56 protein-coding genes (2 of these 56 only partly in view) are annotated in these 56,738 nt (G+C 69.8%); 23 read left to right on the top strand and 33 right to left on the bottom strand.

Annotated elements, in window-relative coordinates:
- The 4 genes in view from NW895_RS00870 to NW895_RS00855 are tightly spaced (at most 19 nt apart) and all read right to left on the bottom strand, a layout consistent with a single transcriptional unit that may run on beyond the window.
- Positions 1-197: the 5' portion of a type II secretion system F family protein gene (locus NW895_RS00870; protein WP_289933038.1), read on the bottom strand. It extends 787 nt beyond the left edge of the window; 197 of the gene's 984 nt are visible here — the first part of the coding sequence; it begins with the start codon at positions 195-197; its stop codon lies off the left edge, out of view.
- 1 nt (position 198) lies between these two features.
- Entirely contained in the window at positions 199-1,506 is a 1,308-nt protein-coding gene (locus NW895_RS00865) for an ATPase, T2SS/T4P/T4SS family (protein ID WP_289933037.1), read from the bottom strand.
- Positions 1,503-2,360 carry a hypothetical protein gene (locus NW895_RS00860; protein WP_289933036.1) on the bottom strand — a complete coding sequence of 286 codons (858 nt, stop codon included), beginning with the start codon at positions 2,358-2,360 and terminating at the stop codon, positions 1,503-1,505. Before NW895_RS00860 ends, NW895_RS00865 begins: the two co-directional genes overlap by 4 nt.
- A gap of 19 nt (positions 2,361-2,379) precedes the next feature.
- Positions 2,380-3,114: a hypothetical protein gene (locus tag NW895_RS00855; protein WP_289933035.1), complete on the bottom strand. Its 735-nt coding sequence runs from the start codon at positions 3,112-3,114 to the stop codon at positions 2,380-2,382.
- A 522-nt stretch (positions 3,115-3,636) separates the two neighbouring features.
- On the opposite strand from NW895_RS00855, the gene NW895_RS00850 reads away from it, so the two are divergent.
- The 13 genes from NW895_RS00850 to NW895_RS00790 all read left to right on the top strand — a co-directional run bounded on the left by NW895_RS00850 (position 3,637) and on the right by NW895_RS00790 (position 17,025).
- On the top strand, positions 3,637-4,347 hold the full coding sequence (locus NW895_RS00850; protein WP_289933034.1) for a hypothetical protein: 711 nt from the start codon (positions 3,637-3,639) through the stop codon (positions 4,345-4,347).
- A 299-nt stretch (positions 4,348-4,646) separates the two neighbouring features.
- Positions 4,647-4,973, top strand: coding sequence for a hypothetical protein (locus tag NW895_RS00845; protein WP_289933033.1), 327 nt, complete (start codon positions 4,647-4,649; stop codon positions 4,971-4,973).
- Between the two features lie 8 nt (positions 4,974-4,981).
- Positions 4,982-6,163 (top strand): putative T7SS-secreted protein, encoded by a 1,182-nt coding sequence (locus NW895_RS00840; protein WP_289933032.1) that lies wholly within the window; start codon positions 4,982-4,984, stop codon positions 6,161-6,163.
- A 6-nt stretch (positions 6,164-6,169) separates the two neighbouring features.
- On the top strand, positions 6,170-6,892 hold the full coding sequence (locus NW895_RS00835) for a hypothetical protein (protein WP_289933031.1): 723 nt from the start codon (positions 6,170-6,172) through the stop codon (positions 6,890-6,892).
- Positions 6,892-7,782, top strand: a complete 891-nt coding sequence (locus NW895_RS00830; RefSeq protein WP_289933030.1) for a hypothetical protein — start codon at positions 6,892-6,894, stop codon at positions 7,780-7,782. Before NW895_RS00835 ends, NW895_RS00830 begins: the two co-directional genes overlap by 1 nt.
- Positions 7,783-7,909: 127 nt before the next feature.
- Positions 7,910-10,036, top strand: coding sequence for a hypothetical protein (locus NW895_RS00825; RefSeq protein ID WP_354670057.1), 2,127 nt, complete (start codon positions 7,910-7,912; stop codon positions 10,034-10,036).
- Entirely contained in the window at positions 10,026-11,282 is a 1,257-nt protein-coding gene (locus NW895_RS00820) for a hypothetical protein (protein WP_289933029.1), read from the top strand. Before NW895_RS00825 ends, NW895_RS00820 begins: the two co-directional genes overlap by 11 nt.
- A gap of 672 nt (positions 11,283-11,954) precedes the next feature.
- Positions 11,955-12,626, top strand: coding sequence for a hypothetical protein (locus NW895_RS00815; protein ID WP_289933028.1), 672 nt, complete (start codon positions 11,955-11,957; stop codon positions 12,624-12,626).
- A complete protein-coding gene (locus NW895_RS00810) occupies positions 12,623-13,702 on the top strand; it encodes a hypothetical protein (protein WP_289933027.1) in 1,080 nt (359 codons plus the stop codon). The genes NW895_RS00815 and NW895_RS00810 overlap by 4 nt, the downstream gene beginning before the upstream one ends.
- A gap of 61 nt (positions 13,703-13,763) precedes the next feature.
- Positions 13,764-14,063, top strand: coding sequence for a hypothetical protein (locus tag NW895_RS00805; RefSeq protein WP_289933026.1), 300 nt, complete (start codon positions 13,764-13,766; stop codon positions 14,061-14,063).
- 1 nt (position 14,064) lies between these two features.
- Positions 14,065-15,315 carry an enoyl-CoA hydratase/isomerase family protein gene (locus tag NW895_RS00800; protein WP_289933025.1) on the top strand — a complete coding sequence of 417 codons (1,251 nt, stop codon included), beginning with the start codon at positions 14,065-14,067 and terminating at the stop codon, positions 15,313-15,315.
- A 23-nt stretch (positions 15,316-15,338) separates the two neighbouring features.
- The gene (locus tag NW895_RS00795; RefSeq protein ID WP_289933024.1) at positions 15,339-16,274 is read left to right on the top strand and encodes a hypothetical protein; all 936 of its coding nucleotides are present in this window, start codon (positions 15,339-15,341) and stop codon (positions 16,272-16,274) included.
- Between the two features lies 1 nt (position 16,275).
- Complete coding sequence (locus NW895_RS00790) at positions 16,276-17,025, top strand: hypothetical protein (RefSeq protein WP_289933023.1); 750 nt, start codon at positions 16,276-16,278, stop codon at positions 17,023-17,025.
- A gap of 58 nt (positions 17,026-17,083) precedes the next feature.
- Here NW895_RS00790 and NW895_RS00785 read toward each other — a convergent pair whose 3' ends face one another.
- From NW895_RS00785 to NW895_RS00760, 6 genes are all read right to left on the bottom strand, one after another.
- Complete coding sequence (locus NW895_RS00785; protein WP_289933022.1) at positions 17,084-17,821, bottom strand: hypothetical protein; 738 nt, start codon at positions 17,819-17,821, stop codon at positions 17,084-17,086.
- Positions 17,822-17,892: 71 nt separating this feature from the next.
- Positions 17,893-18,501, bottom strand: a complete 609-nt coding sequence (locus NW895_RS00780; protein ID WP_289933021.1) for a hypothetical protein — start codon at positions 18,499-18,501, stop codon at positions 17,893-17,895.
- Complete coding sequence (locus NW895_RS00775; RefSeq protein WP_289933020.1) at positions 18,494-19,135, bottom strand: hypothetical protein; 642 nt, start codon at positions 19,133-19,135, stop codon at positions 18,494-18,496. Before NW895_RS00775 ends, NW895_RS00780 begins: the two co-directional genes overlap by 8 nt.
- A 9-nt stretch (positions 19,136-19,144) precedes the next feature.
- Positions 19,145-20,434 (bottom strand): hypothetical protein, encoded by a 1,290-nt coding sequence (locus NW895_RS00770; RefSeq protein WP_289933019.1) that lies wholly within the window; start codon positions 20,432-20,434, stop codon positions 19,145-19,147.
- Between the two features lie 75 nt (positions 20,435-20,509).
- Positions 20,510-20,824: a hypothetical protein gene (locus NW895_RS00765; RefSeq protein ID WP_289933018.1), complete on the bottom strand. Its 315-nt coding sequence runs from the start codon at positions 20,822-20,824 to the stop codon at positions 20,510-20,512.
- Positions 20,825-22,114: 1,290 nt separating this feature from the next.
- Positions 22,115-22,417 (bottom strand): WXG100 family type VII secretion target, encoded by a 303-nt coding sequence (locus NW895_RS00760; protein WP_289933017.1) that lies wholly within the window; start codon positions 22,415-22,417, stop codon positions 22,115-22,117.
- Between the two features lie 307 nt (positions 22,418-22,724).
- On the opposite strand from NW895_RS00760, the gene NW895_RS00755 reads away from it, so the two are divergent.
- Positions 22,725-27,302: an FtsK/SpoIIIE domain-containing protein gene (locus NW895_RS00755; protein ID WP_289933016.1), complete on the top strand. Its 4,578-nt coding sequence runs from the start codon at positions 22,725-22,727 to the stop codon at positions 27,300-27,302.
- Between the two features lie 30 nt (positions 27,303-27,332).
- On the opposite strand, the gene NW895_RS00750 is transcribed toward NW895_RS00755, so the two are convergent.
- On the bottom strand, positions 27,333-28,991 hold the full coding sequence (locus NW895_RS00750; protein ID WP_289933015.1) for a serine/threonine-protein kinase: 1,659 nt from the start codon (positions 28,989-28,991) through the stop codon (positions 27,333-27,335).
- Between the two features lie 58 nt (positions 28,992-29,049).
- Positions 29,050-29,898, bottom strand: a complete 849-nt coding sequence (locus NW895_RS00745; RefSeq protein ID WP_289933014.1) for a menaquinone biosynthesis protein — start codon at positions 29,896-29,898, stop codon at positions 29,050-29,052.
- 291 nt (positions 29,899-30,189) lie between these two features.
- On the opposite strand from NW895_RS00745, the gene NW895_RS00740 reads away from it, so the two are divergent.
- Both NW895_RS00740 and NW895_RS00735 read left to right on the top strand, forming a co-directional pair.
- Complete coding sequence (locus tag NW895_RS00740; protein ID WP_004984723.1) at positions 30,190-30,393, top strand: cold-shock protein; 204 nt, start codon at positions 30,190-30,192, stop codon at positions 30,391-30,393.
- 438 nt (positions 30,394-30,831) lie between these two features.
- The gene (locus NW895_RS00735) at positions 30,832-31,944 is read left to right on the top strand and encodes an NAD(P)/FAD-dependent oxidoreductase (protein WP_289933013.1); all 1,113 of its coding nucleotides are present in this window, start codon (positions 30,832-30,834) and stop codon (positions 31,942-31,944) included.
- Positions 31,945-32,047: 103 nt separating this feature from the next.
- Here the strand turns inward: NW895_RS00735 and NW895_RS00730 are convergent, their stop codons facing one another.
- From NW895_RS00730 to NW895_RS00715, 4 genes are read right to left on the bottom strand one after another with little or no spacing between them, the layout of a single operon-like run.
- Positions 32,048-33,130, bottom strand: coding sequence for a serine hydrolase domain-containing protein (locus tag NW895_RS00730; protein ID WP_289933012.1), 1,083 nt, complete (start codon positions 33,128-33,130; stop codon positions 32,048-32,050).
- A complete protein-coding gene (locus NW895_RS00725) occupies positions 33,127-34,065 on the bottom strand; it encodes a hypothetical protein (RefSeq protein ID WP_289933011.1) in 939 nt (312 codons plus the stop codon). Before NW895_RS00725 ends, NW895_RS00730 begins: the two co-directional genes overlap by 4 nt.
- Positions 34,062-34,865, bottom strand: coding sequence for a hypothetical protein (locus tag NW895_RS00720; RefSeq protein ID WP_289933010.1), 804 nt, complete (start codon positions 34,863-34,865; stop codon positions 34,062-34,064). The genes NW895_RS00725 and NW895_RS00720 overlap by 4 nt, the downstream gene beginning before the upstream one ends.
- The gene (locus tag NW895_RS00715) at positions 34,862-35,044 is read right to left on the bottom strand and encodes a hypothetical protein (protein ID WP_289933009.1); all 183 of its coding nucleotides are present in this window, start codon (positions 35,042-35,044) and stop codon (positions 34,862-34,864) included. Before NW895_RS00715 ends, NW895_RS00720 begins: the two co-directional genes overlap by 4 nt.
- Positions 35,045-35,214: 170 nt before the next feature.
- Between NW895_RS00715 and NW895_RS00710 the strand changes: the two genes are divergently transcribed.
- On the top strand, positions 35,215-35,862 hold the full coding sequence (locus NW895_RS00710) for a class I SAM-dependent methyltransferase (protein WP_289933008.1): 648 nt from the start codon (positions 35,215-35,217) through the stop codon (positions 35,860-35,862).
- On the opposite strand, the gene NW895_RS00705 is transcribed toward NW895_RS00710, so the two are convergent.
- From NW895_RS00705 to kstD, 3 genes are read right to left on the bottom strand one after another with little or no spacing between them, the layout of a single operon-like run.
- Positions 35,777-36,766, bottom strand: a complete 990-nt coding sequence (locus NW895_RS00705; protein WP_289933007.1) for an MFS transporter — start codon at positions 36,764-36,766, stop codon at positions 35,777-35,779. The two genes, NW895_RS00710 and NW895_RS00705, sit on opposite strands and share 86 nt — an antisense overlap.
- A gap of 12 nt (positions 36,767-36,778) precedes the next feature.
- Positions 36,779-37,378 (bottom strand): TetR/AcrR family transcriptional regulator, encoded by a 600-nt coding sequence (locus tag NW895_RS00700; protein ID WP_289933006.1) that lies wholly within the window; start codon positions 37,376-37,378, stop codon positions 36,779-36,781.
- Between the two features lie 46 nt (positions 37,379-37,424).
- The gene (kstD, locus tag NW895_RS00695) at positions 37,425-39,203 is read right to left on the bottom strand and encodes a 3-oxosteroid 1-dehydrogenase (RefSeq protein WP_289933004.1); all 1,779 of its coding nucleotides are present in this window, start codon (positions 39,201-39,203) and stop codon (positions 37,425-37,427) included.
- 277 nt (positions 39,204-39,480) lie between these two features.
- Between kstD and NW895_RS00690 the strand changes: the two genes are divergently transcribed.
- Positions 39,481-40,392: a LysR family transcriptional regulator gene (locus NW895_RS00690; RefSeq protein ID WP_289933002.1), complete on the top strand. Its 912-nt coding sequence runs from the start codon at positions 39,481-39,483 to the stop codon at positions 40,390-40,392.
- 174 nt (positions 40,393-40,566) lie between these two features.
- On the opposite strand, the gene NW895_RS00685 is transcribed toward NW895_RS00690, so the two are convergent.
- Both NW895_RS00685 and NW895_RS00680 read right to left on the bottom strand, forming a co-directional pair.
- Positions 40,567-42,495: an AMP-dependent synthetase/ligase gene (locus NW895_RS00685; protein WP_289933000.1), complete on the bottom strand. Its 1,929-nt coding sequence runs from the start codon at positions 42,493-42,495 to the stop codon at positions 40,567-40,569.
- 211 nt (positions 42,496-42,706) lie between these two features.
- On the bottom strand, positions 42,707-43,990 hold the full coding sequence (locus tag NW895_RS00680; RefSeq protein ID WP_289932999.1) for an acetyl-CoA C-acetyltransferase: 1,284 nt from the start codon (positions 43,988-43,990) through the stop codon (positions 42,707-42,709).
- Positions 43,991-44,098: 108 nt separating this feature from the next.
- Between NW895_RS00680 and NW895_RS00675 the strand changes: the two genes are divergently transcribed.
- Both NW895_RS00675 and NW895_RS00670 read left to right on the top strand, forming a co-directional pair.
- A complete protein-coding gene (locus NW895_RS00675) occupies positions 44,099-45,394 on the top strand; it encodes a 3-oxoacyl-ACP reductase (protein WP_289932997.1) in 1,296 nt (431 codons plus the stop codon).
- A complete protein-coding gene (locus tag NW895_RS00670; RefSeq protein ID WP_289932996.1) occupies positions 45,395-46,237 on the top strand; it encodes a MaoC/PaaZ C-terminal domain-containing protein in 843 nt (280 codons plus the stop codon). It abuts the gene before it with no gap.
- Here the strand turns inward: NW895_RS00670 and NW895_RS00665 are convergent.
- The 10 genes from NW895_RS00665 to NW895_RS00620 form a co-directional block, all read right to left on the bottom strand.
- Positions 46,225-46,887, bottom strand: a complete 663-nt coding sequence (locus NW895_RS00665; protein ID WP_289932995.1) for a TetR/AcrR family transcriptional regulator — start codon at positions 46,885-46,887, stop codon at positions 46,225-46,227. The two genes, NW895_RS00670 and NW895_RS00665, sit on opposite strands and share 13 nt — an antisense overlap.
- 39 nt (positions 46,888-46,926) lie before the next feature.
- Positions 46,927-47,226 carry a DUF4229 domain-containing protein gene (locus tag NW895_RS00660; RefSeq protein WP_289932994.1) on the bottom strand — a complete coding sequence of 100 codons (300 nt, stop codon included), beginning with the start codon at positions 47,224-47,226 and terminating at the stop codon, positions 46,927-46,929.
- A gap of 85 nt (positions 47,227-47,311) precedes the next feature.
- Positions 47,312-47,836 carry a GNAT family N-acetyltransferase gene (locus NW895_RS00655; protein ID WP_289932993.1) on the bottom strand — a complete coding sequence of 175 codons (525 nt, stop codon included), beginning with the start codon at positions 47,834-47,836 and terminating at the stop codon, positions 47,312-47,314.
- A gap of 16 nt (positions 47,837-47,852) precedes the next feature.
- The gene (locus NW895_RS00650; protein WP_289932992.1) at positions 47,853-48,509 is read right to left on the bottom strand and encodes a UdgX family uracil-DNA binding protein; all 657 of its coding nucleotides are present in this window, start codon (positions 48,507-48,509) and stop codon (positions 47,853-47,855) included.
- A gap of 26 nt (positions 48,510-48,535) precedes the next feature.
- Complete coding sequence (gene mqnE, locus NW895_RS00645; RefSeq protein WP_289932991.1) at positions 48,536-49,699, bottom strand: aminofutalosine synthase MqnE; 1,164 nt, start codon at positions 49,697-49,699, stop codon at positions 48,536-48,538.
- Positions 49,700-49,783: 84 nt separating this feature from the next.
- Positions 49,784-50,239 (bottom strand): Lrp/AsnC family transcriptional regulator, encoded by a 456-nt coding sequence (locus NW895_RS00640; RefSeq protein ID WP_289932989.1) that lies wholly within the window; start codon positions 50,237-50,239, stop codon positions 49,784-49,786.
- A 60-nt stretch (positions 50,240-50,299) separates the two neighbouring features.
- A complete protein-coding gene (locus tag NW895_RS00635) occupies positions 50,300-50,974 on the bottom strand; it encodes a UbiX family flavin prenyltransferase (protein WP_289932988.1) in 675 nt (224 codons plus the stop codon).
- 31 nt (positions 50,975-51,005) lie between these two features.
- Positions 51,006-51,578 carry a Uma2 family endonuclease gene (locus tag NW895_RS00630; RefSeq protein WP_289932987.1) on the bottom strand — a complete coding sequence of 191 codons (573 nt, stop codon included), beginning with the start codon at positions 51,576-51,578 and terminating at the stop codon, positions 51,006-51,008.
- Between the two features lie 46 nt (positions 51,579-51,624).
- Complete coding sequence (gene mqnP, locus NW895_RS00625) at positions 51,625-52,527, bottom strand: menaquinone biosynthesis prenyltransferase MqnP (RefSeq protein ID WP_289932986.1); 903 nt, start codon at positions 52,525-52,527, stop codon at positions 51,625-51,627.
- Positions 52,524-53,981 carry a menaquinone biosynthesis decarboxylase gene (locus NW895_RS00620; RefSeq protein WP_289932985.1) on the bottom strand — a complete coding sequence of 486 codons (1,458 nt, stop codon included), beginning with the start codon at positions 53,979-53,981 and terminating at the stop codon, positions 52,524-52,526. Before NW895_RS00620 ends, mqnP begins: the two co-directional genes overlap by 4 nt.
- Positions 53,982-54,071: 90 nt before the next feature.
- Between NW895_RS00620 and NW895_RS00615 the strand changes: the two genes are divergently transcribed.
- Positions 54,072-54,395 carry a PLD nuclease N-terminal domain-containing protein gene (locus tag NW895_RS00615; protein ID WP_289932984.1) on the top strand — a complete coding sequence of 108 codons (324 nt, stop codon included), beginning with the start codon at positions 54,072-54,074 and terminating at the stop codon, positions 54,393-54,395.
- Between the two features lie 38 nt (positions 54,396-54,433).
- On the opposite strand, the gene NW895_RS00610 is transcribed toward NW895_RS00615, so the two are convergent.
- On the bottom strand, positions 54,434-54,550 hold the full coding sequence (locus NW895_RS00610) for a DUF397 domain-containing protein (protein ID WP_289933902.1): 117 nt from the start codon (positions 54,548-54,550) through the stop codon (positions 54,434-54,436).
- Positions 54,498-55,448, bottom strand: a complete 951-nt coding sequence (locus NW895_RS00605; protein WP_289933900.1) for a helix-turn-helix transcriptional regulator — start codon at positions 55,446-55,448, stop codon at positions 54,498-54,500. Before NW895_RS00605 ends, NW895_RS00610 begins: the two co-directional genes overlap by 53 nt.
- A 112-nt stretch (positions 55,449-55,560) precedes the next feature.
- On the opposite strand from NW895_RS00605, the gene NW895_RS41135 reads away from it, so the two are divergent.
- Positions 55,561-56,172: a hypothetical protein gene (locus NW895_RS41135; protein WP_354670056.1), complete on the top strand. Its 612-nt coding sequence runs from the start codon at positions 55,561-55,563 to the stop codon at positions 56,170-56,172.
- Between the two features lie 333 nt (positions 56,173-56,505).
- Positions 56,506-56,738: the beginning of an alpha/beta fold hydrolase gene (locus NW895_RS00595; protein ID WP_289932982.1), read on the top strand. 1,039 nt of this gene lie beyond the right edge of the window; 233 of the gene's 1,272 nt are visible here — the first part of the coding sequence; it begins with the start codon at positions 56,506-56,508; its stop codon lies beyond the right edge, outside the window.

Genomic DNA, 56,738 nt, shown 5'->3' with positions numbered 1-56,738 from the left:
GCGAACCGGATCAGTTCGCTCGCCCGCCGGCTCGCCCGCTGCTTCTCGTGCTCGGGCTTGGGGGGCAGGCCGCGTACGGCGACGGCGAACAGGGCGATGCCGCCGCCGACGGCGACTCCGCAGGCGAGGGAGTACAGGACGGTGGTGGAGAACAGGCCGCCCATGGAACCGAGCGAGCCCAATGCCGCGAGTGTCATGTCACCCCCACGTTCCGCTGGGGTGGTAGCCGTGCGCGATCAGTTCCTCCAGGCAGGCTATGGGGGCGTGCGGTACGACCCGGCCGTCGGGCGTCTCGGCGAACACCTCGCTGGACAGGACGCGTCCGTCGACGCCGTTGACCTCACGGACGGAGGTGACCATGCGCTGGAGGCGGCCGCCGCTCTGGAAGTTGTTGCGGCGCTGGATGAAGACGACGAAGTTGACCGCGCCGGCGACCAGCATCTGGCTGGCCTCGATGGGCAGCCGCTCGGAGGCCTGCAACGCGTACGTGGAAATACGGTTGAAGACCTCGTGCGAGCTGTTGGCGTGGATCGTGGACAGCGAGCCGTCGTTGCCCTGCGACATCGCGTTGAGCATGGTCACGATCTCGTCGCCGAGCACCTCACCGACGATGACGCGGGAGGGGTTCATACGCAGGGAGCGGCGGACGAGTTCGGCCATGGAGATGGCGCCCTGTCCTTCGGAGTTGGGCAGCCGTTCCTCGAAGGCCACCACGTTGGGGTGGAGTTCGGGAAAGGTGTCGAGCCCGAGCTCCAGTGCGCGCTCCACCGTGATCAGACGCTCGTGCGGCGGGATCTCGTTGGCGAGGGCGCGCAGCAGCGTCGTCTTACCGGCGTTGGTGGCGCCCGCGATCATGATGTTCTTGCGGGCGCGGACCGCGCAGGCCAGGAAGTGGCCGAGCTCGGGGGTGAGGGTGCCGTTGCCGACGAGGTCGGAGATGAACACCTTGCCCATGCGGGCCCGGCGGATGGAGAGCGCCGGGCGCCGGGCGACGTCCATGACGGCGGACAGACGGGAACCGTCGGGCAGCCGCAGGTCGAGCTGCGGGTTGGCGGAGTCGAAGGGCCGGGAGGACAGACCGGAGTAGGCGCCGAGCACCTGGATCAGCTCGATGAGCTCCTCGTCGGTCTCGGCGACGGGATCGCCCCTGACCTCCCGCCCGTCGGAGTAGCCGACGAACACCTGGTCGCAGCCGTTGATGTCGATGTTCTCGACCTCGGGGTCGTCCAGCAGCGGCTGCAGCCGGCCGACGCCGAACAGCGCGGCGTGCACGGCGGCCGCGTACTGCTCCTCGGTCTCGGCGTCCAGCGGCGTACGGCCCGCGTTGATCTCGGTGCGGGCGTACTCCTCCAGGATCTGGGCGATGACCGCACGCGCGTACTGCCGCTCGTCCTCGGTGGACATCGGCGTGACGCCGTTGGCCTGGTCGAGGCGGCGTTGCTCGGCGATGCGGTCACCGGCGTCCTGCCGGAACCGCTTGACCAGCTGATGATCGACAGCGGTCATGCGCCGGCCCCCGCGTGGCCGGGCATCTGGCCGTGCTGCGGCTGGGTGGGTACGGACCAGGCGGCGCCGTACTGCTGGTACAGGTCGGCGGTGACCTTGCGGGCCGAGCGGATCAGCAGCGACTTGTCGAGGCGTCCGCGCTTGCGGCCGGCCAACTGGTCGGCTCCGGCCGGGTCGTCGGCGATGGTGCCGACGACGCGGGCACCGGTCTGGGCGTGGACGAGCATGTCGTTGACCTGGCCCGCGAGCTTGCCGGCGTTGTTCGGGTCGGCGACGAGGACGACACCGATGATCGGCATGCCGAGGTTGGCGGCGCCGCGCGGGCCGCCGTGCAGCTTGGCGGCGAGGGCGGCGGCCCGGTCGCGGACGCGGGCGATGGCCTCGGGCTCGGTGCGGGAGATCAGCAGGACGAGGGCCGCGTGCGGGAACAGCTCAACGGCCGGGGTGTCCCCGCTGATGCGGCCGCAGTCGGCGATGACGTCGGCGGGCGCGTTCGGGGAGTCGGCGAGCGAGGCGAAGGCGTGCCCGAGGGTGGGCCACAGCCCGGCGAGGCCGGCGGCCTGCTCGGCGATCCCGAGCCCGACGAGGACCTCCAGGCCACCGCTCAACGGCTGGACGTGGTCCCAGAGTTGGTCGGGCACGAGCCCGCGCCGCGCGGTGGCGGCTATGGACAGCATCCCGGTGTTCGGGTTGAGCGGTCCGCCGTGCGCGGCGGCGGACCGGTAGACCAGGTCGCCGCCGGCCGGGTCGGTCTCGGCGAGCAGGACGCGGCGCGGCCAGACCGCCGCGAGGGCGACGGCCGCGGTGGTGACGCCGGGGGAACCCTTGTCGGCGGCGAGGGCGATGAGGGCCATGGTGGTCTGCTGCCGCCTTCTAGTTGCCAGGGATGCGGACGACGGCGACCTCACCGGCGGACGCGGCCTGGGTGAGGGCGGCGGCGTCGGAGTCGTCGACGATGACCGTGATGGGCAGGCTGGTGCTGGTCACGACGTCACCGCTGCTGTCCTCCTTGACGTCACTGACCACGGCACGGTCGACCAGCAGGGAGTTTCCGCCCGTGGAGGAACCGCCGGCCGAGCCGGAGGAGCTGTCGCTGTTGCCGGAGGAGGAGGAGGTGCTGCCCACGCGGTACAGGGCGACGGTGTCGCCGGACTTCAGGCCGACCGGGTACTGACCCTCCTTCAGGGAGACACCGACGGTCGCCTTGCCCTGCTCCAGGCCGCTCTTCGTCGAGAACATCTGGCCGACGAGGACCGTGCCCGCGGGGAGGCTGGACTTGGCCTGGAGCTTCTCCAGGGAGGCCCGCTGGTTCCAGGGCACGAAGTCGGCGCCCGAGTCGTCGTTCACCATCACGGACTGGATCTTGTCGTCGGTGATGGACTCGCCGGCCCCGAGGTTGGACTTCAGCTGGATCACCTCGACCCGGTCACCGGCCTGCAGCACCAGCATGGTGGCGCCCAGCGCACCGACCAGGATGAGCAGCACCGCGAGCGCGGCCAGTGCCGGTTTGCGCTCGCGAGGCGGTGTGGGAAGCCGGTCACCGACCGACGGCTGAGCCGGAGCCGCGGAACGTCCTGCGCCCGCCCCCGTACGCTCTTGGATCTTCACGCAACCGCTCCCCGTACACCCAAGAATTTGTCTACCAATTGGGACACTTCACGCTTCTCGGTCCGCTGAACCGGCGCCTGAGCTGGCCGAATAGCCAGCGCCGAAGTGAGTGTCAAGCCATGGCACCGTATCAGCCGCACATAAGCCCCTCAAGGCGCGTCCGGCCCCCGGGACATCACCGGCCACACCGTTACCCATCTGCAACTTCGGCCGTGAGCAGCCCCGTTGGGCGGCCCACCGCATGCAGCTGGCCGGCTGTGCGGGAGCGAACCCGTCAGGGGGCCCGAAAGAGCGTCACCGACGGGATCCTCATCACCTTCCGGCCATGATGCCTGCACGATTCGCTCACGAAGCGGGGAGACCGCCGTGCCATGATCGTCGCTCGGTTCGGTGACCCGGATCCTTCTGTACGGGGGCATGGGTGGGTCCCACCTCGACGGCTGCACGACCGAATCGACAGCGGCACCGCCGAATCGACCGCCGCACCACCGAATCGGCATCCGACGACCAAGGAGTCCCCGCATGAAGCGAGCAGCCCTGGCCGCTGCCTCCGCCCTGTCCCTGACCGCCGTACTGACCGCCGTACTGACCGCCTGCTCCGGCGGCGAACCGGACGCGAAGCCGCAGAGCTCGCCCTCGTCCCGGCAGGCGAGGCAGCCGGCGCCTGCGGAGCGCCTCGCGAAGCTCATGGTCACGAAGACCGATCTCTCCGGCGACGAGGTGTCGAAGCCGACCACCGAGTACGCCTTCGCCAAGTCCCAGGACGACGTCACCCTCGACCAGGCCGCCTGCGCCCCACTGGCGTACGCGATGAACCAACTCCCCCTCGGCGCGCCGCAGGCCGACCTCACCCGCTACGTGGGAAACCCCAACAGCACGTACACGTACATCACTCTCTCGACATACGCGCCCGGCAAGGCGGAGGCGGCCGTGTCCGGCCTGTCGAAGGCGGTGGGGGCCTGCGGCGGCGGCTTCACGGCCAAGGCGAGCGGCGGCACCAGCACGTACGACTCGGTCACCGCCGAGAAGGCCCTGACGACCGGTGGCCTCGCCTTCCGCTCGACGCTGACCTTCCGGGGGGTCCAGCACACCCTGCACACCGAAGCCGTACGCCACGACGACGTCGTCGCGGTCTTCTTCTCGGTGGACGGCGCAGCCATCGCAGGCGGCAGGCCGAGCGACGCGAAGCTGCCGACGGCTGTCGTGAAGGCGCAGGAGGCGAAGCTGGGCTGAGCCCGGACCTGCCCGTACCGAGGCGAACCGGTCGCCTGCGCCGTTCGCGCGCCCACATACCGAGTACGCCCCCTTCGCGATACGGAACTCCAAGAGCGTCACAGCCGCACCAAGGGCGAGCAAACGCCGCCCCACGCACACCCCAAACACCCCCCATCCTTCCACCACGTCACCCCTTTGCCCGGGCCTCGGCGCCTAAGATCGCCACGGCGACCCCGGCTCCTTCGCGCACGTAAAGAGACACCACCGGGGCCGCCACCCGAACCTGCCGCGCCACCGCCCCGCATCGTGAGTGATACGTGAGTGACCTACGGCTCGAAGACACGGTCTTCGAGGACCTGAAGCGGACCTTCTCGACGATCAGCGACCGCATGGACGGCGCCCGCCGCACCCTGCGCGGCACGGACGGCTCGGTCGTCGGCGCTCCCCGACTCGTCGACGACGTGCACGACTTCGCCGACGACTGGGCCTACGGCATCAAGCAGCTCGGCAAGCACACCCAGAACGCCGTCAAGATGATCAACAAGATCGGCCAGACCTTCGACAAGCTGGACCTGGAACTGGCCGAGTCCTTGAAGGCGCCCAAGTCCTCCAAGTCCCCCACGTCCTCGAAGAAGGGGCACTGAGGACCGCCATGACCCGCCCTTCCTTCCCCCACATAGGCTGGGACCCCACCCCCGGCGACGTGGAGCAGACCCGCGAGCTGGCGAAGCGGCTCGGCGGTCTGGCGAGCGAACTCGGCACCGCCGTACGGGAGCTGGAGCGCATCGAGTGCGGCGCCTGGAAGGGCAAGACGGCCGTCGCCTTCAGCGAGCACATCTCCACCGACGTCACCCCGCTGATCAAGAAGAGCCACGACTCCTTCGACAAGGCCTCCCGCGCCCTGCACCGCTGGGCCGGCCAGCTCGCCGGCTTCCAGGACGAGGCCGACCGCCTGGAGAAGGAGGCCGGCGAGAAGCTCGACGCCAAGGCGAAGGCCAAGGAGGGCACCGACGAGTACGGCAAGGCCTCCGGCGACGTGAACGCCGTCACCCAGAAGGTCTACGACCTTCAGGACCGGTACCGGAAGGCCGCCGGCCTCATCGGCCGGGACCTCGACAAGGCGGCCGACATCGCGCCGGACGAGCCGGGGTTCTGGGACAAGCTGGGGCACGGGATCGCGGACGCGTGGGGCGCCACCGGCGAGTGGTTCAAGGAACACGCCGACCTGTTCAAGAAGATCGGCGACATCCTGAGCCTGGCGAGCGGCGTCCTGGGCATGCTGGCCATCATCACCGCCCCCTTCGAACCGCTCGGCGCGATCTTCGCCGCCGGGGCAATGATCGCCAGCGGCGCCGCACTGCTGTCGCACACGGTGGCCAAGGCGTCCGGCGCCGAGGTCGGCTGGACCGAGATCGGCTTCGACGCACTCGGCATCCTGCCGGGCGTCAAGGGCCTGACCGGCAGCGCCGAACTGGCCAAGGGCGCCGGCGCGGTGGCGCGGGCCGAGGAGCTGGGCGAGGGGTACCGCGGGGTGACCAGCATCGGCAAGTCGTTCGTGCTCTTCGGCTCGTACAAGGCCGTTCCCATGGTGAAGCTGGGCGAAGGGGGCAGCAGGCTGACACTGGCGGTGGAGAGCGGCCTGCAGAACTTCCGCAAGGGGCAGATCCTCGGCACGCAGGGCATCAACGCCATCGGTGCCAAGCTGCCGTTCGTCAAGAGCGCGGAGGCCATCGCCCCGATGAGCAGGGCGGGCCGCGCCCTGGACGCCACGATCAAGGGCGGCCTCAACGCGCTCAAGGTGCACACCATCGCGACGACGGACTACGGGAGCTGAGCCGCCATGTCCAGCACCGACACGTCGCCCCAGGTCCTGACCGTGCAGAGCGCCACCCTGCCGCCCATGGCCTTCCGCCTCCCGCCGGGCATGCACGCGATCGAGGTGTCACTGGACGCCGAGGAGCGCGCCGAGGCCGCGCAGCGCCTGGTCCGGGACATCTATCCGCACGGCTCGGAGCCGCTGTGGGGCACCATGGGCGCCCTGTACAGCGCCATGGCCGACGCGTTGCTGTCGGACGGGATCGCCTTCTTCGGGATCGGCCTGTACGCGATAGAGGACAGCGGCGGGGTCGCCCACTGCTCGCTCACCATCGCGGTGTGCGAGTCGGGTGACACGGCCCCGGACGTCGTCGCCCAGGGAATCCGGGCCGCGCTGCTGGGCGATCCGCTGCGTGAGGTGTCGTGGCTGGACCTGCCGTGCGGGCCGGCGGTCTCCGCGATCACGTTCCGCAAACTGCTGGTGGACGGCGCCTACACCGAGTCCGGGGCGGACGCGGAGCTGGTCATGGGGCAGATCCAGGTGCACATCCCGTTCCCGACCGGCCCCTACACCGCCGTGGTCACCCTCGACACCGCGTCCGTGGAACAGTGGGACGAGTTCTCGCAGGCCCTCGGGGGAATCGTGCGCTCGGTGGAGTTTCCCGCGCGTGAGCCCCTCGCGTCCGGGTCCCTTGCGGCTGAATCCCCCGCCTCCGAACCCCCTGCGCCCGGAGAGGTGACGTACTGATGGACTGGTATCCCAGCGCAGACGAGGACCTACTGCTCAGGACCTCGGCGAGGTTTGCGAGCGGCCTGTCGGTCGCGGTCGCGGGGTCACGGTGGTTCCGGGACCCGGAGCGCCGTGACATCCAGGGCGAACTCCCCGGCTGGCCCCCCGGCCCGGCCTACACCCTCCACTCCACGGGCGACCGTGCCGCACGCCGTACCGGCCGTGCCCTGCAGTTCGGCATCCCCTTCATCGCCAACCTCATCGCGAACATCGGAGGAGCCGCGGGTTCCCCCTTCGGCGGCGTGCCGGTGACCGGCAAGCCGGAGGAGCCGGAGAACGAGATCGAGGACTTCCCGGTGCTGTGGGCCGCGCCCGGCACCCTCGCCCGCACCGTCCCCTGGCAGCTCGACCCCGCCCGCCGCCCGAAGGGCTACACCACCGACCTCGTCCTGACCGACCGCCGCCTGCTGTTCCTGGGCACCCGGACGGGCACCTTGGACAAAGCCGACGTCCTGGCCGAGTTCCCGAGGGAGTCCATCGCCGGGGCGAGACAGATGACGTACAGCGAGGTCGAGGCCGACGTACGGCTGACCTTCGCCGACGGCTCCTGGATCCGCCTCTTCACGGGCAACCCGGACAATGCCAAGCGTCTGGAGCAGATCCTGTCCGGAACCGTCCAGGCCATCCCCGAGAGCGCACTCTCCGCCGGTCAGCGCAAGCGCGTGAGCCGTTTTGTGGGCGACCTCCCGGCCGGCGCACAACCCCCGACCTTCACCAGACTCCCCAGCGGAATCGTCCTGGTCGAGGCCCGCGTCCCGTCGAAGGCCGGCAAGGACCTCCACGACACGCACTCGATCCTGATGGGCCCCCAGGGAGAACGGGCCAAGGCACAGCCCGGCGATCTGTAGGGACCGGGACCGGCAACACCCGGAGCAGCCGCCAACAGCGCGGCCACGCGCGCGTTTTCGCATGAGCGAACCGCTCAGTAGAGTGCCGGGTGGCACAGCAGTCGGCGCGGCACGGGGGATGACATCAGTGCGCACGGTCATGGCATACGGCAAGGGCGGAACCGGAACCCGCCACTCGTTCCCCGCACGCGTGCTGCTCGCCCTCTGCGCGGTAGCCGCCCTGTTCGCAACCGCCACCACCCCGGCCCGGGCCGCCACCGACACCGCCACCCAGACCGCCCACCTCGCCGACCGCCTCCGCGCGAACCCGGTCTACGTCACCGACCAGCTCCCCCGCGAGATCCCCCGCTCCACGGCCCCGAAATTCGCCGAGCTGGCCAAGCGCACCGGCGTCCCGACCTACGTCATCGTCCTCCCCAGCCAGAGCACCCACGGCACCGGACTGCTCGCCGCGGTCCACGACCGGCTCGGCGAGGACGGACTGTACGTACTGATCGACGAGTCGACGGTCGCGGAGGCCTCGGCCTACGGAGTGCGCGCTCCCGCCGACGACGCCGCCACCGCCGTACTGTACGAACTCCCCTACGACGCGGGCCCGTTGCTCAGCTTCCAGCGCTTCGTCGAGGTCGTCGCGCAGGGCAGCGAGAAGGCCGCGGCGCGAGCGGAGGCGGCACGCGAGAAGTACGGCGACGGCGACGAAGAGCCCGCGGACATGTACATCGGGCCGAGCGACCGCCGCAACCAGTCGTTCCTCACCGGGATGCTGCTGACCGGCGTACCGCTGCTGATTCTGCTGCTCGTTCCGTACGTACGACGGTGGCGGCGCCGCCTGCCGGGCGCGGCCCGGAAGCAGACGACCACCGCCGCCGGGACACGGGCCGCCCCCGGGAAGTCCTCGCCGTCCCGCACTCGCGCGACCCGCTGGATCACCCCCGCGCTCGCCCTCACCGCCGCCGTCACGATCGCCGTGACCGCCACCCTCACCTTCGACCAGACCAGGTCGAGCGCCTCTCCCCCACCCCGGGCGGTGGACCTCAACGCCCGCATCGACCGGGTCGCGGCGGGCCTGGCCGAGGACCCCGTGTACGCGGACCCGGAGAGCCCCCGGGTCCTGGACGACCGTCAACTGACCCGGCTCCACGCCCGCATCCGCCATTTCGAGCAGTCCGCGGGCGGCGGGCCGGTCTTCGTCGCGCTCGTCCCCCAGCTCGCGGAGGACGAGTCGGCCGGCGACGAGGAGGCATTCGCCGCCGCGGTGCACGACAAGGTGGGCACGGACGGGGTGTACGTCGTCGCCGACCCGCTCGGCGGCTACATCGACGTCTTCAACTACGGCCTGCGGCTGGACAGCCTCGACCTCAACTTCGACCTGCCGGACTCCATCACCTACGGCGACGACCGTGCGGACGAGGCCGACGACCACCTCCTGGGCGAGCGCCTCGACTCCCTGATGACCGTCCTCGACAAGGCTCCCCGCACGGAGGAGCCGGACACCTTCGGCGCCCCGTACCCGGTGGACGACCCCATCGCCGAGGACGACCTCCCCCCGCTCTTCGCCACCGACTTCTGGCCGGGCCTGTTCATGGGTGTCCTCGCGGCCGCGCTGCTGTTCGGTCTGACGGCGGGCGTGCTGCGGTTCGTCCGGCGGGCCCTGCTGCGCCGCAACCCGGAGCCGCTGCCGACGGAGGCACTTCCGCTGGTGTCGCCGACGGAACCGTCGGAGTCGTATCTGCGGCAGACGGCGCGGACCGAACTCCTCACGCTGGCAGCAGAGTTCGGTGCGCAAGCCCGGGAAGGCTCCCGCGCCGGGGAAGGGTCCCTCCCCGGGGACCGCTTCGACGCGGCGCTGCTCCTCGTCGACGGGAACCCCGAGGCAGTCCGGCGGGTCACGGACCCCGCGACCCTGGTCACGGTCATCGTCCTCGCCCGAGCGGCCCGCCAGGCCCTCGCGGGCGACAAGAGAAACCTCTGCTGCGCCGTGAACCCCCTGCACGGCCCGGCCGTCTCCCGCCACCACCTGCGGGTCTCCGCCGAGGGCAACAGCAGGCGCCTGCTCCCGGTCTGCGCACTCTGCCGTGACACGGCCGTCGCCGAACCACGCGAGGTCCACCAGCGGTTCCTGACACTCCCCGCTCCCGGCGGCCAGGGGCCGGGGCGCGTCCCGTACGAGGAGTACGGCAGCCCGCTGTCCATCCTCCCCGCGGGAATCGCCCGGCTGGTCGACAGCGTGAGGGAGTCCGTCCATGTCCACTGAAGCGAGGCGCGTGGCCTCTGTCCTCCTGTCGCTGCTCCTGCTGACCCTCCCGAACGCGGCGGCGGCCCGGGCGGCGGACGGGCACTCCCCGAGCCCGGGTGAACGCATCGCGCACGCCCTGCGCAGGTCACCCGTCTACGTGGACGCGGCGTACACGGACGCCGTGCCGCCGCCCAGGCAACGACAACTCGCCGAGCAGATCGCGCGGACCGGCCTGCCCATCAAGGTCGTCCTCACCCCTCTCACCAAGGGCGACGACTTCAACGGCAACTCCGACAACCTGGCCGCGGTCGTCCACGACCGTCTGGACCTGCGCAACCTCATCCTCATCACGACGGACGGCGACTTCCCGGACTCGCTCGACGGCTACGAGTGGCCGGCCGACACCCACGAGACCCGCGACGCCGTGGCCGCGGCCGGCTTCCTGGACGAGACGCGGGACGCGGGCCTCGCGGACCTGACCGCGAAGGCGGTGGAACTCGTCGCGCAGGGGGACGGGACGCGGGTGTACGAGGAGGCGACGCGGGACCTGGACGGCCCGGCGCCTGAAAGGTCTCCGTCCGAGGGCACCCGTTGGTGGCTGTGGCCGCTCGCCGCCGTACCGCTGCTGGGACTCCTGACCCTTGTCGTCCTGCGAAGCCGCCGCCCCCGCAGGGCCGGCCTCTCCTCCCCGCACGTGGTGTTCGCCGCCGCCCGCGCCGCCGACGAGGCCGAGCTGCGTCGCCGGGCGGAGGCGGAGGTCCTGACCCTGGGCGAGGCCACCCGCTCGGCGAACTGCGCCGAAACCCCCGGCCTGGAACGGGCCCTCGACGCCTACGCCGCCGCCGGCACGGTCCTCGACGCGGCCCGCGGCATCCCGGACCTGGCAGGCGTCCTGGCGCTGGTGACGGAGGGCCACAACGCCCTGTCCTCCGCCCCTTCTCCCCTCCCCCTCTGCTTCTTCAACCCCCTGCACGGCCGCGCCACCGAACGCATCACCTGGCGCCCCCTGGGACACCGGGACCACCTGAACGTGGCGGCATGCCCCCAGTGCACCCACGCCGTGAACACCCGCCGCGCCCCGGAGGTCCTCACCGACAGGGCCGCCGACGGCCGCACCGTCCCGTACTTCGAGATTGCTGGGGAGCGGAGCGTGTGGGCGGGTACGGGGTATGGGTCGTTGCTCCGGGGTGGGGACAGTTTGGCGGGACGGGTGGGGCGGGGGGATTTCACGCGGGGCGTGAGCCGTGCGGCGCGACCCACGTGAAGTCACCCCTTTGCAGGAGCCGTTCGACTGAACGTGCGACAGACGAGCCTGCCGTCAGACCGTCACCTCCCGACGGTCCCCCAGTTCCGCAGCGGACGCGGCGGTTCGTCCGTTTGCACAGGCACCTGCACGGTCCTCGTCACGCGCTCGGCCCATACCAGCAGGACCAGGAGTCCAACACCAAGCAGCCCGAACACCAGACCGAAGCCGAGCGAGAACCACCCACTGCCGTCCCCCCGCCCCAACGACGCACCCCGGTGACGACACCAGCGCCGCCCATCAGCGCCGGCAGGACGCCGCATCGCCCGCTCAATGCCCCGTGACGCTGGGGAACGTGAGGCATGCCGACGACCTTCCTGGACAAGCTGGAGATCCTGCCGGCGAACACACCGCCCCGGTGCCGTACACGTCGGCGTATCCGGCCCCGTACGTGCCCCAGGTGCAGAACAACGCGATAGCGAAACGGAACCGCACAGCCATGAGCCCGGACGCCGCACACCATGCGCCCGGCCCTTCGTGTGCTTGAGCACGATCAGGACACAAGGCACCGCACAAGCACCACATACGCCCGAAATCACCCCGTTCACAGGCGAGTTCGCTCTGGCGAAACCGAGAACCTCACCGATAACGTCAGTGCTCTTGACTGATCCTTTGTCTCACGGGGAGTCCACTGTGAAGCGCCGCTCTTTGCCCGTAGCCGCCGCGCTCGCCGCGACCGCAGCCCTGCTACTGACGGCCTGCGGCGGCGAGGACGACAAGTCCAGCGACAACGACAAGATCGCCGGCGCGGAGCAGGGAGCGGAGACGCCGAAGGAGTCGGCGGCACCATCGGCGGCACCGGCTGAGGACAAGCCGGATGGTGTGGACGTGTCCCTGCCCGAGGACATGGACCTGGTCTTCGACTGGGACAAGCCGAAGGACAAGAACGAAGCGGAAGCGATGGACGACGCGGCCAACTTCCTCCGTGCCATCTACCGGGGCGTCGACAAGCGCACCACCAAAGACGCGGCCGTGACCGCCTACGCCACGGGCGAGGGGCTGCACTACGCAAAGACGCAGATCGATGCCTGGATCGAAGGCGGCTGGACCGCAACCGGCACACTCCGCCACTACGACGCCACCACACGGTCCGCCCCGAACGGCAAGTCTGTGGAGGTGGCCTTCTGCGCGGACTCGGGCAAGTTCTACGGCAGGGAAATCAAGACCAAGAAGATCCTCAAGACAAATCCCAGCATCGAGGACTTCGACTACTACAAGATCGTCATGGTCAAATCCCCCACGGGCGAGGGACTGTGGCAGGCATCCAAGGTGTTCGTCGAGACCAAGGCGGCGAAGTGCCAGTGAACGGATCACGACGCACACTCGTCGCTGCCGCAGCGCTGACGGCGGCCCTCAGCACCCTCGTCCTCACGGAATCCGCCTATGCAGCAAAGCCTGTGAGTTCCGGTAAGGGAGCCAGCACAGAGCAAAAGGGTGGCGGCGACGACACCGGCATCTACGCCGCCGCACGCATCCAGTACTCCGGAGCCGTCACCAAGGACGGCAGCACCGGAAACGTGACGTCCTCCGACGTCAACTGGACGCCACCCCCCTGCTGGTATGCCCCCTACCTCGGCGCCAAGGACTTCAAGAAGAAGATGTCCAAGAACATCGAGGACCAGCTGAACACACCCGGCATGGGTGGCAGCGCTGGCTCAGCGCTCGGCGAGCTGAAGCGCCACTACGAGGATGAGTACGGCTGGACCGACACCCCCGGCTACAAGGACTACAACGTCGAAAAGGACGGCGAGGGAATGTTCTGGGCCGGCGTCGAGAACCCCAACGAGCCGGACCCCCTCAAACGGACCTCATGCAACGACCTCCCCTTCTGGGTCGACAACGGCGAGGCTCCGCCACCCCAGTACGAAGAAGCCATCTCCCCGGAGATACTCGCCGCCCTCGCCTACCAGCACATGCAGCTTCCCGACACTGAAGTCACCCTCGCTCCCGAGGCCAACACCAAAGTGAACCTGCCCACTTGGGCCTGGCTCGACAAGGCCGTCTTCAGCGAGGTCCAGGCCACAGCGGCCATCAACGCCCCCGGCTTCAACATCCAGGCCACGACCACCGCCAAGCCGGTGTCCCTCAAACTGGAGCCGGGCACCGAGGACGCCGAGACCTACCCGGCCTCCGGCGAGTGCGCCATCAACGCCGACGGCTCCATCGGCGAGCCCTACGCCAAGGGCAAGGCCGACCGGACTCCGCCTTGTGGCATCAAGTACCTCCGCTCTTCCGGCAACGGCACATTCAAACTCCGCGCGACCATCACCTGGGACATCGCTTGGACCGGCACCGGAGGCGCAGGCGGCGACCTCCCGAACGGCACCTTCGGCAAGGACCAGGCCATCACCGTCCAGGAAATCCAAGCAGTCAACCGCTGATCAAACGCAGGGTGGCCAGTGGGCCAAGTCCGCCGGCCACCCGATGAAACCGGAACAGTACATGAGTGACCTGCGCCTCGAGGACACAATCTTCGAGCACCTGAAGAAGACATTCTCCTCCATCAGCGACCGTATGGAGGACGCCCGCCGCAGCCTGCGTGGCACGGACGCCTCAGCCGTCGGAGAGAGCCAGCTCGTCGAGGACGTACAGGATTTCGCCGATGAGTGGGGCTATGGCATCAAGCAGCTCGGCAAGCACACCCACGGCGCAGTGAAAATGATCAATAAGATCGGCGAAACGTTCGACGGCCTCGACCTTGAGCTGGCCCAGTCGCTCAAGGCGAAGAAGAAGGGCAAGTGACATGGCTGGTCAGCGGCCCTCCTTCCCTCACATAGGCTGGGACCCCACGCCGGGAAGCGTGGAGGACACCAGGGAACTCGCCAAACGACTCGGCAAGCTGGCAGGCGAACTGGGCACGGCGGTGCGCGAGCTGGAGCGGATCGAGTGCGGTGCGTGGAAGGGTAAGACCGCCCTCGCCTTCACCGAGTACATCGGCCAGGACGTCACCCCACTCGTTCGAAAGAGCCACGAATCGTTCGACAAGGCCGCGCGTGCGCTGCATCGCTGGGCGGGCGAGTTGCAAGACTTCCAGGACGAGGCGGACCGGCTCGAGAAGTCCGCCGGGGAGAAACTCGACGCCAAAGCAAAGGCCGAGGGAAAAGCCGAGGGCAAGGGCAGCAAGGAACTCGGCGAGGCCTCGAGCGCGGTGAACGAGGTCATTCAGAAGGTCCACGACCTCGAGGAGCGCTACAAGCGAGCCGCCGGCCAGATCAGCAAGGAGCTGGACAAGGCCGCCGACATCGCCCCCGACGAGCCCGGCTTCTGGGACAAGCTGGGCAAGGGGATCGCGGACGCCTGGGACGCCACCGGCGACTGGCTGAAGGAACACGCTGACCTGATCAAGATGATCGGCGACGTACTCAGCAACATCAGCGCGGTGCTGGGGATGCTGGCTATCGTCACTCTTCCGTTCCCTCCTCTCGCAGCCATCTTCGGCACGGCCGCACTCATCGGCAGCGGTCTCTCGCTGGCAGCCCATGGCATCGCCATGGCAGCCGGCGCGGATGTGAGTTGGATGACGCTCGGTACCGATGCGCTGGGGCTGCTGCCGGGCATCGGAATGTTCGGCAAGGGAGTCAAGGTCGCTGGTGCGACGGCCAAGGTAGCCAAGGGTGCCGCGGCGGCCAAGGTAGGCCTACTCGGCAAGGGATTCCAGGCCACGGAACTTGGCGCTTCGCGCATTCTGATGTCCATGGGAAAGGCTTCGAAGGATCTCGAAGGGGGGCTCGGCGTTGCCGGTTTGGTGAAGATCGGCGGCAAGTCGGACTTCGTGTACGAGGTCTCACATGCGAGCAGCGGCTTGGCGTCGCGCATGGGAGGCCTGGTCAGCGCGGGATACCACGAAGGACAGTGGCTCGGCACCAAGGGGATCAACACACTCACGAAGTGGAACGTGGATCCTCTGAGCGACATGGGCAGGGTCATCGACGGCAGCCTCAAGATCGCTCCCAAGGCCGTCACCAACTTCAAGGATGCCTTCTCCGGAGATTAGCCTGAGGACCCGGCATCGGTCCCGTGAGCGAGGAAGTGAATACGCAAATGAACATCTGGCAGCCCGAACCGGGTGAAACACTCCTTGCCCGCGCTCCCATCACGTTTGCAACCGGTGCTGCGACACGCGTCAGAGGCATGCGTTGGTTCCGCGACACGGACCGCAGCGACATCCAACACGAGTTGCCGGGCTGGCCCGAGGGCCCCTCTTTCACAGCCCGCTCGACGGGCGGCGTGGTCGCCGAGAAGTCTCTCAAGGGTGCTGCCACAGCTGTTGGCGTTGCCGTCATGGCCTTCCTCAGTTCGGCTGGGGGCAATATCAGTACCCCGTCCGATGACGCAGGCTCCGACACTCCCGACGACCCAGCGGACGAAGTCGAAGACTTTCCCGTCATCTGGGCGGCGCCCGGCACCATCGCCCGCACTCTGCCCTGGCAGCTGGATCCCGGTCGCTTCGACCAAAAGCATCATCGCACTCACGCGATCGTCACCGACCGCAGGCTGGTCATCGTCTGCCTTCCCTTCGACAAGAAACAATTCGAAGCGATTGACGATGAAGTCCTCTGGCAGTGCGCGCGTACCGATATCGATGGCATTGAGCTCAAGGACTTCAAGGACGGCACCGACTTCAAGGTCATCTTCGTGGATGGCTCGTGGTGCAGGCTGAGTTGCAAATGGCGTAGAAAGCTGACGCGGTACTTGGTGGAGCCTCCCGAGCTACTGTCACTCGAATCTCTGAGCCCAGCTCAAAGGGCGACCGTTTCGAACTATGCCGAAAAGGTACAGATGCCGAGTTCCACATCTCCCATTATCACCCGTAATTCATGCGGCCACTACAATGTGGACATTCTACTCCCGAGTCGGTTCACTTCAGCTTTCGGGGCCTCGGAGACGAGCCTCGTCATGGACTCCGACGGACAAGAAGTAGACGTCGAGGAATACCACCCCGAAGACTTCTGAAATGACACGTACAACTGACCTCACCGCACCGGTTCACCCGCCGTATCCGTCCACCGAACCTCCACCCATCTGGTTCCTTGCCCCCGAAGGGTTCTTCGCACTCCCCCTCGCCGCCAGCCCCGAGGAACGAGCAGATCGCGCTCAAGCCTTCGTACGTGAGCTCTACTCCCGTGGCGACGACACCATTTGGGAGCCCGCCGCTCCCTACTTCGCCGCGATGGCTGAACTCATGGGGGACACCGGCCTCTCTTACGCCGCGATGGGCCTGTTCTCCACGTCCGAGCAGGAGCCCACGCCGGAGGGTAGCGTGGTCAGGCAAGACGCCTCAGAAGGCGCGGCTCAGTGCGTATTCACCCTGGCTGCCATACCGACGGACCACGCCGGTGACGACACCGACGTGGTTGCCCAGGGCGTCTTCGCGACCCTCAGCAATGACCCCTACAACGAAGTGCACTGGCTCGACCTGCCTTGCGGTCCGGCCGTAGCATGCGTGACGTGGCGTCAGTTCAAGATCAACCCGAATGTGACAGCGAAGGGCGAGCCGACAGACCTCGTCACCGCCCAAATCCAGGTTCATGTTCCGTTTCCGACCGGTCCGTTCACGGCCGTCTTCACGCTCTTCACGGCATATGTTGATCAGTGGGCCGAGTTCACCGAGATGATGGGGGCAATCATGCAGACGGTCTCCTTCGTCGATCCTGCCGAAGCACTTTCCATGGACTCGTCCAGGGAACCGCACGAAGAGTCCTGACGGAGTCAGGAGAAAGGGGGATGCTGTCCCGACTGCGATTGCACAACGTTGCTCAGCGTCACCGGTGCCGGCCACCACCTGCTCGCCGCGGGAGAGCCCGTGCGCTCACGCCGCCGCGGACGTCGCCCCCGCTCCCTGCGCCATACTCTCGGTCCCACCGACTCTGCCGGACGCCGCCCCACGTGCCCATCACCACGGCTGCGAAGAAGAAGGCAGTGAGGAGGCCTCCGTACGACGTGGTGCGCACCTCCTTGGTCGGGCTGGCAACGCCCTCAGGGTCGTATCGCACGCGCAGCTCGTCACCCTCCGACACCCAGGCCCGGCATCCCTCGCCCTCCGAGAGATCGGGTGAGATCTCACGACCATTGGTGGCCCGCAGGGCACAGTAATCGGTCTTGCCAGTGCGCTTGTCCACAACCACTGCGTCCGTCCACTCGCCCCGCTCCGCCAGCGCCGACTGATCCCCTGCGAACTTGCCCAGGATGCCGAGTGCCACTCCGGCGACCAGTGGAACGATGCACTGCCACGCGACCTTCCGCTGCTTCCTCGGAATCCTTCGCAACACCAAGACCGGCACCAAAACCGATGCCAGCGGCAGCACAAGCCAAGCGAGAAGCGAAGCGGCTGCACGGAGCGGCCCCCACAGCGGCACCACGGGACTGAGCCAGGCAAGCCCCAGCGAACCGCCGGCGCACACCAGGCTGAACAGCAACCACCGGAAGACGTCCGCCCGCCACCAGGCATCCTCACGGGCCAGCCCCACCGTCGCATCGGCTCCGGACATGTTCTCTGACACTTCCCTCTTTGCCCCTTCGGCTCCATCAGTGCCGAACTCGACCTGGCTTGCCGGACGTTCCCGATCTGAACTCAGCTCCAGTGCAACGTGTCCGCCACCGTGTCGAAAAGCCCCACCATCTGCCGTGCCAGCGGGTCCAACGGCGTGGAGAACGAGAGGATCAGCCACTCGTCAGTCGCCGGTACAGGGACGTAGAACTTGACGGTCGTCGTGGGTAGTTCGTTTCCCAGCTGTGTGCTGGGGGACGCTGCTTCGGAACGGAGCTCCCGGACCGCCCTGCCAGCGGCCGAGAGGGAGACTACTGTGGCCTCCGCCCCACGTCGGCTGAGGGTTTCCGCGACCGTGTGGACGTCGGAGGAGGATGGCATCGTCCCCGGCATGGGGAAGCTGACCAGCAGCGAAGAGGAGAGCGGCAGAGGTCCGATCCGTAGCGTCGACAGGTAAAGCTCGATACCGCCGGCCTGGTAGGCGTCCTTCGCCGTCTTCTGCAGTTCGCGCATCACCTGCTCCTTGAGGAGAGGAGCGTTGTCGATGCCGTGGAACTGGTGTTCTGCCAAGGCGATGATGCTGCGGTCGCGGTGTTCAGGATCGAGCGACAGCTTGAACCAGCCTTCCGGAACGACCAGGTTGTAGTCCTTAGGTGGTGCAGGTTGGTCCTCGGCCTGCCAGAGGTCAGGCATCGGGGTTTCCCCCTTCCTGAATCGGGTTGCCCTCGGCGTCGAGTGGGACGTGACGCAGGGTCGGAATCAACCGATCGGCCATTGCTGTGAGTTGGTCGCTGTGTTCCATGGCGCTCCAGGTCATCGTCGCCAAGAGGACATCGGAGCTGTGCGGGACCAGAAGGCCGTACGAGACGCTCTCCGAGAGTCTCTTACCGAATCCCAGAAGGCCCTTGGACTGGTACATGGCCTGCAGTCGGACAGCCGGTCCGGCGGGGAGATCTACCCGGCTGGCCTGCGGCTCCCCCACGATTTCCTTGTGGCCGAGCAGCCTGCTCTCGACCTCGTCCAACGAGAGTACGACCCCGTCCTCGCCGAAGATCTGGACGTCGAAAGTGGCGTAGTTGGCACCACCCACCGCGAAGTAGGCCGCCGCGAGGACCGAATGCGTTTTCTCTGCGGCCCGCGCCAGCGAGATCAGTTCCTTCTCGATGGATTCCCTGGAGGCCACAAGATCCAGGGGGTTGAAGGAATTCACGGTCTCCCGAGCCCAGACGGCCTTTTCGGCGGAGTTCAGCTCGATCGCGGACGTCAGATCGACCCAGCCGTCCGGAAAATCGAATCGACAGGTCCAATCGTCGATTTCAATCGCCATGCCGATCTCCTAGAACGCGGGTCGAGTGTTTTCATCGAGGTAAATGTTGCCACCGGTCACAGCATATCCGATACCGGTCAGGATGTTGACAGTGTTCTTGACGCCGTTCAGACCTGAAATTTCAGGGAAGCTGGCCGCCATAGGCTTGATCGACTTGAGGCTGGAGGCGACCTCAGCGTCTACCAAGGAGACCGACTTCAGCAATCCGCCGTTACTCGCGACACCCTCTTTCGCACCCCGCCAACTGTTCATACTGAACACCGTTCTGGCGTTGTCGGCAAATCCCTTCCAGCCGCCCTTCGTGAAGAGCTCGGCGAAAGGACTGACCATCGTCTTGCCGAATTCCTTCGGCGCCATCGACACGGTCTTCAGGAAGCTTTGCCCACCGAGCTTGTTCAACTTCTGACGGTTCCGCTTGTAGGCCGCACCGACTCCCGGCGTCTTGCTCGACTTCAGACCATTGAGCCGTTTGAGCACGCTTCCTGCGTACTTCCCGGCGATCTTGGAGAAGGCCTTGCCGACCCCGATCATTAGAAAGCCGAGCGCCGCCTCACCCAGGTCCATGAGGTCGGCATTGCCACGCAGATAAAGAACGGCCGTACAGATGAACCCGACCAGTGACATGACAAGGGCGATGGTGCCGAGGATGCCTGCCAGAGCCTGCCCGATCACCGGGATCCAGCCAACCAACAGGGACAGCACCCCGCACACAGTAGCGATGATGCCAGTGATGTTCGCGATGTCATCGAGGAGGCTGTCCCAGAACCCGTCCTTCAGAGCATCGTCCGAGATCACCTCGTCAATCGCGTCGCATGCCCGCTTGGCCGCGGCGTCTCGGATGCGCTGCGCTTCCTCGATCTTCTCCTGGGCCGCCTTCACCACATCGTCTGCGGACTTCTGCCGGTCCTCAAGCTCCTTTTTCTTCGAATCATCTTCCGCGTCGGCCAACCTCATCCCGGCGTCGCGTTTGTCGTTCTCCGCTGTCTGCGCCTCTTTGAGGGCCGCATCGGCAATCTCCTGCGCCCGGTTCAGATCTGAGGCGTAGTCCTTGGCCGGAGCATGGACCTTGTCCGCATAGCCACCGCCGACGTCGACGACCTTGTCACCGAGTGCGGCCGCTGCGGTGGCGTATCGCTTACGTGCCGCGTCGAGCTTTCCCTGGCAACTTTCTGCACGCTTACGGAACTCCCGCCCCGCGTCGCTGTCCCAGGAATCGATTTCGGAAATCGCCTTGAGGTTCTTTACCTGACGCTCGAGCTCCTCAGCAGTCTTCTTGAGTTTCTTCCCGAGGTTCGCCACCCTGTCCGGATCTCCGGGAACGGGGTCGAAGTAGCATAATGGCGACCAGTTTCGAGGCCGTGCCCCCACAACGGCTCACTTACCCTTCTTGCTAGAACCCTGGGCCTCTCGGAGCACCTTAGCCAACTCGTGGTCCATCTCACTGTAGGCTTTTGCGGCCGCCAACGCGTACTCCGATAGGAATTTGAGCTCCTCCTGAAGCTTGTCCCGATTCAGGTTCCAGTTCGACTCGAAGTCCTCGATCTTGTCGGACAAGCCTCCGTGCCCGAAATCTTCGCCATATGCTTCCACGATGTCCGGGAGGCCCTCGAAAGCCTTTTGGATCCTCCCGAGGCCTCTGCCCATCTCCCGGATGACCTCGAGGTCGTCGATCCGTGCGCGGTCAGCCACGAGCCACCCCTGCCAGCCCATTACTAATCATGTGCGTCCCCCGATTAGCGGAGGGCGCTACGCACCCCACCGCACTCAGCAATGCGAACTTCCGTAACTTTACTAATCCTTGGCACGCCGTGCCAACTGGTCATCCGGGCCCGTCCAGCTTCCAGAGCTCTATCGGACAGGCTGTGCCTACGGTCTTCACGGCGCCTCTGAACTCCCCACAGGTCCCAGCGGCCCGCTTGGCGTTCCCATCTGACTTCGGACCGCTTCGCAATCCACTCACAAAACGAACCAACTCACAGCAGCCCAATAAGCCCCGGCATCTACCACTCGCGCGCATTCCACTGAAGCGGACTCGGAGCCCCGCCGAACCGTCTGCGCCTGGCGGGCATATGGCACGGGTCCACCAAGGGCTCGCAGTCGCTCCGGAGCCGACGTCGCAGCACAACGGTCAGCGACGCCCTATCGCCCATGCGTCGCGCGGCTCTTCCCCTTCCCCTTCTTCCGAAGCCTCCGCACCCGTTCACGCTCCCGCGCCGCATACACCTCGCGCCTCGCCCTGTCCCAGCGGTAGAAAAGCCACCCCACCGCGCCGGCGCCGACCACGTATGCCAGGAAGGCACTACCTGTACCGGGGAGGTAGGCGCAACTTGCGTCGTAAGAGCGGCAGTTCTTACCGGGGAGTGAGCCCAGAAGATAGAAGAACGGACCGAATGCTGCCACGCAGCACACGGCCGTGCCGACGGCCCGCAACGCGCGGGCCAGACCCGCACCTCCCGGCGCTCCAGCCCCGCACCGCAGCGCGCCGATCGCCCCGAAGACGGTGATCAGCCCAAGCGCACCGCCCATTGTCCAGGAGCCACCTGGCAGATCCACCAGTGTGGGTGCGGTCTCGCGCGCGAACCGCTTCCACAGGCCCATAACCAGCAGAAGCACGGCCAGGGTCACCACCAGGACGACAACTGCCCCGGCTATTCCGAAACCGTCCCGTGCGCGGAACTGATTCCCGGCCCCTCTTACCGGCTCTTCGCCGACCTGATTCCCCACCTGTCGGCCCCTCCCTCTCACGGCCCCATGTTGTTACGGCCCTATGGACGTGTGGACCCTGCCTACGGTGTCTCGTGCTCCCCTTAGTACGAGAACCGCCTCGGGAGCGTGCTCAAGCCGCGGGGGCCAAAGCCGCAACGATGCTCCGCAACCGTAGCCACTGTCGTTGGCCTTCGCTGGAGAAGCGCGGCCGGTGCGGCAGGACGACCCACACGCCACCCCGCCGCACCGCGCAAACCCGTCAGAGGACGAACCTCACTTGCTCCGAGCCTGCTTCGCCAGCTCGTCATCAATCTGCTCGAACTTGTCCGCAGCCATGGTCAGGTAGTCCCCCATGCCGTCCAGACCGTCCAGCGTGTCCTTCGTGCCGCGGACGAACTCGTCGAAGTTCTCGTCGAAGGCCTTCGACGAGCTCTTGGTGACGTAGCCGGACTCGACCAGGTTGGCGATGTACTTGCGCAGGCCGTCGAGCTTCTCGTGGAGCCGTTCCTTCTCCTTCACGACATGCTTGGCCGCGTCCCGCATGTCCTGGTATGTGATGTCAAGGTCCTTGGCCATGAAGCCGTCTCCTCATCAAAACGCCGCAGGGCCAACCCCCGTGGCTCCCTGTTTGCGGACCGATACGTCGCGTCGGCACATGTGGCGACCGGTGTGATCGTCCGCTCTTGAGGCAGCAGCTTACGGGTGTGGCCTGAGTGTCTCATCCCCACGCTGTGAACAAGACGAGATGAACTCGTGCGCACGGCGTTGCCATAGGGAAGACCGACGCGGATCCCGTTGCCTGGCCGCGACATTGAGCAGATATCGTCGCTCCGACTGTGGCCTGCGTTGCGGAAGCGGTCACAGCGATCGGGGAGGACAAGACGTGCGCCTGACTCTGACCGTCGTCGATCCGTTCGGCGGGGGCACCGCCGACGTCGTGCTCGATGCCGATCCTGAGTCCACCATGGGGGACATCGCACAGGAGCTGGCCAAGCAGGTTGGGGCCAGTGGTGCCCAGATCATTCCCCTCGGGCAGCGCCATCACGCGCCGGCCAACAACGCGCCTCTCCTCTACGTCGACGGGTACGCCGTCGATCCGGCCGCCACCGTCGTCAACTCGCCGCTGCGCGAGGGCGCCGTGGTCAGCCTGCAGGATCCCTCCGGGTGCCTGCCCGGCGAACCCACCGGGCTCGTCGAGCTGCGCGTCGTCGGCGGGCCCGTCGCGGGGTTCGTGCACCGGCTCGGCGTCGGGCGCTACGACATCGGCAGCGGGGCGGCGTCGTACATCCGCATCGACGATCCCGAACTCGACGCCCGGGCCCTGACGTTGTCGGTCGCGACCGACGGCACCTGCCGGTTCAAGGTGCACGGGGACATGGCCGACGGTGAGGACGACAAGGACGCGCCCACCGTCACCCTCGACGGCAAGCCCCTCGACGACAAGGACGGCGAGTGGCCCCTCGGCGGGCAGATCGCCATCGGGAACTCCCTGCTGGAGCTCGCCCGTTACACGCCGCCGAACGCCGCCCTGAAGTGGTCCGACGACGGCATCGGCCTGGACTACAACCGGCCTCCCCGCCTGCGTCCCCCGGAGCGGCAGACCCGGTTCCGGCTGCCGACGCCGCCCCGCGAGTACGAGGCCCGGCCACTGCCCTGGCTGATGGCGCTGACGCCGCTCGTCGGTGCCGTCGTATCAGTGATGATCTTCCAGCGCTGGTACTACCTGATCATGGCGGGTCTGAGCCCGATCCTGCTGTTCGCCAACTACTACAACGACAAGAAGCACGGGCGTAAGTCCCACGCCAAGCAGGTCAAGGAGTACGAGGAGCAGAAGGAGCGGATCGAGAAGGACGCCCAGGACGCGCTGGTCGCCGAACGGAACGACCGGCGTCACGCCATTCCCGATCCCGCCACCGTGCTCTCGCTCGGGACCGGCCCGCGTACTCGTCTCTGGGAGCGGCGGCGCACCGACCGTGATCATCTGCTGCTGCGCGTCGGCACGGGGCAACTGCCCTCCGAAGTCGTCCTCGACGACCCCGAGCAGGACGACCACAAGCGCGAGGTCACCTGGAAGATCGAGGACGCGCCCGTCGCCCTCTCCCTGCGCGGGCTGGGGGTCATCGGTATGGCTGGGCCCGGCGATTCCGCCCGAGCGATGGGGCGTTGGGCCGTCGCGCAGTTCGCCGCGCTGCACAGTCCCATGGACGTGCAGTTCTACGTGCTGAGCGAGAACACCGCGCAGGACAGCTGGGACTGGGTGCGCTGGCTGCCGCACGCCAAGCCCTCCGGCGGGCAGGACGTCAACGTCCTCATCGGCACCGACGCCGAGACCGTCGGCGCCCGGATCGGTGAGCTGACGCAGATCCTCGACGCGCGGAAGAAGGCCGCCGAGCAGAACCGCGGGCAGGGGACGTCGTTCAGCGACCCCGACATCGTCGTCGTATGGGACGGGTCGCGGCGGCTGCGGTCGCTGCCGGGTGTGGTGCGGCTGCTGCGCGAGGGGCCGTCCGTCTCCATGTACGCCCTCTGTCTCGACGCCGAGGAGCGGTTCCTGCCGGGTGAGTGCCAGGCGTTCGTCGTCGCCGAGCCCAAGGCGCAGGAGTACGAGCTCGCGCAGCAGGAACAGCCCCAGCACGTCGCCGGCGGGTTCCCGTCGTTCCAGGCCTGGCACCCCACCGCCCACGAGCCCGCCCGCAGCGACCAGCCCGACAAGCTGCGGCTGCGGGTCGAGGAGGCGGGGGCCGAGCGGCTGAAGGACGTACGGCCCGACTTCGTCTCGTCCGCCTGGTGTCTGCGGCTCGCCCGGTCCCTGTCTCCGCTGCGTGACATCAGCGGGGAGACCGAGGACTCGGCCCTGCCCGGCTCCAGCCGCCTCCTCGACGTCCTCCAGCTCGAACCGCCGACCAGCGACGCGATCGTCGCCCGGTGGCGCATGGGCGGGCAGTCGACGCTCGCCGTCATCGGTGAGTCGTACGACGGGCCCTTCGGCATCGACATCCGCAAGGACGGGCCGCACGGTCTGATCGCCGGTACGACCGGTTCCGGTAAGTCGGAGCTGCTGCAGACCATCGTGGCCGCGCTGGCCGTGGCGAACACGCCGGAGAACATGACGTTCGTGCTCGTCGACTACAAGGGCGGCGCCGCCTTCAAGGACTGCGTCCATCTGCCGCACACCGTCGGCATGGTGACCGACCTCGACGCCCACCTCGTCGAACGGGCCCTGGAGTCCCTGGGTGCCGAGCTGCACCGGCGCGAGCACATCCTCGCCGCCGCCGACGCCAAGGACATCGAGGACTATCAGGACCTGGTGCGGAGGGATCCCTCGCACCAGCCGGTGCCTCGGCTCCTCATCGTCATCGACGAGTTCGCGTCCATGGTGCGGGACCTTCCCGACTTCGTGACCGGGCTCGTGAACATCGCCCAGCGTGGCCGGTCCCTCGGTATTCATCTGCTGCTCGCCACGCAGCGGCCGTCCGGTGTCGTGTCCCCCGAGATCCGCGCCAACACCAACCTCCGTATCGCGCTGCGCGTGACGGACGGCGGCGAGTCCACGGATGTCATCGACTCGCCCGAGGCCGGGCACATCTCGAAGAACACGCCCGGTCGTGCGTACGTCCGGCTCGGCCACGCCTCCCTCGTGCCGTTCCAGTCGGGACGCGTCGGTGGGCGCCGGCCCGGTGCGGCGGACCCGACGGTCCTGATGCCCTGGGTGGGCCCGCTGGCCTGGGAGGACCTCGGCCGCGCCGCCCTCACCAAGCCCAAGGCCGAGTCGCGCGAGGAGGAGGAGATCACCGACCTCAAGGTCCTCGTCGACGCCATCCGCGACGCCAACCGGTCGCTCGGCATCCCCGCCCAGCACAGCCCGTGGCTGCCGGCGCTCGACGAGCAGCTGCTGCTCGACGAGATCCCGGCCCCGGCCTTCACGCCCGCCCCGGGCAAGCTGGCGCCCGCGGTCTACGGTGTCGAGGACCTGCCAGCCCTCCAGACCCGCCGCCCGGTCGTGGTCGACTTCGCGAGCTTCGGCCATCTGATGATCGGCGGTGCGCCGCGCAGCGGACGTTCGCAGATCCTGCGCACCCTCGCGGGCTCCCTCGCCCGCACCCACTCCGTCGCCGACGTGCACATGTACGGCATCGACTGCGGCAACGGCGCGCTCAACGCGCTGACCCGGCTGCCGCATGTGGGCGCGGTCGTCAGCCGTAACCAGACCGAGCGGGTCGTCCGGCTCGTCAACCGGCTCAAGGCCGAGCTGGGCCGCCGCCAGGACCTGCTGGCGGAGAAGGGCTTCGCCGACATCGGCGAGCAGCGGGCCGCGGTCGCCGAGGACCAGCGGCTGCCGCACATCGTGATCCTGCTCGACCGCTGGGAGGGCTGGGTGCCCACGCTCGGCGAGGTGGACCACGGTGCGCTGACGGACGAGCTGCAGACGATGATGCGTGAGGGCGCGAGCGTCGGCATCCATCTCGTCCTCACCGGTGACCGCACCCTCCTCGTGGGCCGTATCGCGACCCTCACCGAGGACAAGTACGGTCTGCGCCTCGCCGACCGCAGCGATTTCTCCACGCTCGGCATCCCGGCCCGCAAGGTGCCGGAGGAGATCCCGCCGGGCCGTGGTTTCCGCAACGAGTCCGGTACGGAGACCCAGTTCGCGCTGCTCTCCGAGGACACCACCGGTCAGGGGCAGGCGGCGGCGCTGGCCGCGATCGGCGAGGCGGCGGCCGCGCGCGACGCGGCGGTGCCCCGCTCCCACCGGCCCTTCCGGGTCGACAGCCTGCCGAGCCGTATCACCTTCCCCGAGGCGTGGGAGATGCGCGACCCGGAGGCGTCCCGCTCCCGCCTGTGGGCCCTGGCCGGTATCGGCGGCGACGAGATCGTCGGCTTCGGTCCCGACCTGGCCGACGGCGTCCCGGCGTTCGTCATCGCGGGACCGGCGAAGTCGGGCCGCTCGACGGTGCTGATGAACTTCGCGCACTCGTTCCTGGCCCAGGGCACCCGGCTGGTCGTCGCGGCCCCGCGTCAGTCGCCGCTGCGCGGGCTCGACGGTGCCGACGGCGTGTTGAAGGTGTTCACCGGCGACGACATCGACGAGGACGAGTTCGAGGAGCTCGTCGACCAGGCCTCGCCTCAGGAGCCGATCGCCGTCCTCGTCGACGACGGCGAGATCCTGGAGGACTGCGACGCCGAGAGCCAGCTGAAGAAGCTCGTCTCCCGGGGCGCCGAACGCGGCCTCGCCCTGGTCATCGCCGGTGACGAGGAGGACGTCTGCAGCGGCTTCTCCGGCTGGCAGGTCGACGCCAAGAAGGCCCGCCGCGGCATCCTGCTCTCCCCGCAGGAGTCCTCCAGTGGCGACCTCATCGGCGTACGGCTGAACCGGAGCATGGTCGGCGGCCAGGTCGCCCCGGGCAAGGGGATGCTGCACCTCGGGGACGGGGAGCTGCGCACGGTCGTCGTCCCGGGGTGAGGGAGGCCGGGGGCCGCGGCCCCCGGGTGCCTACTCGACCTTGGACATCCTCGCCCGGGGGTTGCCCGAGTCCGCGCTGTCCGACTCGTAGACGAGGTCGTCCCCGACCGGTGTGAGGCGGACCGTGGTCGCTGCCGGGTTGCAGCCGCTGTGGTTGGTCTTCGCGCCGACGGACGTGGCGACGAGCTGCTTGTCCGTCACCTGCTTCAGGGTCAGTACGTCGACGCAGACGCCGCCGAACTGGTCCGTCTGGGTCAGCCTGCCCAACTCGTCGCCGACGCCGGCCCGCCGCACGGTGAGCCGGAAGGTGCCGATGGGCAGCTTGCCGTCGAGGGCGGTGCCCTGGCCCTGCCAGGTGCCGAGGTAGCGGGCGGGGACGCCGGAGGGGCTGCTGTCACCGGCGGTCTCGCCGGCGCTCGGCGCCGGCGAGTAGGCACTGCCGGAACCGCTGGTGTCGTTGTCGCGCCCGTCGGGCAGCAGGTCGAGCACGAACACGGACCCGACCGTCACCGCCGCGAGCGCCCCCGCGACGGCGAGGGCGACCGTACAGCTGAGCCGCCGGCCTCGCCCGTCGCTTTCCGGCGCCGACGTCGCGGCGACGGAGACGGAGAGTCTGCCGGGGCGGCGGCCGGGAGGTGGGGCGGTGTCCTGGGGGCGCGGCTCGGGTACGGCGGCGGGCGGCGCCTCCCGGGGCGTCGGCATGGCCGGCGGCGGCCCGAACGCACCGGCCGTCGGGGCCTGTCCCACCGACGGGCTGCTGAACCCGACCGGTCCGGAGGCGGCCTCCCGCTGCCCCGCCTCCAGGTTCAGCAGCTGTACGGCGCCCCGGCTGACCTGCTCCACCAGCGCCCCCGGCAGCCATCCGCCCGCGACCAGCCGTGCCGCCCCTTCGGGAGCGAGCCGCCGGGCCAGCTCACCGGGTGTCGGCCGCTGGCCCGGCTCCTTCGCCAGGCAGGCCTCCGCCAGCTCCCGCAGCTCCCCGTCCAGCCCGTCGAGTTCCGGCTCTTCGTGGACGACCTTGTAGAGCAGCGCGGCCGAGGAGTCCCCACGGAACGGTGCCTCGCCCGTCGCCGCGAACGCCAGAACCGCGCCCAGCGAGAAGACGTCGGCCGCTCCCGTGACGCCCTTGCCCAGGATCTGCTCGGGCGACATGTAGCCGGGCGAGCCGATCGAGACACCCGTCGACGTCAGGGACGCCGTACCGTCCGTGGCCCGCGCGATCCCGAAGTCGATCAGCAAGGGCCCGTCGAGGGTCAGCAGTACGTTCGACGGCTTCACGTCCCGGTGCACCAGGCTCAGGTCGTGCACGGCCGTCAGCGCCTCGGCCAGCCCTGCCCCGAGTACTCGTACCGTGTGGGTGGGCAGGGGGCCGCCGTCCGCGACCGCGGCCGTGAGGGACGGGCCCGCGGCGTACGCCGTGGCGACCCATGGCACCGCCGCCTCGGGGTCGGCGTCCAGCACGGGCGCGGTCCACGCGCCGCCCACCCGGCGTGCGGCCTCCACCTCGCGCCGGAATCGGGTGCGGAACTCCTCGTCGAGCGCGAAGTGCGGGTGCACGATCTTCACGGCGACCGTGCGGCCGCCGGCGCTGCGGCCCAGGTAGACCCGGCCCATGCCGCCGGAGCCGAGCCGGCCGAGCAGCCGGTAGGGCCCCACCTCGGTGGGTTCGTCGACTTCGAGCGGCCGCATGGCGCCACCCCTCCCCCCGTACGGCTGACTTCCAGCAGGGTAGTGCCGCCGGCGGCCCTCACGGCTGGAGCAGGTCCACCTTCACGTCGGCCGGGAAGCCCGTCGTCGGCCCCACCCGCCGGGCGAACTCCGCGACGGCCTCCAGCTGGGGGCCGCCGAAGCGGAAGTCGAGGGTGGTGAAGTACTGGGCGAGGGTGCGCTCGTCGAAGGCCTCCCAGCGGGCCGCCTGCTCGGCGACCTTGCCGACCTCCTCCAGCGAGAGGTTGCGGGAGGCGAGGAAGGCCTCGTGCACCTGGCGGGTGATGACCGGCTCACGCTCGGCGTAGTCGCGCCGCACCGCCCAGACCGCGAAGACGAACGGCAGGCCCGTCCACTCCTTCCACAGCAGGCCCAGGTCGTGCACGTCGAGGCCGTAGCGGGGCCCGTCGAGCATGTTGGCCCGCAGCGCCGCGTCGCCGATGAGGACGGCCGCCTCGGCCTCCTGCATCATCAGGCTCAGGTCGGGCGGGCAGGTGTAGTAGTCGGGCGTCACTCCGAAGCGCTCGGCCAGCAGCAGCTGGGCGAGCCGGACGGACGTACGGGAGGTCGAGCCGAGGGCGACCCGGGCGCCGTCGAGGCGGTCCAGCGGGGCCTGTGAGGCGATCACGCACGACATCACCGGTCCGTCGCAGCCGACGGCGATGTCGGGGAAGGCGACCAGTTCGTCCGCGTGCCGGAGGAACTCGACCAGGGTGATCGGCCCGATGTCGAGCTCTCCCTGCACCAGCTTCTCGCTGAGCTTCTCCGGGGTGTCCTTGGTCAGCTCGAAGTCGAGGAGTGTGCCCGTTCTCGCGAGCCCCCAGTACAGGGGCAGGCAGTTGAGGAACTGGATGTGGCCGACGCGCGGCCGGGTGCGAGAATTGTCCACATCGCGAGACTAGACCCTGGGGAGTACCGTACGATCCTCGGCCCCGCCATCGTCCGGGCCAACGACGTTCAAACATCCGAGTGACGTGATCTTGGCCTCTATTGCTTCCGGCTGCCCGCGTGCTAGGCTCGTCGCAAGTTGCAGTTTGGTTTCCCTTGCAGTACAGAGCCTGCGGAGCATGTGACCGCGGGCTCTCGTCGTTCTCAGACGTATGCAGTTGTGCAGAACTCAAAATCTTCACACTTGCTGGTTCTGGAGCAGGGCAACCCTTTTTGAGCCCAAGGAGGGCTTATGGCTACCGGAACCGTTAAGTGGTTCAACGCCGAAAAGGGCTTTGGTTTCATCGCCCAGGAGGGCGGCGGCCCCGACGTCTTCGTCCACTACTCCGCCATCAACGCGACCGGCTTCCGGTCCCTCGAGGAGAACCAGCAGGTGTCCTTCGACGTCACGCAGGGCCCGAAGGGCCCGCAGGCGGAGAACGTCACCCCGGTCTGATCTTTCCTGATCCGATCGTGCTCTAGAGCAGTACCCAAGGAGCCCCGCGCCGTTCGGCGACGGGGCTCCTGCCTTTTCTGCCCTCTCCGATCCTTCTCCACATTCGGACGCGTCCATTCCGGCGAATTCTCGGTGAATTCCTCTTCCGGGGGCGCATCTCATGACCGACGGGACGGGGGCGTTCGCTCGGGGCGCTCACGGCGGGCGGGGGTTTCGCGGGGTGGGCTCGGCCGGCCGGAGTGCCGGCGGGCGGCGGGCGCGCCCTGGAAGTGGTCCCGTGCGCGGTGACATCCAGGGGCCGGTCCCGGCGCCCGCCGCCGGAGGTCCGGATGCTGCCGGCGGCCACCGTTAATCATTGGTGTCTCTTCGGGCGGCTGTGCTTCCTTGGCTGCGTGCCGGATCTCCCGGCACCTCATCCACCTGCCGAAAGACAGCCTCATGAACTCCACCCACACCCCCCGCATCGCCCTTGTCGGCGCCGGACTCGGCGGCCTCGTCTGTGCCCGCGTCCTGCAACGCCACGGCCGGCAGGTCACTGTCTTCGAACGTGAGGCCTCCAGCGGCGCCCGCTCCCAGGGCGGCAGCCTCGACATCCATGCCGGTACCGGGCAGGCGGCGCTGCGTGCGGCGGGCCTGCTCGACCGGTTCCGCTCCTTATCCCGCCCCGAGAGCCAGGGGTGGCGCCTGCTCGACCCCGCCACCGCCGCCGTCCTGCCGGTCCCGGGGCCGCCCGCCCACGATGACGACAGCCCCGAGATCGACCGCGGTCAGCTGCGTGACCTGCTCCTGGACTCCCTTACCGAGGGCACCGTCCGCTGGGACCGCGCCGTGACCGGTGTCACGCCGCTCGGAGACGGCACCTGGCGGCTCCTCTTCGACGACGGGAGCACCGAGGAGGCCGACCTGGTGGTCGGCGCCGACGGAGCCTGGTCGCGCATCCGCCCCGCCCTGTCCGAGGCCACGCCCGGCTACAACGGTGTCACCTTCATCGAGGCCGGCTTCGACGACTGCGACACCCGCCATCCCGCCCTGGCCGAGCTCGTCGGCGACGGCACCATGCTGGCGAGCGCCGGCAGCAGGGCGTTGCTGGCCCAGCGCAACAGCAACGGCCACATCCGCGTCTACATCGCCTTCCGTGCCCCGCAGGACTGGCAGATGGCCGCCGACGTGGCAGTGGACGACACAGCGGCCGTCCGCGCACACCTGCTGAGGATGTTCGAGGGATGGGACGAGAGCCTGCTGAACCTCGTACGGCACAACGACGGCGGATTCGTCGACCGTCCCGTGTTCGTACTGCCGGCTCCGCACACCTGGGAACACGTCCCCGGCATCACCCTGCTGGGCGACGCCGCGCACCTGATGCCCCCCGTGGGTCTCGGCGCGAACCTCGCCATGCTCGACGGCGCCGACCTCGCCCACGCCCTCATCGCCGAACCCACCGTCGACGACGCCGTACGCGCCTACGAAACCCTCATGCTGCCCCGCTCGGCCACGGCCGCCCGGGACTGCGCCGCCTTGCTCGACGACCTCCTCCCCCCGGAAGCCGCCTGACCCCTCGGCCAGGGCGGTGAGGGGAGCGTTCGGGACAAGGCCACGGCGCGCATGCCCGGGTGGGCGGGCGGGGAGGTGGCCCGAACGCTGCGATGGCCGTGCGTTACAGGGCGAGGAGGGTGGTGTACGCCTGTTGGAGGAGGGGGGTGCTGGGCAGGGTGGGGGAGGTGTTGGCGAGGGCTACCAGGGCCGTGCCGTGGTGGGGGTTGAAGCCGGCGAAGGCGGTGCAGCCGCGGGTGCCGCCGGCGTGGTGGTAGAGGTGCGAGCCGTCGCGGCGGGGCCGGACGTTCCAGATCAGCGCCAGGCCGCTGCCGCGGGGCAGGCGGAGCCGGGGACGCAGGACGTCGGACAGACCGGCCCCGAGGGCCGGCGGAACCTCGGCGGAGGCGGGGTCGAGCAGGTGCTCGACGTAGGTGAGCAGGTCACGGGCGCTTGCCCGGACGGCTCCCGCGGCGGCCAGGCCGGGGATGTGGAACGGGGGCCGGGCCCTGCGGTGCCAGTAGCCGGTGGCCTGGGTGCCTCCCACGGGTGGGGTGGTGGTGCAGCAGGTGTCCCGCAGGGCGAGGGGCGTCAGCACGCGGTCGTCGAGCAGGGCGGCGTAGGAGGAGGTGCCGGCCGCGCCGGTGAGGGCGTGGCCGAGCAGGCCGACCCCGAAGTTGGAGTAGCGCACGCGGGCGCCGGGGGCGGCCCGCAGACGGGTGCGCGCCAGGGCGTGCAGCACCTCGTCGGTGGTGAAGCGGGCATAGGGGTTGCTGAGGAACCGCGGCACGGCGGAGCGCAGCAGGCCGGGTGGGAGGCGGGGCAGTCCGGAGGTGTGGGTGGCCAGGTGGGTGAGGGTGAGGGCGCTGCCGCCCGGGGGCATGGCGGTGCCGGGCGGCAGGTGGCGGGCGAGGGGATCGTGGAGGTCCAACTCGCCGCGAGCCGCCTGCTCGGCCAGCAGCAGCGCCGTGAACGTCTTGGTGAGGGATCCGACCTCGAAGCGGGTGCCGGCATCGGCCGGTACCCCGCCGTGGTGCGCGGTGCGGCCGCGGACGATCAGTGCGCGGCGGCCCTTGCGGTGCAGGCCGACCGCGGTGGTGCTGGCCTGGGGTGCCGCGGACAGCAGCGCTTGCAGGGCTTCGCGCACCGGGGCGGGGGCGTGCAGGCGGTCCACGGCTTCCGCCGGGCTGTCGCTGTGGGAGGTCATGCGGGGCTGTCGGATGTGCGGGGGGAAGGGGTGTCCAGGGCCCGGGTGAGGGCGAGGGTGCCGGCTACGGCGGCCACGACGGTGGGGTGCTGGTGGTCGTGGAAGCGGGTGACGGGGTCGTCGTCGACGGGGTCGTCGTCGCGGGGCATCAGACCGTCGGCGTGCTGGATCTCCGCCAGGCGCTCCCAGTCGCCGAGCTCGCCGTACGGTTCGGGCAGGCAGCTGCCGACGATGAGCAGTTCGCCGACCAGGTCCCATTGGCCGGTCTCCGCCCAGACATCGGTCCACACCGGTAGCCAGCGGGCCAGGTAGGCGGCCACGTCGTCGGGCAGTCCGCCCGGGTCGCGGCCCCAGTCGGTGAGGTGGAAGACGGTGTGGGTGATGTGGTAGCCGGTCATCCAGTCGAGGTGCCAGGGCTGCGGGGTGCCGCCGAGCCAGGTGGCCCGTGTCAGCGTCTCCCGGTCGGCCGCGCCCGGGCCCCGGTCGTGGCCGGTGATGCGCAGGGCGTTGGCGACGGCGAGCCGCCGGTTGGGCACGTGCTCGACCGTGCCGGTGGTGCCCATCGCGGCGAGGTGTGCGATGAGCCGTTCCATGCCGCGATGGCGGTAGCCGGCCCGCGCGAAGTGGGCATATCCCTCAAGGGTGTCGGTGGCCAGCGGGTGGCGAAGGAGACGCTCGTAGAGCAGTCTGCCGTCTCTCAGCTGTGCCCAGGCGAACTCCAGCAGCTCGTGGGCGAGCCGGCGCTGTTCGCTGCCGGCGGCACCGTCGCGCAGGACCAGTGAGGCGGCCAGGGCCGTCTCCTGCAGGGCTTTGCAGGCCTCCGCGTTCCCGGCGATGTCCCCGCCGTCCAGCGCGCCTGCTTGTCGATGGGTGTGCAGCCAGCGCAGGGCGCGGGAGCCGACCTCATGGGCTGTCCGCGCCAGCGCCGTACTCATGCGCCCTCCAGGCCGAGCAGGTGGCGGCAGATCGCCACGTCCAGAAGGCAGCGGTTTCCGCCGCCGCGCAGGGCGATGTCCTCGACGAGCAGGGCCGCGTCCAGGGGGAGGGCGGCGCCGTCGGCTGCCAGCCAGGCCAGCCAGCGGGTCAGGCGTGCCGCGGTGGCGAAGTCCCGCCGCAGCAGGCTGCGGGTGGCGCCACGGGCCAGCGCCTCGGCACCGGAGTGTGCGGCCTGGTGAACGGGGGTGTCCAGGCCGGGCAGGGCCAGTGATGCCAGCTGTCCCATCCGCAGCGCCCACGGCACCCAGCCCTCCCCTGCTCCGCCCTGGGCCGCGGAGCGGTGGCGGGGCGCGGTGCCGTCATAACAGGGTGGCCCGGCCGGCATCGGAGCCGGAACAGGCGGGGCGCCGGCGTCGAGGCGGGCCAGCACCGTGACCAGGCCCCAGTCGATCCAGGCCCGGGTCCACGGCGGCTCCGGTCCGCGCGGAGGCGCGGCGGGCGGCTGCGGGGCGGGGGGCAGGGCCGCCAGGATGAGGCGGACGGCGGCCGTTTCCTCGGGCGGAGGAGTCCGACCGGTCAGCAGATACGGAGCCAGCGCGTCCGCCCCCGAGCGGCGCACGGCACCCGCCGCGGGCACCGGGCCGGGCGCCGCGGTGGTCCCGTCGGTGTGCCCTGCCGCTTCCTGGAGGAGCGACGCCACGATCGTGCTGCCCCCGGCGCCTCGCAGGGCCTCACGGGCCCTGCTCGCCAGGAGTTCGGCCGAGGCGCAGTGGGCAGCACGGGACCTCTCGGTGATCACCGGCGGCGGGGTTCCTTCGGCTCCTTCGGCTCCTTCGGCGAGAGGAGCAGGACGGGACCGATCGCCTCGGGGCAGGGCCCCGGAGCATCGCTGACCGGCGCCTCGGTGGAGGCCATCAGCTCCTCCAACAGCTCCGCGTCCAGGGTGACGTTGTCCTGCCGCAGGGTGTCGATCGCCATCGTTCCTCCTAAGAGAAGTACGCCTTCACTGCACAGATGATCTCCGCACACACGCACAAAATGCCGCATTGATGTGAAAACCACTCGAAAGAGGCAAAGGAGCACAAGGTGCTGAAAGGCCCTGCGTCAACGGCACCCCCTGTCAGTGGGGCCCGCTATGGTCCCCCGGCATGACCCCCACCGACTCCCACTTCCTGAGCTCCACCCGCGCCTTCTACGACGCGATCGCCGAGGACTACGCCGACCACTTCCGTGACGTGATCGCCGGCAAGCCGTCCGACCTGGAGGTGCTGGCCGCGTTCGCCGAACTCGTCGGGGAGGGCGGGCAGGTGGCCGACCTGGGCTGTGGTCCCGGGCGGGTGACCGCGCATCTCGCCTCGCTGGGGCTGTCGGTGTTCGGCCTCGACCTCTCCGGGTCGATGCTCGCGATAGCCCGCCGTGAGAACCCGGGGCTGCGGTTCGAGCAGGGCTCGATGCTGGAACTGGGCCTGGCCGACGGGACTCTCGCGGGCGTGGTGTCCTGGTACTCGTCGATCCACACCCCTGTGGACCGGCTCCCCGCCCTCTTCGAGGAGTTCCGCCGTGTCCTGGCGCCCGGCGGCCACCTGCTGCTCGCCTTCCAGGTCGGCGACGAACCGCGCCACCTCGACCGCCCCTTCGGCCATCCGGTGGCCCTCGACTTCGAGCGGCGACGGCCCGAGTTCGTCGCCGGGCTGCTGGAGGAGGCCGGGTTCACCCTCCACAGCCGGACGGAGCGCCCACCGCATGCCGAGACCGGGGAGTCGGCTCCGCAGGCGTTCCTGATCGCGCGCCGGTGAGGTCGGGCAGCAGGGTGGCCAGGCCGAGCAGGGCCAGGGCGGCACCGAGCCAGAGAGGTGCGCTGAGGCTCCAGGCGTCGATCACCACGGCACCGAGGGAGGAGCCGAGGATGACACCGAGGGTGATGAAGGACGAGTGGACGGTGTTCACCAGCGGGCCGGCGTTGCCGGTGCGCTGGACGCGGGTGACCATCGCCGGGTTCATGGTGACGCCGACCAGGCCGATGCCCAGCATGCAGACGACGGCGGGGACCAGCAGGCCGGCGAAAACCGCGAAGCCCGTGAGGAACAGGGCGTTGAGCAGGAGACCGACGGCCAGCACGGGGACGGCGAAACGGTCGGCGAGACGGCCGACGACCGTGTTGCCGACGACGGTGGCGGCGCCGTAGGCGATCAGCAGGACGGGGACGGTGCCGGCGGAGAAGCCGGTGACGTCGGTGAGGATCGGGTTGAAGTAGCTGAAGGCGGAGAAGGTGGCGCCGATGATGAGGGTGCTGGTGGACAGCACCCTCCACAGCTTCGCGTTCCGGAAGACGCCGAGCTCCTCGCGGAAGCCGCTGCCGCTCTCGGCGCGCTCCAGTCGGGGTACGCCCACGAGGGTCACCGCGGCGGCGGCGAGTGCGAGCGCCGAGATGGCCCAGAACGCCGCGCGCCAGCCGAACCGCTCGCCGATCAGGGTGGACAGGGGCAGGCCGAGCAGCGTGCCGAGCATCAGCCCGTTCATGGCGACCGCGATGGCCCGGCCGCGCACCTCCGGGCGGGTGAGCTGCGCGCACAGCGAGATGGCGACGCCGAAGAAGGCCTGGGAGGCGACGCCGGTGACGATCCGGGCGGCCATCATCACGCCGTAGCCGGTCGCGGTGGCGGCCAGCACGTTGCCCGCCAGGAAGACGGCGAACAGCACGGGGCATCGGAATCAGGACGTCAGCGCACCCATCGCCACCTCGGCCACCGCCTCCAGCGCGGCCCGGTCGGCGCCCCCCTGGCTTGACACGCGCAGGCCGGCGATCGTCGCGTTGAGGAAGCGGGCCAGGGCGTCCGGGTCGCGCTCCGAGGTGATGCTGCCGTCCCGCCGGCCCGACTCCAGGACGGCCCGGAAGGCGGCGAGACGCCGCTGGGTGTCACGCTCCACCAGTGCGGCCGCCGCCGGATCGCGGGCGGCCAGCTCCACGATGGTGTTGACCCCCAGGCAGCCGAGGGCGCGCCCCGCCGTCGCCCGGCACTCCGTCTCGCTCTCGATCACCTGGTCGAGCACGGCGCGGACCCGGTCGGCGGCCGGCCGCTCCGTGGCGTCCAGGACGGCCAGCTGAGCCGCCGTCATGGTCTCCAGGTACCGGGTGAGAGCCCGCTGGAACAGGTCGTGCTTGCTCCGGAACGTGTTGTAGATGCTGCTGCGCCCCAGGCCGGTGGCGTCGCACAGGTCCTGTGTGGAGGTGGCCTCGTAGCCCTTCTCCCAGAAGGTGTGCATCGCCGCGTCCAGGGCCCGTTCCTCGTCGAAGGTCCTCGGTCGGGCCATGACAGGACACTAACACGGTTTTGGATCAGTCGATCCAATACGGTGCTCAGGGCGCGACGCCGCGCTGCAGCTCCCCCGCGATGTCCAGCGCCGCGATGTACCCGAACGTCATCGCGGGTCCGATCGTCGAACCGGCGCCCGCGTAGCTGCGGCCCATCACGGCGGCACTGGCGTTCCCGGCGGCGTACAGGCCGCGGATCACCGAGCCGTCCGCGCGCAGGACCCGTGCCCGGGCATCCGTGCGCAGTCCGCCCTTCGTGCCCAGGTCGCCGGGGACGATCCGGAACGCGTGGTACGGGGGCAGCCACAGCGGTGCGAGGCAGGAGTTCGGGAGGACGGACGGGTCCGTGTAGTAGTGGTCGTACGCGCTGTCGCCACGGTGGAAGTCGGGGTCCTTGCCCCTGACGGCCAGGGAGTTGAAGCGGCTGACGGTGGCGCGCAGGGCGGCGGCGGGCACGCCGATCGAGCCGGCCAGGGCGTCGAGCGTCCAGGCCTTGTGGGCGACGCCGGAGCTGTACCAGTCGTCGGGGAAGGGCAGGGTCGGGGCCACGTCCTTGAAGAGGTACCGGTTGCGGTAGTTCTGGTCGACGATCAGCCAGGCCGGGATGTCGGGGTCGGTGGGGTTGCGCTCGTACATCGTGTGGACGACGTCGCTGTAGGGGGCGGCCTCGTTGACGAAACGCGCGCCCGCGGCGTTGACCAGCAGCCCGCCGGGGAGGGTGCGTTCGGCGAGACAGAAGTACGGCCGGCCGGGCAGCGGGATGGCCGGGCCCCACCAGGCGTCGTCCATCAGGGCCAGGTCGGCGCCGGCCCGCTCCCCCGCCCGGATCCCGTCCCCGGTGTTCTCCTTGGCGCCGACGGTCCACTCCGTGCCGATGGGCTGCTGCTGGTACCGCGCGCGCATGGCACCGTTGTGCTCGAACCCGCCGGAGCCGACCACCACCCCGCGGCGGGCCCGTACGAGACCGGGGGCGCCGTCGCGCGTGACCACGGCCCCGGTGACGGCACCGCCCTCCACGTGCAGGTCGGTGAGGGGGGTACCGAGCCACACGGGAACCTTGGCGGACAGCAGCCCGGCGCGCAGGCCCGCCGCGAGCGCCTGGCCCATGGTGAGCGGCTTCTGCCCCAGCGCGCCGGCCTTCACCCCCCGCGCCAGACACTCGGCGGCGACGGCGGCACCCTTGACGCTGACGGCGGCCAGGGCCACCCACTTGTAGTCGGCGCCGAAGACGACCATGCCGTCGGGGACGTCCATGTACGGCGGGTTCAGGCGGGCGAGTTCGGCGCCGAGGATCTTCCCGTCGAGCTGGTCGGGTTCGATGGAGCGGCCGTTCGGGAGCCCGCCGGGCAGCTCGGGGTAGTAGTCGCTGTAGCCCTCCATCCAGCGGAAACGGAGGGGGCTGTGCGCCATGACGAAGGAGATCATGGCGGGACCGTGGGCGAGGAAGGCCCGCTGCCGGTCGGCGGAGACCTCCGGCCCGACGACGGCGGAGAGGTAGCCGGCCGCCTTGGCGGGGGTGTCCGGGACACCGGCGGCCAGGATGACGGGATTGTTGGGGATCCAGATGCCGGCACCGGAACGGGCGGCGGACCCGCCGAAGGTGGCCGCCTTCTCCAGCACCACACAGCTCAGCCCTTTCCGGGCGGCGGTCAGCGCGGCGGTCATCCCTGCCGCGCCGGAGCCGATGACGACGACGTCGTAGGTGCCGAGGAGGGGCAAGTCGGCCGCGTGGGCACGGCGTTGCGACACGGCGGTGACCGCGAGCCCGGCGCTCGCGGCGGTTGCGAGGACGCGTCTACGGGACGGGAGGGTGGCGTCGGTCATGGCGGATCGCTCCCACGGGGTGGCCTCGGCATCGTCCTGACCTGACGGGATGTCAGATGTGTGAATGTGACGCGGTGGCCGTGTGAAGTCAAGGGCGCGTCAGGGTCGCTGTGCGTCTGTGTTGGGTCGGCACCCGCTCCTCCCCCGCACCCGGTCCGGACCCCGGCGGAGGCGCGGAGCGGGTTGCCGCCCGGGCCCTGTGGAGATCGTCGTACAGAGCGCGGGGGCAGTCAATCCTAAGGATTTCTGCCCAACCCCAAGCGATAGCTTGGGTGTTGTGACTCTCGACGATCTGCGTGTGTTCGTGGCGGTGTGCCGTGCCGGAAGCCTCAGTGCGGTGGCCCGTGATCTGGCGTGTACGCAGTCGGCGGTGAGCCAGCATGTGAAGCGGCTGGAGCGGGAGACCGGGGTGAGCCTGCTCGAACGGCATCCGCGCGGGGTCGTACCGACCCGGGCGGGCCGGGTGCTGGAAGCGGCGGCGGCCGAGGGCATCGCCGGGCTGGACCTGGCGCTGCGGCGCCTGCGGGAACTCGTCGACGGGGAGACCGGTGCCGTACGGGTCGCCACGGGCGCCACGACCGTACGGCACTTCATGTCGGAGGCGGTCGTCGCCTTCCGGCAGCGGCATCCGCGCGTCAGCCTGGAGTTCCGTACGGAGAGCTCCAGCCGGGGGTGCTTCGACGCGCTGGCCGGCAGTGATCTGGACCTGGCGTGGATCACCCTGGGACCGCCCGTGCGCGGCATCGAGCAGCGGGCCGTGGTCGATCTGCCGTGGGTGCTGGCGGTGCGGGCCGACGACCCGCTGGCGGCTCGGCCGTCGGTGGCGGCGGGCGAGCTTCAGGACCTGCGGCTGATCCGGTTGCCGCCCAACTCGACCTCGGCGGCGCATCTCGACGCGGCCTGCGCGGAGCTGGGGCTGCGGTTCACCTTCGACACGAGCGTCGCCGACTGGGACACGGCGCTGTTGCTGGCGGAGCTGGGGCTGGGGCGGGCGGTCGTGCCCGCGTTGCCGGGGCACGCGGTCCCCGGGAACCAGGGCCCGGTGCGGCTGGTGCCCGTCCGTGCCCTGCGGCCGCTGTCCGTCGGCTGGGCGGTCCGGCGCTGGGACGCGCTCACCCCGTCGGCCAGGGCGTTCGCGGACACGGTGGTGGACTGCTGCCGGCGGAACGCGCCGACGACGGGCCCCTGAGCGGACCACACCGCCCGTACCGCCCCACTGTCGTGCCCGCGTTGCCGGGGACGAGGGCCCGGTGCGGCTGGTGCCCGTCCGCGCCCTTCGACGGCCCGATTATGGCGGCCTTCGTCCACAACAAGAGGTCCGCCCCACTCGACGCCTACGACCGGAATGCGCCGGCCGCGGACCTCACCGCTCGTAGAGCCGCTCCACCTCCGCCGCGAAGTCCCGCAGCACCGCCTCCCGTCGCAGCTTCATCGACGGGGTCAGATGTCCGGCCTCCTCCGTGAAGTCCCGGGGCAGGACGGCGAAGCGGCGGATGGACTCGGGGCGGGAGACCAGTTTGTTGGCCTCGTCCACCGCCCGTTGCAGCACCGACCGCAACTCCTCGTCCTCCACGAGGAGTTCCGGCGGGACCGGGTGCTTGCCGTTCATCCGGCGCCAGTGGGTGATGCCGTCGGGGTCGAGGGTGATGAGGGCGCTGACGTAGGGGCGGCGGTCGCCGAGGACGATGCACTGCGAGATCAGCGGATGCGAACGCAGCCAGTTCTCCAGCGGCGCCGGTGCCACGCTCTTGCCGCCCGCGGTGATCAGCAGTTCCTTCTTGCGGCCGGTGATCGTCAGATACCCCTCGTCGTCGAGGCTGCCGATGTCCCCGGTGGGGAGCCAGCCGTCGGGGGCGGCGGGGGTCACTCCGCCCGCCTGGGGGTCCCAGTAGCCGTGCAGCACCTGCTCGCCGGCGATCAGTATCTCGCCGTCGGTCGCGATCCGGATCCTCGTCCCCGGCAGTGGCCAGCCCACCGTCCCCAGGCGCGGCTTGAGCGGCGGGGTCACCGTCGCCGCTCCCGTCGTCTCCGTCAGCCCGTACCCCTCGAAGATCTCGATGCCGGCCCCGGCGTAGAAGGCGGCCAGGCGGCGGCCCAGCGGCGAGCCGCCGCAGATCGCGTACCGGACGCGGCCGCCCATGGCGTTGCGGATACGCCGGTAGACCAGGGGGTCGTAGAAGGTGCGGGCCGTCTTCAGCGCCCGGGAGGGGCCGGGGCCCGTGCCGGTCTGCCGGGCCTCCACCGCCTCGCCGTAGCGCACCGCCACGGACACCGCGCGGTCGAAGGACGTCAGCCGGCCGCCCGCCTCGGCCTTGGCGCGGGCGGTGTTGAAGACCTTCTCCAGCATGTAGGGGATGGCCAGCAGGCAGGTCGGCCGGAAGGCCGCCAGGTCCGGCAGCAGGTGCTCCGCCTTCAGGCTCGGCGCGTGTCCGAGGCGGACGCGGGCGCGGATGCAGGCGACGGCGACCATACGGCCGAAGACGTGGGACATGGGGAGGAAGAGGAGGACCGAGGCCTCCTCCTCGGTCTTCGCCTTGAAGACCGGGTAGAGCAGCTCGATGGCGTTGTCCACCTCGGCGAAGAAGTTGCCGTGGGTGAGGGCGCAGCCCTTCGGGCGGCCCGTGGTGCCGGAGGTGTAGACGAGCGTGGCGAGCATGCTCGGGCCGAGCATCCCGCGGCGTACGGCGACCTCCTGGTCGGCGACCGGCTCGCCCAGTTCCGCCAGCCGGTCCACGTGGCCCTTCTCCAGCACCCACAGGTGCCGCAGGTCGGGCAGGCGGTCGAGCTCCGGGCCGAGGGCCGCCGCCTGGCCCGGCGTCTCCGTGACCAGGGCCACCGCGCCCGAGTCCTGCAGGATCCAGCGGGTCTGGAAGACGGAGGACGTGGGGTAGACGGGGACGGTGACGAGGCCCGCCGACCACGCGGCGAAGTCGAGGAGCGTCCACTCGTACGTCGTACGGGCCATGATCGCGATCCGGTCGCCCGGCATCAGCCCCTCGGCGATCAGCCCCTTCGCCACCGCCAGGACCTGGTCGGCGAACTGGACCGCGGTCACGTCGGCCCACCGCCCCTGAGGGGTCTTGCGGCTGAGCACCACCCGGCCCGGGACCGCGCTCGCGTTCTCGAAGGGCAGGTCCGCGAGCGACCCGTGCCGCACCGGGGGCACGAGCGGGGGGACGTACGCCTCCCGGACGATCCCGTCCAGCCGCCGTGTCTCCGGCTCCACGAGGGTGAGGGGGTGGGCGTCGTCGAAGGCGGTGGAGGCGGCGAACGAGGGAAGCGGAGTGGACACGGGCGGCTCTCCCTGAGACGTGCAGCGGCCGACAGCTCTGCTGCATGACGTACGTGCCTCGCGCGCCGAGGCGTTCACCGGCGGTGGTTCGGGTGCTGGGTTACCGGCGGTCAGGAACGGGATGGTACGGGCCCGTCGTGGGGAGGTTGTGCGGGTTCGGCGGTGGTCCGGGGCCGGGGATGTGCAACCTCGGGAGTTAAGTGACGAAGGTTCAGGTTCGCTCCAGGATCGCCGTGACGCCCTGGCCTCCCGCCGCGCAGACGGAGATCAGTCCGCGCCCCGGCCCCTCGCGTTCGGCGAGCAGTTTGGCCAGGGTCGCCACGATCCGGGCGCCGGTCGCCGCGAAGGGGTGCCCGGTGGCCAGGGACGAACCGGCCACGTTCAGGCGGGCGCGGTCCACGGGGGCGAGGCCCCGCTTCTCCCACGCCGCGAGCGTGGCCAGCACCTGGGACGCGAACGCCTCGTGGATCTCCAGCAGGTCGAAGTCCGCGAGGCCCAGCCCGGCCCGCTCCAGCATGCGCGGGACCGCGTACGCCGGCGCCATCAGCAGCCCGTCCTCGCCGTCCGCCACATCGCCGTGGACGAAGTCGACGGCCGCCGTCTCGTACGCCGTGAGGTACGCCAGCGGTTCCAGCCCGCGGGCCTCGGCCCACTCCTCCGATGCCAGCAGTACGGTCGCCGCCCCGTCCGTCAGCGGCGTCGAGTTGCCCGCCGTCATGGTCGCATCGGGGTGGCCGAGGCCGAAGACGGGCTTGAGGGAGGCCAGTTTCTCCACCGTCGAGCCGGGGCGCAGGTTCTGGTCGCGGGCCAGGCCGCGGAAGGGGACCACCAGGTCCTGGAAGAAGCCGCGTTCGTACGCGGCCGCCAGCCGCTGGTGACTGGTCGCCGCCAGTTCGTCCTGGGCCTCGCGCCCGACACCCCAGGCGCGTGCGGTGACGGCGGCGTGCTCACCCATGGACAGGCCCGTGCGCGGCTCGGCGTTGCGCGGGATGTCGGGGACCAGGTGGGCGGGGCGGACCTTCGCGAGGGCCTTGAGGCGGCCGCCGAGGGACTTCGCCCGCCGCGCCCGCAGCAGGATCCGGCGCAGCTCGTCGTTCACGCCGAGCGGTGCGTCGCTCGCCGTGTCGGCGCCGCCCGCGATCGCCGACTCGGTCTGCCCGAGAGCGATCTTGTTGGCGGCGGCGATGACGGCCTGGAGGCCGGTCCCGCAGGCCTGCTGGATGTCGTACGCGGGCGTGCGCGGGTCCAGCTTCGAGCCGAGGACCGTTTCGCGGGCGAGGTTGAAGTCCCGGCTGTGCTTGAGCACGGCCCCGGCCACGAACTCCCCCACCGCGCCGGGTTCCGTCAGGCCGTGCCGTTCGACGAGGCCGTCGAGGGCGGCGGTGAGCATCTCCTGGTTGGAGGCGGTGGCGTAGGGGCCGTCGGAGCGGGCGAACGGGATGCGGGAACCGGCGATGACCGCGACCCGCCGCACCGATGGCTTGAAGGGGCTCATCTCGACCTGCTCCTCACCGTGACGTAGGCTTACCTCCGGTAACCTTACTCCAGAGTAAGAAGGCGGGTAAGGACGAGGGCAAGAAGTCGACGCAGCTGGGAGTCGCACATGGCCGACCGCTATCTGAGCTTCACCGGCACCGCGCCCGGCCGCTTCCTGACCAGGCGGCTCGGGCTGCCGCAACCGGCGGCGCTCAGGCGCTGGTCACCGCAGCGGCCGACCCTGGCGGGGGAGGTTCTCCACCTCACCGCGGGCAAGTCCGACCTGGACCTCGCGGCCACGGGACTCACCCTGACCGGCACCTCCGTGAAGCCCGCCGCCGTCGTCCTGGACGCCACCGGGGTGCGGGACGTCGAGGGGCTGGCCGAGGTGCACGCGGCCCTGCACCCGGTCGTGCGGTCGGTGGCGCAGAGCGGCCGCGTGGTCGTGCTCGGCGCCCCGCTGGACCCCGCCGACCACCACCAGGCCGCCGCCCAGCAGGCCCTGGAGGGCTTCACGCGCTCCCTCGGCAAGGAGATCGGCCGGGGCAGGACCGTGAACCTCGTCCGGCTCACGGACGCGTCCGCCGCCGAGTCCACCCTCCGCTTCCTGCTCTCGCCCAAGTCGGCCTACGTCAGCGGGCAGGTGATCCACGTGGACGCCCGCGAGACCGAGGCCCCCGCCGACCGGGAACGCCCCCTCGCCGGGCGCACCGCCCTGGTCACCGGCGCCGCACGCGGCATCGGCGAGGCGGTCGCCGAGACGCTGGCCAGGGACGGCGCCCGGATCGTCGTCCTCGACGTACCGCAGGCCGAACAGCAGGCCCGGAGGGTCGCCGAGCGGCTCGGCGGCACCGCCCTCGCGCTCGACATCACCGCCGCCGACGCGGGGACACGGATCGCGGCCGCGCTGCCCGACGGACTGGACGTCCTGATCCACAACGCGGGCATCACACGGGACCGCCGGCTGGTCAACATGCCCGCCGACCGCTGGAGTCCGGTCCTCGACGTCAACCTGGCGAGCGTGCTGCGCACGACGGACGCGCTGCTCGCATCCGGGACGCTGAAGCGGGGCGGCCGGATCGTGGCGACCGCCTCGATCGCCGGGCTCGCCGGCAACGCGGGTCAGACCAACTACGGCGCCGCCAAGGCGGGCATCGTCGGCCTGGTCCGCTCCCTCGCGCCGCGCGCGCTCGCCGAGCACGGGGTGACGGTGAACGCGGTCGCGCCGGGCTTCATCGAGACGCAGATGACCGCCGCCATCCCCCTGTTCATCCGGGAGGCGGGCCGCCGGATGAACTCCCTCGCCCAGGGCGGGCTGCCCGTCGACGTCGCCGAGACGACGGCCTGGCTCGCGCATCCCGCGTCGGGCGCGGTCAACGGCCAGGTCGTCCGGGTCTGCGGCCAGAGCCTGCTGGGGGCCTGAGTGGACGTCGTCCTCACCGGCTCCCCCGCCCTCGCACCCCTGCTCGCGCGCGGCGCCCTGCTGTCCCCGTTCAAGCGTCCCCGCCCGGACGCGCCCTTCCCCCGCACCCGGCTCACCCTGCCCGGCCTGCGCGTCGACCTCGCGCGGCTGGCGGCGTACGAGCGGGTGTGCGGGTTCCCGACCGGCGAGGACGCGCTGCCGGTGACGTATCCGCACGTGCTCGGCTTCCCGCTGGCCATGCGCCTGATGAGCGACCGGGACTTCCCGCTGCCGCTGCTCGGCCTCGTCCACACGTCCATCGAGATCACCCGGCACACGGCGATGACGGCCACCGGGGAGTACGCACTCGCCGTGCACGTGGAGGGGCTGACCCCGCACCGGCGCGGGACGGAGGCCCGCGTGGTCACGGAGATACGGGCGGGAGGGGAGGTGGTGTGGGAGTCGCGGAGCACGTATCTGGCGCGGCACCGCACCGACGGCCGTACGGCGGAAGACCGGGAGGTACAGGAGGACCGCAAGCCGCTGCCCGGCGTCGCCGAGTGGCGGCTCGGCGAGGACGTCGGGCGGCGGTACGGGGCCGTGTCCGGCGACCGCAACCCCATCCACCTCCACCCGCTCACCGCCCGGCTGTTCGGATTCCCCCGGGCCATCGCGCACGGCATGTGGACGGTGGCCCGGTGTCTGGCCGCATACGGCATACCGGACGTGGTCGCGGTGCGGGCGGGGTTCCGGGCGCCGGTGCTGCTGCCGGGGACGGTGACGTACGCGGCGGAGGGTGAGCGCTTCGAGCTGCGCGGTGAGGGGGGCCGGGTGCACCTCTCCGGGGTCGTCTACCCGGCCTGAGCGACCGCCTCGTCGGGGGGCGACCAGGGACGGTCCGCCATGAGGTTGCCCAGGCCCGCCCAGGCGAAGTTCATCAGCGTGGCCGCCGCCTGCCTCGCCGTGACCCCGGGCGTGGCGTTGGCCCAGTCGGCGAGCGACTCGGCGGCTCCGACCAGGGCCTCGGCGAGCCCGGAGACCTCCCGCTCGGGCAGGTCGGGGTCACGATGGGCCTCCCGGGCGGCGGCCGCGATCAGCTGCGTGACGAACGCCACGATCTCCTCGCGCATCGAGGCGACCTCGGCGGCGAAGGGCTCGCCGTGGGTGCGGGCCTGGAGGTGCAGTACGGCCCAGCCGTCCGGGTTCCGCGAGGTGTGCGTGAAGAAGGCCCGCAGTCCTTCCCACAGCTGCCGGTCGGCGGGCAGACCGGGCATGACACCCGCGCGGACGGCCTCGGTGAGCGCCGCCGCCTCACGGCGGATGCAGGCGGTGAAGAGGTCTTCCTTCGAGTTCAGGTACAGGTACACCAGCGGCTTGGACACGCCCGCGAGTTCGGCGATCTCATCCATCGACGCGGCCATGTACCCGCGCTGGCCGAAGGTCCGTACAGCGGCGTCCAGCATCTGCTGCTCACGGACGGCACGCGGCATCCGCTTGCTCTTCACTGCACCCATGGGGCAGAGCCTAGTTGGGCACAGCTGTTCGCAACTCCCCTACGAGGCCTGCTGCTGCGCGCGGGAGGCATCGTCGGCCGTGTCCTCCTGGCTGCGGTTGGCCTCCAGGTTGGCCTTCATGCGGTCCACCCGGTTCACGATCTGCACCGAGGCCCGGTCCCGCTCCTTGCGCAGTGCCACGAAGCTGATCGGGGCCGAGATCACCAGGGAGAGCAGGATGATCCACATGCCGTTCGAGGAGCCGAGGCCGCGCGGGAAGACTCCGGCGTAGACGAGGCCCCAGACGACCACGAGGCAGCCCACGAAGATCCCGAGGCGCATCAGCGTGTAGCGGAGCATCTCAATCCACTCTTCCGTTTCCGGCACAAACAGGCACCGTCCAGTGAAGCACGCCGGGCTCCCGGTCTTGGAGGGGGGTACGGGCTCAGGTCAGCGGCAGCAGCATCGTGATGTCGTCGCGGTCGTCGCCCGGCGCCACCCGGATCGCACCGGGCACCCGGCCGACCTCCTTGTAGCCGCAGGAGGCGTAGAACCGCTCCAGGCCGAGACCGCCCCGGCAGGCGAGGCGTATCGCGTCGATGCCGTCGAAGGTGCGGGCCGCGGCCTCGACGGCGGCCATCAGGTCACGGCCGTGGCCCTTGCCCTGGTGGCGGGGGTGCACCATCACCGTGTACAGCCACAGCCAGTGCGTCATCAGCCGGTGCGTGTTGAAGCCGAGGAACGCGGTCGCGGCCACCTGCCCCGCCTCGTCGTGCCCGACCACCAGCCGGTGGCGGCCCTCCGCCATCGCCGTGAAGTGCTTCACCAGCTCCGGCCGGATCGCCTCGCGCGTCACCGGCGGCACGAAGCCGACGGCCCCGCCCGCGTTGGACACATCGGCCCACAGGTCGAGGATGCCGTCGCGGAGGGCAGGGGTCATGGCGGGGCCGAGCGTGAAGGTAAGGGGCATGCGAGCATCGTATCCATTACGACAAGGCCCGCGCCGCCACCTTCAGATCCGACAGCAGCCCCTGGTACGCCGCCTCCCGGTCCTCCGCCCGCAGCACCGCCGAGGGGTGGACCGTCGGCACGATCCGCTCCGGACGCCCGTGGATCTCCTCCTCCAGCACGGTCCCGCGCACCTGCGTGACCCGGAACGACGACCCGAACAGCGCCTTTCCTGCCGTGGCACCCAGCACCACGATCAGCTCGGGCTCGACCAGCGCCAGCTCGGCCGCCAGCCACGGCCCGCACGCGGTCATCTCCCGCAGGGTCGGCGCCTTGTGGATGCGGCGCTTGCGGGGCTCGGCCCGGGTGAACTTGAAGTGCTTGACGGCATTGGTGACATACGCCTCACCGGGATCGATACCGGCCTCCGCCAGCGCCCGGTCCAGCAGCTTCCCGGCCGGCCCGACGAACGGCCTGCCCTGCCGGTCCTCCTGGTCCCCGGGCTGCTCGCCGACGAGCATCACCCGGGCGTGGGTGTTCCCGGCCCCGAACACGGTCTGTGTGGCGTCCCGGTGCAGCGGGCAGCCCCGGCACTCTCCGGCGGCCTCCCGCAGGGCCGCCAGGTCCGCGTGCTCGGGGACGAAGGGTGCGGCGGTGTAGGCGTCCTCGGGCGCCTTGGTTGCCTTCGTGGCCATGCCGGACGGGTACCCGTCCGGCCGGCTCACACCCGCATCGGCTGCGGGGACTCGCGGCGCGCCGGGTCCGGGCCGTCGTACTCCCGGATGATCTCGTAGCGCGTGTTGCGCTCCACCGGCCGGAAGCCCGCGTCGCGGATCAGTTCCAGCAGGTCCTCGCGGGTGAGCTTGTTCGGCGTACCGAAGTTGTCGGCGTCGTGCGTGATCTTGTACTCGACGACCGAGCCGTCCATGTCGTCGGCGCCGTGCTGCAGGGCCAGCTGCGCGGTCTGCACACCATGCATCACCCAGAAGACCTTGACGTGCGGGACGTTGTCGAACAGCAGCCGGGAGACGGCGAAGGTCTTCAGCGCCTCGGCGCCGGTCGCCATCTGCGTCCGCGCCTGAAGACGGTTCCGGACCTTCCCGTCCTTCATGTCCACGAAGTCGTGCTGGTAGCGCAGCGGGATGAAGACCTGGAAGCCGCCGGTCTCGTCCTGCAGCTCGCGCAGCCGCAGCACGTGGTCGACGCGGTGACGGGGCTCCTCGATGTGGCCGTACAGCATGGTGCACGGGGTCTTGAGCCCCTTCTCGTGCGCCAGCCGGTGGATGCGCGACCAGTCCTCCCAGTGGGTGCGGTGGTCGACGATGTGCTGCCGGACCTCCCAGTCGAAGATCTCCGCGCCGCCGCCGGTGAGCGACTCCAGCCCCGCGTCGATCAGCTCGTCGAGGATCTCGGAGGCGGACAGCCCCGAGATGGTCTCGAAGTGGTGGATCTCGGTGGCGGTGAAGGCCTTGAGGGAGACGTCCGGCAGGGCGGCCTTCAGCTCGCGCAGCGACCGCGGGTAGTACCGCCAGGGAAGGTTCGGGTGCAGCCCGTTGACGATGTGCAGCTCGGTGAGGTTCTCCGACTCCATCGCCTTGGCGAGCTTGACGGCCTCCTCGATGCGCATGGTGTACGCGTCCTTCTCACCGGGCTTGCGCTGGAAGGAGCAGTACGCGCAGGAGGCCGTGCACACGTTGGTCATGTTGAGGTGCCGGTTGACGTTGAAGTGCACGACGTCGCCGTTCTTCCGCGTCCGCACCTCGTGCGCGAGCCCGCCGAGCCACGCCAGGTCGTCCGACTCGTACAGCGCGATGCCGTCCTCGCGGGTCAGCCGCTCGCCGGAGCGGACCTTCTCCTCCAGCTCGCGCTTGAGCCCGACGTCCATGCCTTCACCTTTCTACGACAGCTCGACCAACCGTACTCCCCCGCCCTTCGGGCGGGCCGTACCCCCATACGGCCCTGAACGGGCCTACGCCGGTTCCGGCAACTCCCCCACCCGGTTCTCCCACTTCGTGGACAGCACGATGGTGGTACGGGTCCTGGAGACGCCCTTGGTCCCGGACAGCCGCCGGATGATCTTCTCCAGCCCGTCCACGTCCGTCGCCCGCACCTTGAGCATGAACGAGTCGTCGCCGGCGATGAACCAGCAGTCCTCGATCTCGGGCAGGTCCTTCAGCCGGCGGGCCACGTCCTCGTGGTCGGCGGCGTCGGACAGCGAGATGCCGATCAGGGCGATGACACCGAGGCCGAGCGAGGCGGCGTCCACGGTGGCGCGGTAGCCGGTGATGACACCGGCCGCCTCCAGCCGGTTGATGCGGTCGGTGACGCTGGGCCCCGACAGGCCGACGAGGCGCCCCAGCTCCGCGTAGGAGGCCCGACCGTTCTCCCTCAGGGCCTGGATGAGCTGCCTGTCCACCGCGTCCATGCGATCGAAGCCTTCCGATGAAGAGTTCTGAAGAGTTCCTGAAACGTGCTGATGTCGTGCTCAGGTGGTGCGGGATCCGCCGCCGAGCTCACCCTCCCAACGGCGGTAGAGCCGATGCGGCACGCCCGCCGCGTCGAGTACGCGTCCGGCGACGAAGTCCACCAGGTCCTGGATGTGCGTCGCCCCCGCGTAGAAGGCCGGGGAGGCGGGCAGCACGGTCGCGCCCGCGTCGTCGAGGGCCACCAGATGCCGCAGTGTCTGGCCGTTCAGCGGGGTCTCCCGCACGGCCACGACCAGCTTGCGCCCCTCCTTCAGGGTCACGCTCGCCGCCCGCTGCAACAGGTCCTTCGACAGGCCGAGCGCGACCCCCGCCACGCAGGCCGTCGAGGCGGGCACGATCAGCATGCCCTTGACCGGGTACGACCCCGAGGAGGGCCCGGCCGCCAGGTCCCCGGCGCTCCAGTGCCGTACGCCGTGGAGGTCGGCGTCGAACGTCCCGGGCTTCCCGTCGGCCCCCCGCGACAGCCATTCCCGCAGGTCGTCCTGCCAGTGGGCGTCCCGGAAGGAGATGCCGGTCTCGTCCAGCAGGGTGAGCCGCGAGGCCCGGCTGACGATCAGGTCGACGCTCTCGCCCGCAGCGAGCAGCGCACGCAGCACAGCGGCCGCATAGGGCGTCCCCGACGCCCCGGACACCCCCACGATCCAAGGCCTGCGCTGCGTTTCTCCTGCGTTCACATCTTGAGCGTACCGGTGGACGAGGTCGTGCTCAGGACCGGTCGGACGCCTTCGGGTCCACGGGGAGGCGGCCAGTGGCGAGTGTGAGCTTGCCCAGCGGCGTGTCAACGGTCAGGTCGGAACCGTAGGGGAGGGTGTCGCGGCCACGGTACCCGTCGGGGCCCGGGTTCCACATCGTGACGACGTGGCCCTTGAGCGGGTCGAGGACGAGGTAGTTGGCGATACCCCGGGAGGCGTACCACCGGGGCTTCAGCTCGTAGTCCCGGCGGATGCTTTCCGGGGACACCACCTCGGCGACGAACTCGATCAGGTCGGCCGGGTAGGCGCTGCGGTTCTCGGCCTCCGCCTCGGCCGGAATGACCGCCAGGTCGGGGCAGAACTCGTTCGCGTCGTCGAAAGGAAAGGCGACATCGCTCACGAGCGCCCAGCCCGGCGGCAGCTGGCCCTCGATGATGGCCCACAGCCGCTGGATGGTCCTCCCGTGGAACGGCCTGACCGGGTTCATCACGATGCTGCCCTCGACAATCTCCGTCAGATAGCCGGGGAACAGGTCCTCCAGCTTGCTGAGCTGCGAGTGCAGGCGGTCGATGCCCGAGACGGTCACGGTGGCCTCCCTGGGGTCCTGCCCTCGATGGTAGGCCGCACCGTACTTACACGGTCAGACCACGAACCAGAAGATCAAGCAGCGCACACACGAACAGGGCAATCCCGATGAAGCCGTTGACGCTGAAGAACGCCCTGTTCACGCGGGACAGGTCATGCGGGCGGACGATGGTGTGCTCGTACACGAACGCGCCCGCCACGATCAGCAGGCCCAGCCAGAAGAAGGCGCCCGCGTCGGTGACCAGGGCGTACCAGACGAACAGGCCCGTCGTCACCGTGTGGCAGACCCGGGCGCCCCAGATCGCGGCGGGGATCCCGAAGCGGGCCGGGACCGACATGACGCCGATCTCGCGGTCGGTCTCGACGTCCTGGCAGGCGTAGATCAGGTCGAAGCCGCCGATCCAGACGCCGACGGCGAGCCCCAGGATCACCGCCGTCCAGGACCATTCACCGGTGACCGCCAGCCAGCCGCCGACCGGGCCCATGGCCTGGGCGAGGCCCAGGATGGCCTGCGGGAAGTTCGTGAACCGCTTGCCGTACGGATAGACCACCATCGGGATCACCGCGATGGGGGCGAGGGCCAGGCACAGCGGGTTGAGCAGGGCCGCCGACGCCAGGAACACGACGAGGGCGATCAGGGCGCCCGTCCAGGCGTGCTTCACCGACATCGCGCCGGTGACCAGCTCACGCTGCGCCGTGCGCGGGTTCCGGGCGTCGATCTCCCGGTCGATGATCCGGTTGACCGCCATCGCGAAGGTGCGCAGCCCCACCATGCAGACGGTGACCAGGAGCAGCCGCCCCCAGTGGATGTTCCGGTCCAGCTGGAACATCGCCGTCAGGGAGGCGATGTAGGCGAAGGGCAGGGCGAAGACCGAGTGCTCGATCATCACCAGCCGCAGGAACGCCTTGGTACGTCCCGGCTGCGGGATCGCGGCGGACGCGCTGCTCACAGGCCGTACTCCTTCCAGCGGCGGTCGACCTTCGCCGCCGTCTCCGGGTCGGACTCCACCATGTCGGGCCAGCCGCCGTCGCGCGTGTAGCCCTCCTCGGGCCACTTCTTCGTCGCGTCGATACCCGCCTTGCCGCCCCAGAACTGCTGGTAGGAGGCGTGGTCGAGGTGGTCCACGGGACCCTCGACAACGGTGAGGTCGCGCGCGTAGTCGGTGTTGCCGAGCGCGCGCCAGGCGACTTCGTGCAGGTCGTGGACGTCGCAGTCGGAGTCGACGACGACGATCAGCTTGGTCAGGGACATCATGTGCGCGCCCCAGATGGCGTGCATGACCTTCTGCGCGTGCTTGGGGTACTTCTTGTCGATCGAGACGATCGCGCAGTTGTGGAAGCCCCCGGCCTCCGGGAGGTGGTAGTCCACGATGTCCGGCACGATGATCTTCAGGAGCGGCAGGAAGAAGCGCTCCGTGGCACGCCCCAGCGGTCCGTCCTCCGTCGGAGGCCGGCCCACGACGATCGACTGCAGCAGCGGCCGCTTCCGCATCGTCACACAGTCGATGGTGAGGGCCGGGAAGGGCTCCTGCGGGGTGTAGAAGCCGGTGTGGTCGCCGAAGGGACCCTCGGGGAGCATCTCGCCGGGCTCCAGCCAGCCCTCCAGCACGACCTCGGCGTTCGCGGGGACCTGGAGCGGCACCGTCTTGCAGTCCACCATCTCGATCCGCCTGCCGGCGACGAACCCGGCGAACAGGTACTCGTCGATGTCGCCGGGGAGCGGGGCGGTGGAGGCGTACGTCACGGCGGGCGGGCAGCCGAAGGCGATCGCGACCGGGAGTTTCTCGCCCCGGCGGGCCGCCACCTGGTAGTGGTTCCGGCTGTCCTTGTGGATCTGCCAGTGCATGCCGATGGTGCGCTTGTCGTGGCGCTGGAGGCGGTACAGCCCGAGGTTGCGGATGCCGGTTTCGGGGTCCTTGGTGTGGGTGAGGCCCAGGTTGAAGAAGGAGCCGCCGTCCTTCGGCCAGGTGAAGAGCGCGGGGAGCCGGTCGAGGTCCACGTCGTCGCCGTGCAGGACGACCTCGTGCACCGGCGCGTTGTCGGACTTCACCTTCTTCGGCGGTACGTGCGTCATCGCGCCGAGCTTCCCGAAGGCCTCGCGGACCCCGACGAACCCGTGCGGCAGCTCGGGCCTGAGCAGCCCGCCGATCTTGTCGGAGATCTCGCCGTACGACTTCAGGCCGAGGGCCTTCAGCAGGCGCCGGTCGGTGCCGAAGACGTTCATCGCGAGGGGCATGTCGGAGCCCTTCACGTTCTCGAAGAGCAGCGCCGGCCCGCCGGACTTCTGCACCCGGTCGACGATCTCACCGACCTCCAGATACGGGTCGACCTCGGCCTTGATGCGCTTGAGGTCTCCCTCGCGCTCCAGCGCCCTGAGCAGGGAGCGAAGATCGTCGTAAGCCATGCGGTCAAGTATCCCCGAACGGCTACTCTGGCCCTGTACCTGGGGGCTGTCCCCCGTAATTCCCGCCGACCGTTCCGCTGGAGAGTGCTCATGCTCCGGGTGCTGATGTTCCTCGTGCCGCTGGCGCTGAGCGTCTACGCGTTCATCGACTGCATCAGCACGAAGGACGACGACGTCCGCCACATGCCCAAGCCGCTGTGGGCGATCCTCGTCCTGCTGTTCCCGCTCGTCGGCTCCCTCTCCTGGATCATCGCGGGCAAGAAGCGAAGCCCGGCCGCCGAGGGCTGGTCGGGCGTCCGGGCCGCCCGGACGCAGCGGTGGGTGGCCCCTGACGACAACCCCGAGTTCCTGAAGTCCCTGGACGACGACAAGAAGGACGAGGACAGGGACGACAGGAGGCGGGACGAGCCCTGACGCACGGGGCTGCGCGAGTGGATCCGTGTCCCCGACGGTCACTTCCTGACGTACGTGAGGAAGCCTGCCCAGGCGGTACGGCTGACGACCAGGACGGGACCGTCAGGGTTCTTGCTGTCGCGGACGGGGACGGCGGCGGGGAAATGGGGGGCTATTTCGATGCAGTTGCCGCCGTCGTTGCCGCTGTAGCTGCTCTTGATCCAGGTGAGCTCGTGCCTGTTCATCGTGCCCGTACCCTTCCATCGCCTCGCCGATCAGTGCGGCAGACTCCGAGGCAGACAGAGCGTCAGCCCTGAGCACATCATAGGTTCGGCTGTGGTGCGCGTAGAGGGTCGGATCGTTGTTGAAGTGGCCACGGCTCAGCGACTCCGAGTAGACCCAGTGTTCCCCCTCGGGCAGCGTGATCAGCGACATTGACGTGGTGGGCCGGACGATCCCGACGACGGCGGCCGGGGCGACCTGAATGCGGATGTTGGGACGCTGCCCGACGCTCAGCAAGTGCGCACACTGGTCGCGCATCACGGCAGGACTTCCCACCGTGTGGCGCAGGCAGCTCTCGTCCAGCACGGCGACGTACAGCGGTCCGTCCTCCGCGAGAAAGCGCTGCTGTCGGCTCAGACGTGCCCGGACCCGCTCCTCGACCTCCTCGCCACTGGCCGTCTGCGAGAGCAGCGCCCGTGCGTAACCCGGCGTCTGCAACAGGCCCGGAATCACCAGCTCCTGATACTCCCGCAACGCAACCGCCACCGCATCCATCTCGGCCCGTCGCCGGAACCAATCCGGATGCTCCACCTGCGGATACCAGTCGATCCGCCCCCACAACCGCACCAACACCCCACCCGTGCCCAGCAATTCGTCGCACTGCTTCGCGAACGACTCCTGCGGCACCCGCGTGCCCGCCTCGACCCTCGCCACATGGGACCGATCGCACGGGATCTTCCTGGCCAGCCCCTCCTGCGTCAGCACCGCGGCCTCCCGGAAGTGCTTGAGCACCTCGCCGAACACGGCGGCCGTCGTAACCCCCGATCCCCCTTCGGCGTTGCGTCGGCTCACCGCTTCCCCCCTGTGACAGTCGATCAGTGGCACGCCCGAAACATTGATACGCACGATTCCCGTGGGCGACGCTCGATACACCCAGAGTGACGAAAGGTGCTCGGAGTTGGACATGGTTGAGCGGTTGAAACCGGGAGCGATCGTCTATGACCCGCAGATGTGCAGGGTGGGCGAGTACCGGGACAGGACAGGCCCGTACGCGATGCTGCGCCCGATCGGCGGTGGCCGGGAGTGGCAGGCGGACCCGGCTCAGATCCGCGCGGCGACACAGGACGAGCGGCTGAGGGCGGGAGTGCGGGCGCTCAACGACCGCTTCCGCGCCAGCCTCGACGTGACCCGCCCTCCCGTGCCGGTACCCGGCTGCGCGGCCTGCGCCGAACTCGACGCCCGGCGCGACGAGGCGCGGGCCGCGTTCGACGGCAGCGCGGTGACCGACGCGAACGTGCTGCTGCGCCAGCATCAGCGTCTGGAACACGGAGGAACACCGGCCGGCCGCCGGGTCTTCCGGTACGTGCCGTACTCGATCGTGCAGGACGCGTCGGCGCAGCCGGAGTACGAGGCGCGGTGCGTGAGCGGGGACGAGGCCGACTGCGGTGCCACGTCCGGATCCCGGCAGAGCCCGGCGGAAGTCGAGGAGTGGCAGCGCAGGCACACGCAGGAGACGGGACACCTCCGCTACCGGCGCAGTTTCGCGGACTACGCGGTCCTGGAGAGGCAGTCGTAGATCCCCTGGGGGAGCACCCCGAGGGCCCCCTGACCACGTCCCGGTGCCTTCCCTGATTCGCGTCCTGAGCGGTTGTGGGCTCGGTCGGCTCGCTGCCACGGTCGTGTCATGAGACCGATCTTCAGGGCGCTCACCGGAGTGCTCACCGCTGGATTACTCGCCGGAGCGGCGACGCCGGGCGCGGCGACGGATGCCGGTCCTCCCGGCAGAAGCCCGATGACGCGGGAGGCCATCGAATGGGCGCCCTGCCCTCAGGACGCGACCGCGGAATGCGGGACCTTACGTCTCCCCGTGGACTGGGCACGTCCGTCGGGTGGGACGTTCGATCTCGCGGTGGCCCGTCGCAGGGCGACCGATCCGGAGCGCCGGGCCGGTGTGCTGCTGGTCAATCCGGGGGGACCGGGTGATTCGGGTGTGGACTTCGCGGTACGGCGTGCTCCGGCGCAGTTCAGCGCGGAGATCCAGGCAAAGTTCGACATCATCGGGTTCGACCCGCGGGGCGTCGGAGCCAGCCAACCGGTCCGGTGCTCCACGGAGTTGCTGGACCGGCGGCCGTCGGTGTACCC

This window comes from Streptomyces sp. S.PNR 29, from assembly GCF_030386795.1.
GTDB lineage: Bacteria > Actinomycetota > Actinomycetes > Streptomycetales > Streptomycetaceae > Streptomyces.
Note: the sequence above shows the minus strand (reverse complement) of the source record. Positions and strands in the feature narration are given on the sequence as shown.

Excerpts from the sequence above, each read along its gene's own strand:
- NW895_RS00830 (WP_289933030.1), top strand. The coding sequence starts at position 6,892 with ATGGACTGGTATCCCAGCGCAGACGAGGACCTACTGCTCAGGACCTCG.
- NW895_RS00660 (WP_289932994.1), bottom strand. The coding sequence starts at position 47,226 with ATGCTCCGCTACACGCTGATGCGCCTCGGGATCTTCGTGGGCTGCCTC.
- NW895_RS00840 (WP_289933032.1), top strand. The coding sequence starts at position 4,982 with ATGACCCGCCCTTCCTTCCCCCACATAGGCTGGGACCCCACCCCCGGC.
- NW895_RS00805 (WP_289933026.1), top strand. The coding sequence starts at position 13,764 with ATGAGTGACCTGCGCCTCGAGGACACAATCTTCGAGCACCTGAAGAAG.
- mqnE (WP_289932991.1), bottom strand. The coding sequence starts at position 49,699 with ATGGACGTCGGGCTCAAGCGCGAGCTGGAGGAGAAGGTCCGCTCCGGC.
- NW895_RS00680 (WP_289932999.1), bottom strand. The coding sequence starts at position 43,990 with ATGAGCCCCTTCAAGCCATCGGTGCGGCGGGTCGCGGTCATCGCCGGT.
- NW895_RS00750 (WP_289933015.1), bottom strand. The coding sequence starts at position 28,991 with ATGCGGCCGCTCGAAGTCGACGAACCCACCGAGGTGGGGCCCTACCGG.
- NW895_RS00865 (WP_289933037.1), bottom strand. The coding sequence starts at position 1,506 with ATGACCGCTGTCGATCATCAGCTGGTCAAGCGGTTCCGGCAGGACGCC.
- NW895_RS00740 (WP_004984723.1), top strand. The coding sequence starts at position 30,190 with ATGGCTACCGGAACCGTTAAGTGGTTCAACGCCGAAAAGGGCTTTGGT.
- NW895_RS00730 (WP_289933012.1), bottom strand. The coding sequence starts at position 33,130 with ATGACCTCCCACAGCGACAGCCCGGCGGAAGCCGTGGACCGCCTGCAC.
- NW895_RS00820 (WP_289933029.1), top strand. The coding sequence starts at position 10,026 with ATGTCCACTGAAGCGAGGCGCGTGGCCTCTGTCCTCCTGTCGCTGCTC.
- NW895_RS00725 (WP_289933011.1), bottom strand. The coding sequence starts at position 34,065 with ATGAGTACGGCGCTGGCGCGGACAGCCCATGAGGTCGGCTCCCGCGCC.
- NW895_RS00655 (WP_289932993.1), bottom strand. The coding sequence starts at position 47,836 with ATGCCCCTTACCTTCACGCTCGGCCCCGCCATGACCCCTGCCCTCCGC.
- NW895_RS00715 (WP_289933009.1), bottom strand. The coding sequence starts at position 35,044 with ATGGCGATCGACACCCTGCGGCAGGACAACGTCACCCTGGACGCGGAG.
- NW895_RS00850 (WP_289933034.1), top strand. The coding sequence starts at position 3,637 with ATGAAGCGAGCAGCCCTGGCCGCTGCCTCCGCCCTGTCCCTGACCGCC.
- NW895_RS00800 (WP_289933025.1), top strand. The coding sequence starts at position 14,065 with ATGGCTGGTCAGCGGCCCTCCTTCCCTCACATAGGCTGGGACCCCACG.
- NW895_RS41135 (WP_354670056.1), top strand. The coding sequence starts at position 55,561 with ATGGTTGAGCGGTTGAAACCGGGAGCGATCGTCTATGACCCGCAGATG.
- NW895_RS00620 (WP_289932985.1), bottom strand. The coding sequence starts at position 53,981 with ATGGCTTACGACGATCTTCGCTCCCTGCTCAGGGCGCTGGAGCGCGAG.
- NW895_RS00775 (WP_289933020.1), bottom strand. The coding sequence starts at position 19,135 with ATGGCGATTGAAATCGACGATTGGACCTGTCGATTCGATTTTCCGGAC.
- NW895_RS00650 (WP_289932992.1), bottom strand. The coding sequence starts at position 48,509 with ATGGCCACGAAGGCAACCAAGGCGCCCGAGGACGCCTACACCGCCGCA.
- NW895_RS00760 (WP_289933017.1), bottom strand. The coding sequence starts at position 22,417 with ATGGCCAAGGACCTTGACATCACATACCAGGACATGCGGGACGCGGCC.
- NW895_RS00675 (WP_289932997.1), top strand. The coding sequence starts at position 44,099 with ATGGCCGACCGCTATCTGAGCTTCACCGGCACCGCGCCCGGCCGCTTC.
- NW895_RS00665 (WP_289932995.1), bottom strand. The coding sequence starts at position 46,887 with ATGGGTGCAGTGAAGAGCAAGCGGATGCCGCGTGCCGTCCGTGAGCAG.
- NW895_RS00735 (WP_289933013.1), top strand. The coding sequence starts at position 30,832 with ATGAACTCCACCCACACCCCCCGCATCGCCCTTGTCGGCGCCGGACTC.
- NW895_RS00860 (WP_289933036.1), bottom strand. The coding sequence starts at position 2,360 with ATGGCCCTCATCGCCCTCGCCGCCGACAAGGGTTCCCCCGGCGTCACC.
- NW895_RS00780 (WP_289933021.1), bottom strand. The coding sequence starts at position 18,501 with ATGCCTGACCTCTGGCAGGCCGAGGACCAACCTGCACCACCTAAGGAC.
- NW895_RS00710 (WP_289933008.1), top strand. The coding sequence starts at position 35,215 with ATGACCCCCACCGACTCCCACTTCCTGAGCTCCACCCGCGCCTTCTAC.
- NW895_RS00640 (WP_289932989.1), bottom strand. The coding sequence starts at position 50,239 with ATGGACGCGGTGGACAGGCAGCTCATCCAGGCCCTGAGGGAGAACGGT.
- kstD (WP_289933004.1), bottom strand. The coding sequence starts at position 39,203 with ATGACCGACGCCACCCTCCCGTCCCGTAGACGCGTCCTCGCAACCGCC.
- NW895_RS00615 (WP_289932984.1), top strand. The coding sequence starts at position 54,072 with ATGCTCCGGGTGCTGATGTTCCTCGTGCCGCTGGCGCTGAGCGTCTAC.
- NW895_RS00835 (WP_289933031.1), top strand. The coding sequence starts at position 6,170 with ATGTCCAGCACCGACACGTCGCCCCAGGTCCTGACCGTGCAGAGCGCC.
- NW895_RS00700 (WP_289933006.1), bottom strand. The coding sequence starts at position 37,378 with ATGGCCCGACCGAGGACCTTCGACGAGGAACGGGCCCTGGACGCGGCG.
- NW895_RS00790 (WP_289933023.1), top strand. The coding sequence starts at position 16,276 with ATGACACGTACAACTGACCTCACCGCACCGGTTCACCCGCCGTATCCG.